The 56987-nt window shown below is 71.0% G+C and carries 53 protein-coding genes and 2 pseudogenes (2 of these 55 cut by a window edge); 21 read left to right on the top strand and 34 right to left on the bottom strand.

Annotated features, from left to right (window positions below; genetic code table 11):
- The 3 genes in view from AA23TX_RS17165 to AA23TX_RS17155 are tightly spaced (at most 43 nt apart) and all read left to right on the top strand, a layout consistent with a single transcriptional unit that may run on beyond the window.
- Positions 1-485: the 3' end of a sensor histidine kinase gene (locus tag AA23TX_RS17165; protein WP_196425357.1), read on the top strand. Its footprint begins 715 nt before the window's first position; 485 of the gene's 1200 nt are visible here — the last part of the coding sequence; its start codon lies off the left edge, out of view; it ends in the stop codon at positions 483-485.
- A gap of 9 nt (positions 486-494) precedes the next feature.
- A complete protein-coding gene (locus tag AA23TX_RS17160) occupies positions 495-1154 on the top strand; it encodes a response regulator transcription factor (RefSeq protein ID WP_155543501.1) in 660 nt (219 codons plus the stop codon).
- Between the two features lie 43 nt (positions 1155-1197).
- Positions 1198-1713 carry an STAS domain-containing protein gene (locus tag AA23TX_RS17155; protein WP_155543500.1) on the top strand — a complete coding sequence of 172 codons (516 nt, stop codon included), beginning with the start codon at positions 1198-1200 and terminating at the stop codon, positions 1711-1713.
- Positions 1714-1717: 4 nt separating this feature from the next.
- On the opposite strand, the gene AA23TX_RS17150 is transcribed toward AA23TX_RS17155, so the two are convergent.
- The 3 genes from AA23TX_RS17150 to AA23TX_RS17140 form a co-directional block, all read right to left on the bottom strand.
- Positions 1718-3010 (bottom strand): MFS transporter, encoded by a 1293-nt coding sequence (locus tag AA23TX_RS17150; protein ID WP_155543499.1) that lies wholly within the window; start codon positions 3008-3010, stop codon positions 1718-1720.
- A 77-nt stretch (positions 3011-3087) separates the two neighbouring features.
- Positions 3088-3594: a flavodoxin domain-containing protein gene (locus AA23TX_RS17145; protein ID WP_155543498.1), complete on the bottom strand. Its 507-nt coding sequence runs from the start codon at positions 3592-3594 to the stop codon at positions 3088-3090.
- A gap of 110 nt (positions 3595-3704) precedes the next feature.
- Entirely contained in the window at positions 3705-4871 is a 1167-nt protein-coding gene (locus tag AA23TX_RS17140; RefSeq protein WP_277875395.1) for a nitric oxide synthase oxygenase, read from the bottom strand.
- 417 nt (positions 4872-5288) lie between these two features.
- On the opposite strand from AA23TX_RS17140, the gene AA23TX_RS17135 reads away from it, so the two are divergent.
- Together AA23TX_RS17135 and AA23TX_RS17130 are read left to right on the top strand one after the other, a co-directional pair.
- Positions 5289-6287: a CobW family GTP-binding protein gene (locus AA23TX_RS17135; protein ID WP_155543497.1), complete on the top strand. Its 999-nt coding sequence runs from the start codon at positions 5289-5291 to the stop codon at positions 6285-6287.
- A 67-nt stretch (positions 6288-6354) separates the two neighbouring features.
- On the top strand, positions 6355-6636 hold the full coding sequence (locus tag AA23TX_RS17130) for a hypothetical protein (RefSeq protein WP_155543496.1): 282 nt from the start codon (positions 6355-6357) through the stop codon (positions 6634-6636).
- Here the strand turns inward: AA23TX_RS17130 and AA23TX_RS17125 are convergent.
- Genes AA23TX_RS17125 through AA23TX_RS17115 form a run of 3 tightly spaced genes read right to left on the bottom strand, consistent with a single transcriptional unit; the run spans position 6609 to position 9188 of the window.
- Entirely contained in the window at positions 6609-7106 is a 498-nt protein-coding gene (locus tag AA23TX_RS17125) for a GNAT family N-acetyltransferase (protein ID WP_230862546.1), read from the bottom strand. The two genes, AA23TX_RS17130 and AA23TX_RS17125, sit on opposite strands and share 28 nt — an antisense overlap.
- Position 7107: 1 nt before the next feature.
- Complete coding sequence (gene ligD / locus AA23TX_RS17120; protein ID WP_155543495.1) at positions 7108-8112, bottom strand: non-homologous end-joining DNA ligase; 1005 nt, start codon at positions 8110-8112, stop codon at positions 7108-7110.
- The gene (locus AA23TX_RS17115; RefSeq protein WP_196425356.1) at positions 8109-9188 is read right to left on the bottom strand and encodes an ATP-dependent DNA ligase; all 1080 of its coding nucleotides are present in this window, start codon (positions 9186-9188) and stop codon (positions 8109-8111) included. The genes ligD and AA23TX_RS17115 overlap by 4 nt, the downstream gene beginning before the upstream one ends.
- 53 nt (positions 9189-9241) lie before the next feature.
- Here AA23TX_RS17115 and AA23TX_RS17110 point away from each other — a divergent pair, with 53 nt between their 5' ends.
- Together AA23TX_RS17110 and AA23TX_RS17105 are read left to right on the top strand one after the other, a co-directional pair.
- Complete coding sequence (locus AA23TX_RS17110; RefSeq protein WP_155543494.1) at positions 9242-9748, top strand: DinB family protein; 507 nt, start codon at positions 9242-9244, stop codon at positions 9746-9748.
- Positions 9748-10674 (top strand): squalene cyclase, encoded by a 927-nt coding sequence (locus AA23TX_RS17105; RefSeq protein WP_155543493.1) that lies wholly within the window; start codon positions 9748-9750, stop codon positions 10672-10674. Before AA23TX_RS17110 ends, AA23TX_RS17105 begins: the two co-directional genes overlap by 1 nt.
- 24 nt (positions 10675-10698) lie before the next feature.
- Here the strand turns inward: AA23TX_RS17105 and AA23TX_RS17100 are convergent, their stop codons facing one another.
- Positions 10699-11874 carry a DUF1015 family protein gene (locus tag AA23TX_RS17100; RefSeq protein WP_155543492.1) on the bottom strand — a complete coding sequence of 392 codons (1176 nt, stop codon included), beginning with the start codon at positions 11872-11874 and terminating at the stop codon, positions 10699-10701.
- Between the two features lie 125 nt (positions 11875-11999).
- Between AA23TX_RS17100 and AA23TX_RS17095 the strand changes: the two genes are divergently transcribed.
- The gene (locus tag AA23TX_RS17095; RefSeq protein WP_155543491.1) at positions 12000-13514 is read left to right on the top strand and encodes an MDR family MFS transporter; all 1515 of its coding nucleotides are present in this window, start codon (positions 12000-12002) and stop codon (positions 13512-13514) included.
- Here the strand turns inward: AA23TX_RS17095 and AA23TX_RS17090 are convergent.
- Entirely contained in the window at positions 13511-14392 is an 882-nt protein-coding gene (locus AA23TX_RS17090) for a TIGR03854 family LLM class F420-dependent oxidoreductase (RefSeq protein WP_155543490.1), read from the bottom strand. The two genes, AA23TX_RS17095 and AA23TX_RS17090, sit on opposite strands and share 4 nt — an antisense overlap.
- 35 nt (positions 14393-14427) lie before the next feature.
- On the bottom strand, positions 14428-14865 hold the full coding sequence (locus AA23TX_RS17085; protein ID WP_155543489.1) for a MarR family winged helix-turn-helix transcriptional regulator: 438 nt from the start codon (positions 14863-14865) through the stop codon (positions 14428-14430).
- Between the two features lie 64 nt (positions 14866-14929).
- On the opposite strand from AA23TX_RS17085, the gene AA23TX_RS17080 reads away from it, so the two are divergent.
- The 5 genes from AA23TX_RS17080 to AA23TX_RS17060 all read left to right on the top strand — a co-directional run bounded on the left by AA23TX_RS17080 (position 14930) and on the right by AA23TX_RS17060 (position 20910).
- Positions 14930-15322 carry a DUF5313 domain-containing protein gene (locus AA23TX_RS17080; protein ID WP_155543488.1) on the top strand — a complete coding sequence of 131 codons (393 nt, stop codon included), beginning with the start codon at positions 14930-14932 and terminating at the stop codon, positions 15320-15322.
- Between the two features lie 16 nt (positions 15323-15338).
- Positions 15339-16274 (top strand): RluA family pseudouridine synthase, encoded by a 936-nt coding sequence (locus AA23TX_RS17075; RefSeq protein ID WP_155543487.1) that lies wholly within the window; start codon positions 15339-15341, stop codon positions 16272-16274.
- Between the two features lie 93 nt (positions 16275-16367).
- Positions 16368-17606 carry an ROK family transcriptional regulator gene (locus AA23TX_RS17070; protein WP_230862545.1) on the top strand — a complete coding sequence of 413 codons (1239 nt, stop codon included), beginning with the start codon at positions 16368-16370 and terminating at the stop codon, positions 17604-17606.
- Between the two features lie 68 nt (positions 17607-17674).
- Positions 17675-18193 (top strand): DinB family protein, encoded by a 519-nt coding sequence (locus AA23TX_RS17065; protein WP_155543486.1) that lies wholly within the window; start codon positions 17675-17677, stop codon positions 18191-18193.
- Positions 18194-18465: 272 nt separating this feature from the next.
- Complete coding sequence (locus AA23TX_RS17060) at positions 18466-20910, top strand: molybdopterin-containing oxidoreductase family protein (protein ID WP_230862544.1); 2445 nt, start codon at positions 18466-18468, stop codon at positions 20908-20910.
- A gap of 4 nt (positions 20911-20914) precedes the next feature.
- Here the strand turns inward: AA23TX_RS17060 and AA23TX_RS17055 are convergent, their stop codons facing one another.
- Genes AA23TX_RS17055 through arsL form a run of 8 tightly spaced genes read right to left on the bottom strand, consistent with a single transcriptional unit; the run spans position 20915 to position 28900 of the window.
- Positions 20915-21757, bottom strand: a complete 843-nt coding sequence (locus AA23TX_RS17055; protein ID WP_155543484.1) for a helix-turn-helix domain-containing GNAT family N-acetyltransferase — start codon at positions 21755-21757, stop codon at positions 20915-20917.
- 48 nt (positions 21758-21805) lie between these two features.
- A complete protein-coding gene (locus AA23TX_RS17050; RefSeq protein WP_196425355.1) occupies positions 21806-23020 on the bottom strand; it encodes an ATP-grasp domain-containing protein in 1215 nt (404 codons plus the stop codon).
- A complete protein-coding gene (locus AA23TX_RS17045) occupies positions 23017-23367 on the bottom strand; it encodes an ArsR/SmtB family transcription factor (RefSeq protein WP_155543482.1) in 351 nt (116 codons plus the stop codon). Before AA23TX_RS17045 ends, AA23TX_RS17050 begins: the two co-directional genes overlap by 4 nt.
- 9 nt (positions 23368-23376) lie before the next feature.
- Positions 23377-24414, bottom strand: coding sequence for an inorganic phosphate transporter (locus AA23TX_RS17040; RefSeq protein WP_155543481.1), 1038 nt, complete (start codon positions 24412-24414; stop codon positions 23377-23379).
- Between the two features lie 36 nt (positions 24415-24450).
- On the bottom strand, positions 24451-25209 hold the full coding sequence (locus AA23TX_RS17035) for a methyltransferase domain-containing protein (RefSeq protein WP_155543480.1): 759 nt from the start codon (positions 25207-25209) through the stop codon (positions 24451-24453).
- Positions 25210-25224: 15 nt separating this feature from the next.
- A complete protein-coding gene (locus tag AA23TX_RS50750) occupies positions 25225-26337 on the bottom strand; it encodes a GTP-binding protein (RefSeq protein ID WP_277875394.1) in 1113 nt (370 codons plus the stop codon).
- A 23-nt stretch (positions 26338-26360) separates the two neighbouring features.
- A complete protein-coding gene (locus tag AA23TX_RS17025) occupies positions 26361-27620 on the bottom strand; it encodes a GNAT family N-acetyltransferase (RefSeq protein ID WP_155543479.1) in 1260 nt (419 codons plus the stop codon).
- 26 nt (positions 27621-27646) lie between these two features.
- Positions 27647-28900 carry an arsinothricin biosynthesis radical SAM protein ArsL gene (arsL, locus tag AA23TX_RS17020; protein ID WP_196425354.1) on the bottom strand — a complete coding sequence of 418 codons (1254 nt, stop codon included), beginning with the start codon at positions 28898-28900 and terminating at the stop codon, positions 27647-27649.
- 332 nt (positions 28901-29232) lie between these two features.
- Here arsL and AA23TX_RS17015 point away from each other — a divergent pair, with 332 nt between their 5' ends.
- Together AA23TX_RS17015 and AA23TX_RS17010 are read left to right on the top strand one after the other, a co-directional pair.
- Positions 29233-30270 carry a permease gene (locus AA23TX_RS17015; RefSeq protein WP_155543477.1) on the top strand — a complete coding sequence of 346 codons (1038 nt, stop codon included), beginning with the start codon at positions 29233-29235 and terminating at the stop codon, positions 30268-30270.
- Between the two features lie 83 nt (positions 30271-30353).
- A complete protein-coding gene (locus tag AA23TX_RS17010; protein WP_155543476.1) occupies positions 30354-30836 on the top strand; it encodes an arsenate reductase ArsC in 483 nt (160 codons plus the stop codon).
- Here the strand turns inward: AA23TX_RS17010 and AA23TX_RS17005 are convergent.
- From AA23TX_RS17005 to AA23TX_RS16990, 4 genes are read right to left on the bottom strand one after another with little or no spacing between them, the layout of a single operon-like run.
- Positions 30722-31921, bottom strand: coding sequence for an MFS transporter (locus tag AA23TX_RS17005; protein WP_230862543.1), 1200 nt, complete (start codon positions 31919-31921; stop codon positions 30722-30724). The genes AA23TX_RS17010 and AA23TX_RS17005 overlap by 115 nt on opposite strands.
- Positions 31918-32316 carry an arsenate reductase ArsC gene (locus AA23TX_RS17000; RefSeq protein WP_155543475.1) on the bottom strand — a complete coding sequence of 133 codons (399 nt, stop codon included), beginning with the start codon at positions 32314-32316 and terminating at the stop codon, positions 31918-31920. The genes AA23TX_RS17005 and AA23TX_RS17000 overlap by 4 nt, the downstream gene beginning before the upstream one ends.
- Positions 32313-33371 carry an ACR3 family arsenite efflux transporter gene (arsB, locus tag AA23TX_RS16995; protein ID WP_155543474.1) on the bottom strand — a complete coding sequence of 353 codons (1059 nt, stop codon included), beginning with the start codon at positions 33369-33371 and terminating at the stop codon, positions 32313-32315. The genes AA23TX_RS17000 and arsB overlap by 4 nt, the downstream gene beginning before the upstream one ends.
- Positions 33368-33730: an ArsR/SmtB family transcription factor gene (locus AA23TX_RS16990; protein WP_155543473.1), complete on the bottom strand. Its 363-nt coding sequence runs from the start codon at positions 33728-33730 to the stop codon at positions 33368-33370. Before AA23TX_RS16990 ends, arsB begins: the two co-directional genes overlap by 4 nt.
- Before the next feature lie 82 nt (positions 33731-33812).
- Between AA23TX_RS16990 and AA23TX_RS16985 the strand changes: the two genes are divergently transcribed.
- Together AA23TX_RS16985 and AA23TX_RS16980 are read left to right on the top strand one after the other, a co-directional pair.
- Positions 33813-34274, top strand: coding sequence for an ArsI/CadI family heavy metal resistance metalloenzyme (locus tag AA23TX_RS16985; RefSeq protein ID WP_155543472.1), 462 nt, complete (start codon positions 33813-33815; stop codon positions 34272-34274).
- A gap of 387 nt (positions 34275-34661) precedes the next feature.
- Complete coding sequence (locus AA23TX_RS16980) at positions 34662-35891, top strand: WD40 repeat domain-containing protein (RefSeq protein WP_155543471.1); 1230 nt, start codon at positions 34662-34664, stop codon at positions 35889-35891.
- Between the two features lie 144 nt (positions 35892-36035).
- Here the strand turns inward: AA23TX_RS16980 and AA23TX_RS16975 are convergent, their stop codons facing one another.
- The 7 genes and pseudogenes from AA23TX_RS16975 to AA23TX_RS16945 form a co-directional block, all read right to left on the bottom strand.
- Complete coding sequence (locus tag AA23TX_RS16975; RefSeq protein ID WP_155543470.1) at positions 36036-38837, bottom strand: ATP-binding protein; 2802 nt, start codon at positions 38835-38837, stop codon at positions 36036-36038.
- A gap of 100 nt (positions 38838-38937) precedes the next feature.
- The gene (locus tag AA23TX_RS16970; protein WP_155543469.1) at positions 38938-41220 is read right to left on the bottom strand and encodes a Hint domain-containing protein; all 2283 of its coding nucleotides are present in this window, start codon (positions 41218-41220) and stop codon (positions 38938-38940) included.
- Positions 41221-41235: 15 nt separating this feature from the next.
- A complete protein-coding gene (locus tag AA23TX_RS16965; protein WP_155543468.1) occupies positions 41236-45144 on the bottom strand; it encodes a hypothetical protein in 3909 nt (1302 codons plus the stop codon).
- Between the two features lie 488 nt (positions 45145-45632).
- A pseudogene (locus tag AA23TX_RS16960) lies at positions 45633-46007 on the bottom strand (ABC transporter ATP-binding protein); the annotation flags it as partial.
- A gap of 168 nt (positions 46008-46175) precedes the next feature.
- The gene (locus tag AA23TX_RS16955) at positions 46176-46763 is read right to left on the bottom strand and encodes a TetR/AcrR family transcriptional regulator (protein ID WP_230862542.1); all 588 of its coding nucleotides are present in this window, start codon (positions 46761-46763) and stop codon (positions 46176-46178) included.
- A 52-nt stretch (positions 46764-46815) separates the two neighbouring features.
- Entirely contained in the window at positions 46816-47820 is a 1005-nt protein-coding gene (locus AA23TX_RS16950) for an NADP-dependent oxidoreductase (RefSeq protein WP_155543466.1), read from the bottom strand.
- A 1-nt stretch (position 47821) separates the two neighbouring features.
- Positions 47822-48388 (bottom strand): annotated as a pseudogene (locus tag AA23TX_RS16945) (SDR family NAD(P)-dependent oxidoreductase); the annotation flags it as partial.
- Positions 48389-48610: 222 nt separating this feature from the next.
- Here AA23TX_RS16945 and AA23TX_RS16940 point away from each other — a divergent pair.
- On the top strand, positions 48611-49465 hold the full coding sequence (locus AA23TX_RS16940) for an alpha/beta fold hydrolase (protein ID WP_155543465.1): 855 nt from the start codon (positions 48611-48613) through the stop codon (positions 49463-49465).
- A gap of 3 nt (positions 49466-49468) precedes the next feature.
- Here the strand turns inward: AA23TX_RS16940 and AA23TX_RS16935 are convergent, their stop codons facing one another.
- Positions 49469-50098 (bottom strand): TetR/AcrR family transcriptional regulator, encoded by a 630-nt coding sequence (locus AA23TX_RS16935; RefSeq protein ID WP_230862540.1) that lies wholly within the window; start codon positions 50096-50098, stop codon positions 49469-49471.
- Between the two features lie 535 nt (positions 50099-50633).
- Here AA23TX_RS16935 and AA23TX_RS16925 point away from each other — a divergent pair.
- A complete protein-coding gene (locus AA23TX_RS16925; RefSeq protein WP_155543463.1) occupies positions 50634-51059 on the top strand; it encodes a MarR family winged helix-turn-helix transcriptional regulator in 426 nt (141 codons plus the stop codon).
- Between the two features lie 98 nt (positions 51060-51157).
- Positions 51158-52048: an NmrA/HSCARG family protein gene (locus AA23TX_RS16920; protein WP_155543462.1), complete on the top strand. Its 891-nt coding sequence runs from the start codon at positions 51158-51160 to the stop codon at positions 52046-52048.
- 59 nt (positions 52049-52107) lie between these two features.
- Here the strand turns inward: AA23TX_RS16920 and AA23TX_RS16915 are convergent, their stop codons facing one another.
- The 4 genes from AA23TX_RS16915 to AA23TX_RS16900 form a co-directional block, all read right to left on the bottom strand.
- Complete coding sequence (locus AA23TX_RS16915; RefSeq protein WP_155543461.1) at positions 52108-53340, bottom strand: amidohydrolase family protein; 1233 nt, start codon at positions 53338-53340, stop codon at positions 52108-52110.
- 34 nt (positions 53341-53374) lie between these two features.
- On the bottom strand, positions 53375-53995 hold the full coding sequence (locus AA23TX_RS16910; protein WP_196425353.1) for a TetR/AcrR family transcriptional regulator: 621 nt from the start codon (positions 53993-53995) through the stop codon (positions 53375-53377).
- A gap of 210 nt (positions 53996-54205) precedes the next feature.
- Positions 54206-54673, bottom strand: a complete 468-nt coding sequence (locus AA23TX_RS16905; protein WP_155543459.1) for a cupin domain-containing protein — start codon at positions 54671-54673, stop codon at positions 54206-54208.
- Positions 54674-54699: 26 nt separating this feature from the next.
- Positions 54700-55650 (bottom strand): alpha/beta hydrolase, encoded by a 951-nt coding sequence (locus AA23TX_RS16900; protein ID WP_155543458.1) that lies wholly within the window; start codon positions 55648-55650, stop codon positions 54700-54702.
- A 160-nt stretch (positions 55651-55810) separates the two neighbouring features.
- Between AA23TX_RS16900 and AA23TX_RS16895 the strand changes: the two genes are divergently transcribed.
- Positions 55811-56431 carry a TetR/AcrR family transcriptional regulator gene (locus tag AA23TX_RS16895; protein ID WP_230862539.1) on the top strand — a complete coding sequence of 207 codons (621 nt, stop codon included), beginning with the start codon at positions 55811-55813 and terminating at the stop codon, positions 56429-56431.
- Positions 56432-56463: 32 nt separating this feature from the next.
- Here the strand turns inward: AA23TX_RS16895 and AA23TX_RS16890 are convergent, their stop codons facing one another.
- Positions 56464-56987 carry the 3' portion of a TetR/AcrR family transcriptional regulator gene (locus AA23TX_RS16890; protein ID WP_155543456.1) on the bottom strand. 103 nt of this gene lie beyond the right edge of the window, so the window shows 524 of its 627 coding nt (coding positions 104-627); the start codon falls outside the window, past its right edge — the gene reads right to left on this strand; its stop codon occupies positions 56464-56466.

The following is a 56987-nucleotide window of genomic DNA, read 5'->3' as shown; positions in this document are numbered from 1 at the left end:
CGCTCGACGACCTGCGCCAGGTGATCGGCGTGCTGCGGGGTCCGGGCTTGGCCGACCGGCCCGCCGGCGGGCCCGCGGCGCCACCCCAGCCGACGCTCGCCGACCTCCCGGACCTGGTCACCGGCGCCCGGCAGGCCGGGCTCGCCGTCAACCTCACCGTCCTGCTCGACCAGGCCGCCTCGGCGCCGGCCCCGCTCGGCACGGCCGCCTACCGGATCCTGCAGGAGGCGCTCACCAACGTCCTGCGGCACGCGCCGGGAGCGCCCGCGGAGGTGTCGGTGCGCGGCGCCCCGGGCGCCGGGCTGCTGATCGAGGTGGCCAACGCGCTGCCGCCGCAGCCGGTGCCCTCGCCCGGGTCCGGCACCGGGCTCACCGGCGTCAACGAGCGGATCTCGCTGCTCGGCGGCACCCTCGCCGCGGGTCCGGTGGACGAACGGACGTTCGTGCTGCGGGCCTCGCTGCCGTGGGTGCCGGCCGCGCCCTAGCATGGGCGGGTGAGCGTGCGCGTACTGCTCGTCGACGACGATCCGCTGGTCCGCACCGGACTGTCGATGATCCTCGGCAGCACCCCCGATCTGGAAGTCGTCGCGCAGGCGGGTGACGGCGACGAAGCCGTGCAGCAGGTCGCGCGGCACGCCCCGGACGTCGTGGTCATGGACATCCGGATGCGCCGGATGAACGGCCTCGCCGCGACGGCGGCGGTGCTCGCCCAACCGCGGGCGCCGAAGGTGCTGATCCTGACGACGTTCGACCTCGACGAGTACGTCTTCGAAGCGCTCGCGGCCGGTGCCAGCGGATTCCTGCTCAAGGAAGGCTCGCCGCAGGAGATCATCGAGGCCGTCCGGGTGGTCGCGAACGGCGACGCGATGCTCTCACCACGCACGACGAAGCAGCTGATCGGCCAGTTCGTGGCCGCGCGCGTCAACCCGCGGCGGGCCCGCGCCCAGACGAAACTGGACCTGCTCAGCAACCGCGAACGCGAGGTCGTGACGGCGGTCGCCCAGGGCAAGCCGAACGCCGACATCGCGGCGGAGCTGTTCTTGAGCGAAGCGACGGTCAAAACGCACATCACCCGGACGTTCGCCAAGCTCGACGTGAGCAACCGCGTGCAGTTGACGATCTTCGCCTACGAAGCGGGTCTCGTCACACCCTGACCGCGGCTGTTGCGCCCGGGGCCCCTCGAGCGATGTAACCGGTATGACCTGGCCCGAAGACGACGCACGGCACCGCGAGGTGCTGGCGGCGTTGCGCGCGTGGGCGCGGGAAATCGACGCCGTGCCCTACCCGCCCGGCCTGGACATCGACGCGCTGATGGCCCGCCATTTCGAGAGCCGGCACGAAGAGCCGGTGATGGAGCTGGTGGTGACGACGACCGCCGCCGTCAGCGTCCTGGCCGTCGGCGGCGAGCTCGACCTGACCGGCAGCCGCCGGCTGCGCTCCCGGCTCACCGAGGAGATCGGCCTGGCGCCGCGGGCCCTCGTCCTCGACCTGACCGGCGCGGCCCACTGCTCCGCCCGCGGCCTGGCGGTGCTGCTCGAAGCGACCGGGGACGCCCGCGCGGCCGGCGTCCCGTTCGCGATCGTCGGGTGCGTGCCGGTGGTGCGCCGGGCGATCGACGCGCTGGGACTGGGCGACGCGCTGCAGTTGCACGCCACGACGGCCGACGCGGTCGAGTGGCTCGATCTCCTGGACCGGCTCAAGACGCTCCGCTGACGACCTACTTCGAGCCCGCCGGTGCCGTCGCCACCGCCGACTCGCCGAACCGGATTCCCTTGGCCTCCTTGCCGATCGCGGTGAGGACGGCGACCGCGATCAGCCCGGGCACCACTGTCCACACGAGAGCGGAGCTGTACCCGTGCGACTCCGCGATCGCCTGCTGGATCGGCAGGTTCAGCGCCGCGAGCAGGTTGCCCAGCTGGTAGGTCACGCCCGGGTAGAAGCCGCGGATGGCGTCCGGCGACATCTCCGTCAGGTGCGCCGGGATCACGCCCCACGCGCCCTGCACCATGATCTGCATCAGGAACGAACCCAGCGCCAGCATCCCGGCGCCGTGGTCGAACGCGAAGATCGGGATCACCGGCAGGCCGAGCACCGCGGCCGTCACGATGGTCCGGCGGCGGCCCAGTCGTTCCGACAGGGTGCCGAACGTCAGGCCGCCGATGATCGCGCCGACGTTGTAGAGCACCGCGATCCACGTGCTCGTCGTCGCGCTGAGGCCGGCCCCGCCGTCGTCGTGGGCCTTGAGGAAGCTCGGGTAGACGTCCTGGGTGCCGTGGCTCATCCAGTTGAACGCCGTCATCAGCAGGATGAGGTAGCCGAACCGGCGGATCACCTTCGGGTTCAGCAGCACGTCCTTGACCGACGTCCGAGTCACCCGCAGCTTCTCCCGCGTGCTCTCCCAGACCTCCGACTCGCGGACCCGCGATCGGATCAGCAGGGTGATCAGCGCCGGGAAGATGCTCAGCACGAAGATCCAGCGCCACTCGAGCTCGAGGGCCGAGTGGAACAGCAGGTAGGCGAGCGCGGCGAGCAGGTACCCGATCGAGTAGCCGACCTGCAGCAGACCGGAGAAGAACCCGCGGCGCGCCACCGGGATCTTCTCCATCGCGAGCGCCGCGCCGAGACCCCACTCGCCGCCCATGCCGACGCCGTAGACGAACCGCAGGATCAGCAGGACGGTGAAGTTCGGGGCGAACGCGCACAGCAGGCCGGCCAGCGAATACAGGAGGACGTCGGCGATCAGCGGGATCCGCCGCCCGACCCGGTCGGCCCAGAGGCCGAACAGCAGGGCCCCGACCGGGCGCATCACCAGGGTCGCCGTGGTGATGAACGCCAGCTGCGTCGCCGTCGCGCCGAACGACTTGTCCTTCGCGATGTCGGCGAGGACGAACACGACGAGGAAGTAGTCGAACGAGTCCATGCTCCAGCCGAGCAGCGCCGCGAGGAACGCGTTGCGCTGATCGGATGTAAGCGCTTTCTTCCCTGTCCCGGGTGCCGCCTGATCCGTCACGTTTGCCCCGTCCCGTCGGTTCTTCACCGGAAGAGCTCAGAGCTGGTCTAGCACCCACCGACGGGCGCGGGCAAGAGTCAGAGCGCGACGCGCGTGCGGACGCGGCGGCCGACGTCGCGGGCCCACGCCTTGATCCGGTCCCAGTCGCGGAAGTCGCCCGCGCGCTGCCCCGACGCCATCAGCCGCGGGATCAGGCCGCGCACGGTCGCCGGGTCGAGCCGGCCGCCGAAGGTGGCAGTGCGCTCCGCGTCGATGCTCGCGGCGAGCAGCGCCACGTTCGCCGGCAGGCTGACCTGCTGGCCGGCCGCGCCCGGGCCGCACGGTCCGCTGTGGAACAGCCACACCGGGCGCTCCGAGAGCGCCCGGGCGTTGCGTTCCAGCAACCGCACGGCTTCGGGCCGCCACCGGTGGTAGTACAGGGCACTGCCGACGACGACCGCGGCGTAGTGGCCGACGTGCGCGACGTCGGCGGCATCGCGCACGTCCACGCTCAGGCCGGCTTCGCCGAGCTCGGCGGCGATGACCTCGGCGATCTGCCGGGTTCCGCCGTGACGCCCGGCGTAGGCGACGAGGACTGCGGTCATGCGTCCCATTGTCGGCCTTGTCGCGCCTTGGTGCGGCACGGGCCGGGCACGATCCGCCATACGGGCGCTCCCACGTTGCTCTCCGTGGTCTCCGGCCCTCCCCGGGTGACTCAGTCCGGTGAGAGGAACGCCGGTCGCTCGTCGGGATCCGGCGGGTCGTAGTACCGGTGGAAGACCGGGGTCTGGCCGCCCGACAGCGGCGGGACGATCCAGCTCCAGTCGGCCGGGCACCGGCGGCCGGAACGCTCCTCGCGGTCGAGGTGGTTCAGGAACCGGCGCGACTCGGTGTGGTGGTCGGCCATCGTCACCTCGGCCGCGTCGAACGAGTGCTGCACGGCGAGCGTCAGCTCGACCAGCGCCCGGTCGCGCCACAGCGTCCGCTCGGACGCGGTGTCGAGGCCCATCAGCTCGGCGATGACCGGCAGCAGGTCGTAGCGCTGCTCGTCGGCCAGGTTCCGGGCGCCGATCTCGGAGCCGAGGTACCAGCCGTTGAACGGCGCGGCGGGGTAGGTGACGCCGCCGATCTCCAGGGGCATGTTGCTGATGGCCGGCACCGCGTGCCAGCGCAGCCCCAGCCCGGCGAACCAGCGGTGGTCGGGGTGGGTCAGCGGGACCTCCAGGACGGCGTCCGCGGGCAGCGTGAACAGCCGCGGGTCGCCGGGGGCCGCCTCGATCACCAGCGGGAGGACGTCGAACGAGCCTCTTCGCTCCGGTGGCCGCCACCCGAGTCCGCGCACCTGCTCGGTGAACTCCGCGTAGCGCGGGTCGCCGAGCACCGAACCGTCTTCGAGGCGGTACCCGGCGTACCGGATCAGCTGTTCGTTGTGGATGCGCGGCCCGGGCGCGGCGGGCGCGTCCGGGGCGAACACCGTGATCGTCGGCCGGATCCGCCCGCCGCGGGTGGCCTGGCGGAGGTGGGCGACGCACTCGCCGGCGATCGCGGCGGGGTCGGTCACCCGGCGCCGGTCGCGGATCCGGAGGCTGTGCCAGTACAACCGGCCGATGCAGCGGGCGGAGTTGCGCCACGCGACGCGCGCGCCGTAGGCCAGCTCGGCCGCGGTGTGCCGGTAGGTGCCCGTTTCGGCGATTTCCGCGCGGACCTCCGCCAGCCGGGTCTCGAAGCGGTCGCCTTCTTCGGCGGCGCCTTCGGCGAACATCCGGTCCAGGAATTCTTCTGCCGCCGCGGAATTGACACTGCACCCATCGGAGATCTGCTCCTCCGAGACCCGCTGGTAGATCGGCAGCACCGGCGTCACCCGCTCGGGTGTAACCGTCACGCTGTCACCCCACTCTCCGAAATCGTGATCTGCGTCCCGACGGAAAGGTTCACCGTTCCTCCGATGGTCGCCGGCAACGGGCCTGGCCGGAAGTCACTGCCACAGCAGCACCTCCGGCCAGGCCGGGGAGAGTACCCGACGTTCCCGCGAACGCAATCCACCGGACGTGAACGACGGCCCGGCGCCTCCGCGATTTCCGCTCCCGCCAGCGGAAACGCCGCAAAAATAACTGTCACCAAGCGTTATCCGGACATGTCTCTGCGCATTCTTCGTCAATCGATCACAGTGGACGGTAAGCCTTTAGTGATCCTTTCTCGACGATTCCTGTTCGTCTTTTCGAGGGTATTCGGCGAACGGCCTGCTCGGGCGGCGCTCCCCCGTGTATCGACGCGCCCGCGCGCGACGTAAAGTCGATTCGTGCGCAAGATCCCCGTGGTCCTCGTCGCCGGGTTCCTCGGCGCGGGCAAGACGACGCTGCTCAACCACCTGCTCGCCAACCGCGAGGGCGCCCGGGTCGGCGTCGTCGTCAACGACTTCGGCAGCGTGAACGTCGACGCGCTGGCCGTCGCCGGCCAGGTCGACACGATGGTCTCGCTCGGCAACGGCTGCCTGTGCTGCGCGGTCGACGCCGCCGGGCTCGACGCCATGCTGGCGCGGCTTTCCTCGGCCGAGGCGGGGATCGACGTCATCGTCGTCGAAGCCAGCGGCATCGCCGAGCCGCGCGACCTGATCCGGCTGATGATCGCCAGCGAGAACCCGGACATCCGGTACGGCGGGCTCGCGGAGGTCGTGGACGCCGCCGAGTTCGAGGCCGCGCGCGAGCGGCACCCCGAACTGGCCGACCACCTGCGGCTGGCCGACCTGGTGGTGCTGAACAAGGCCGACCGGGTGTCCGCGGGGGCGCTGGCCAAGGTCACCGCGACGGTCGAGGAGCTGGCGCCGGGCCGCCCGCTGCTGGTCACCTCGCACGGGCGCGTGGACCCGAAGCTGTTCTTCGACCCCGAGCCCCGCGGCGAGCGCCTCGGCCAGCTGTCGTTCGACGACCTGCGCGAGGACGACCACTCGGAGCACCTGCACGCGCGCTACGAGACGGTGACGTTCACGGCCGGGACGCCGCTCGCGCCGAAGGCGTTCGTCGAGTTCCTCGAGCGGCGGCCGGCCGGGCTCTACCGGATGAAGGGCCAGGCGGACTTCGCCGCGGGCGAACGCTTCCGGTTGCACACCGTGGGCGGCTTCGTGCAGCTCGAGCGGTCGGCGTGGCCGGACGGCGCGCCGCGGCGCACGGAGCTGGTGCTGATCGGCGCGGGTCTCGACACCGACGCGGTGCTGGCCGACCTGGACCGGTGCGTCGCCCCGGACCCGTCGGCGCTCGACGAGCGCGGGCTGATGTACATCACCCGGTACCTGCCGGACTGACCGCCCGCCACGCCGAGGATCGGCAAATGCGGGAGGGTTCCGCCGGGCGCGACGGAGACTGGCGGCCATGACGACCACCGCGGTGAGCGCACCACGCTGGTACCTGGTCGGCGTGCTGCCCGAAGAGGTGCCGCTGGCCCACGTGATGACCCGCTCCGGCGACCTCCGCTACCGCCGTTCGGCGTGCGGCGAGAAGGAGTCCCGCAGCTGGAAGCCGGTGGACCTGACGACGTCGGAGATCGCGCCCTGCCCGGCGTGCGTGCGGACGCTTCCGGCGCCGCCGGCGGGTGTCCGGCTCGCGCCGGCCGGCGACGATCTCGGTCAGCTGTCCCTGGACCTCGACGTCTGACCGCCTGCCTCGCGACGTTCTTCCGGGCGCAGCACCTTCTCGTAGCAAACCGACTCGGGATCGGCTTCGTGCGGCGGGAAGTTCGGCACCCGCCGGTACCCGGCCCGTTCGTACAGCCGCATCGCCGCCGGCTGCCGCACGCCCGTCTCCAGCCGCAGCCGCACTCCCCCGCCACTGCGGGCCAGCCGTTCGGACTCCGCGATCAGCGCGCTCGACACCCCGGTCCCCCGCGCGTCCGGGGCGACGAACATCCGTTTCAGCTCGTACAAGCCCGGCGAAATCGGCTCCACCGCGCAGCACCCGATCGCCCGTGCGCCGTCGCGGGCCAGCAGGTAGCGGCTCGCGGGGTCCAGCGGCCGCGGGCGCGCGTCCGGGGGCAGGTCGTAGACCACGACCAGCTCGGCCGTCATCGCCGTCATCAGCGCCAGCAGGAACCCGTCGTCGGCCGGGCATTCGGCGACGGTCGCCACCTCACGCCTTCTTCGCCCGGCTGGGCGCGACCCGGGGCGGCTCGTTCGGCATCTTCGGGTACACCGGCGGCCACGGCGCGTCCATCAGCCCGTTCTTCATGTCCGCTTCGGACATTTCCAGCAGCGGCGCGATCGACTGCGGCCGCTCCCCCGCTCCGGCCCACGGATCGCCGCGCTCGGCGACGCGCGCCGGCACCGTGCTCAAGGTGAACGCGTCGGGCTCGACGCCGTCCAGCTCGTCCCACCCGATCGGCGTGGACACCTGGCCGCCCACCCGCGGCCGCACGCACCAGGTGCCGAACACGGTCTTGTGCGGCGCGTTCTGGTTGAAGTCGACGAACACGCGCGAGCCGCGTTCTTCCTTCCACCACTGCGCGGTGATCTTCTCCGGGTGCCGCCGCTCCAGGGCCCGCGCCAGCGCGACCGCCGCGGCCCGCACCTGGAAGCTGTCCCAGCGCGGCTCGAGCATCACGTACAGGTGCAGCCCTCGCGAGCCCGACGTCTTCAGGTGACCTTCGATGCCGTGCTCGGCCAGGAAGTCCCTGGTCAGTAGGGCCGCTTCGCGCAGGTCGTCGAAGCCGATGCCGGGCGACGGGTCGAGGTCGACGCGCAGCTCGTCGGTCACCTCGGGCGTGTCGGCGAGGTACGGCCAGACGTGGAAGCCGAGGCAACCCAGGTTCACCGCCCACAGGATGTGGGCCAGGTCCTTGGCGACCAGTGCGTCGCTCGTCGTGCCGTTCGGCGTCGAGACGACGGTGGTGGTCAGCCACGACGGCGCGCCCTTCGGGACGCGCTTCTGGAACCAGTTCTTGCCGCCCGCGCCGTCCGGGTAGCGCTCCAGCAGCAGCGGACGGCCGCCGAGCCGGGCCAGCAGCGGTCCGGAGACCGCCCGGTAGTACTCGACGAGGTCCCGCTTCGTCTGGCCCCGCTCCGGGAAGTAGACCTTGTCCGGGCTGCTGATCTTGACCTCGACGCCGTCGACGTCGAGCAGCATCGCCTCGCTCATCTCGCCTCCCCGAACAGCTTCGCGAGCTCGGCGGGCGGCGCCTCGTCGAGCTGGGCGTACGTGCACGACTCCGGGGTGCGGTCGGGCCGGAACCGGACCAGCCGCCCGCCGTGGCGGAACCGGCCGCCCTGCAGGTGCTCGTAGCGGACCTCGGCCACCCACTCGGGGCGCAGCGCCTCCCAGGAGAGGTCCTTCTGCGGCGCCCAGCGGCTGTTCGCGCCCGGTTGCCTGCCGGGTTCGGGCTCGTATTCGGCCCACTTGCGCCACGGGTGGTTCTCCAGGGCGTTCTCGCGCAGCGGCGCCAGCTCCTCGACCAGCTCGGCCCGCCGCGCCTTGGTGAAGCTGCTGGCCACGCCGACGTGGTGCAGCACGCCTTCGTCGTCGAACAGGCCGAGCAGCAGCGAGCCGACGCCGGCGCCGTCCTTGTGCCAGCGGAACCCGGTGACGACGCAGTCGGCCGTGCGCTCGTGCTTGACCTTGAGCATCACGCGCTTGTCCTGCTCGTACGGCAGGTCGGCGGGCTTGGCCATGACGCCGTCGAAGCCCGCGCCCTCGAACCGGGTGAACCAGTCTTCGGCCTGCGCGGGATCGTCGCTGAGCGGGGTCAGGTGGACGCGCTGCAGGCCTTCGGCGTTACTGGCGAGGACGTTCTCCAGCTGCTTGCGCCGCTCGCGGAACGGCTCCCCGGTGAGGTCGGTGTCGCCCAGGGCGAGCAGGTCGAACGCGATGAAGCTGGCCGGGGTCTCCTCGGCCAGCTTGCGCACGCGCGAGGCCGCCGGGTGCAGCCGCAGCTGCAGCACCTCGAAGTCGAGCCCCTGGGGCGTGACCAGCACGATCTCGCCGTCCACGACGCAGCGGGGCGGCAGCGCGGCGGCCAGCAGCTCCACCAGCTCCGGGAAGTAGCGGGTCAGCGGGCGGTCGTTGCGGGAGCCGAGCTCGATCTCGTCGCCGTCGCGGAAGACGACGCAGCGGAAGCCGTCCCACTTGGGCTCGTAGAGCAGCCCCGGGTCACGAGGCACCTCGTGCACGGCTTTCGCGAGCATCGGCCGCACGGGCGGCATGACGGGCAAGTCCACCGCGTGAGCTTAAATCACCGGTACGACATTTCCGGGCGTGATACACACTGTCGGTGACCACCGAACGCCCTGAACCGCCCCTGGTCGGGGACGAGCGCGAAATGCTGCGCACGTTCCTCGACTTCCACCGCGCCACCCTCGCCATGAAGTGCGACGGGCTGTCCGACGAGGACCTCCGCCGGGCGTCGAGCCCGCCGTCCACGCTGACCTTGCTCGGCCTGGTCAAGCACATGGCCGAGGTCGAGCGCACCTGGTTCCGGCGGGTGATCAACGCCGAGGACATCCCGCTGCGGTGGTCGGCCGAGGGCGACTTCCAGGCCGCCTACGACGCGAGCACCTCGACGCGCGCGGAGGCGTTCGAAGCGTGGCAGGCCGAAGTGGAGCAATCCCGCAAGATCGAAGAGGCCGCCGAGTCCCTGGACGTCACGGGACACCAGGCGCGCTGGGGCGAGGACGTCTCGCTGCGGCTGGTGATGCTGCACATGATCCACGAGTACGCGCGGCACAACGGCCACGCCGACTTCCTGCGCGAAGCGATCGACGGCGTCACGGGGGCCTGATGGACGTGCTCGCCTGGCTGCGCGACTCCGACCCGGCCCTGCGCTGGCAGGTGGAGCGGGACTTGGCGGGCGAGCCGCCCCGGGTCTGGGAGGCGACGCGGGCCCGGGTCGCCACGGAGGGGTTCGGCGCGCGGTTGCTGGCGCTGCAGGACCCCGACGGCCAGTGGGCGGGCGGCGCGTTCTTCCCGGCCGGCTTCCAGGGCGGCGAGGCCCAGCCCTGGACGGCGACGACGTGGACGTTGAACTCGTTGCGCGAGTGGGGACTGGACGCCTCGGCGCTGCGGGGAACGGCGGCGAAGCTCGCCGAGAACAGCCGGTGGGAGTACGAAGACCTGCCCTATTGGGACGGCGAGGTCGACTGCTGCATCAACGCCTGGACGCTGGCGAACGGCGTCTGGCTCGGCGCGGACGTCTCGGGAATCGCCGACTGGTTCGTCGCGCACCGGCTGCCGGACGGCGGCTGGAACTGCGAGTGGGTCGAGGGGTCGACGCGCTCGTCGGTCCACTCGACACTCAACACGCTGAAGGGCCTGCTCGCGTTCGAAACCGCGACGGGAGGCACGGCCGACACCCGCGCGGCGCGGCTGTCGGGCGAGGAGTACCTGCTGGAGCGCAGGCTGTTCCGGCGGCTTTCGACGGGCGAGCCGATCGCGCCGTGGGTGAGCGAGTTCTCGTACCCGATCCGGTGGTACTACGACGTGCTCAACGCGGCTTCGTACTTCCGCGACGCGAACCGGCCCGACCCGCGGCTGGCGGAGGCGATGGAGCTGATCCGCGCGGCGCGGAGGCCGGACGGGACGTGGCTGCAGACCGAGCGCCACACCGGCCGGGTGTGGTTCGACGTGGACGTCCCGCCGGGTGAGCCGTCGAAGTGGCTGACGCTGCTGGCGACCCGGGTCCTGAACTGGTGGGACGCTCGTGAGTGAGAAACTGTGTTCTAACCCTGTTTCTCACTCACGACCCGGCTGAAGCTCCGCCAGAACCAGCCCGCTGCGCGGCTTCGGCGTGAAGTACGTCGCCTTCCGCGGCATCCGGCGACCGGCCGCGTGCACCGCGAGGACGTCCGAATACCGCACCGGCGCGAGCAACACCACCGCGTCCGCGTCCGCCGGCACCGGACGGCCCGCGGGCAACGGCAGCACGCACGGCCCGTCCGGGTCCACTCCGAGCGCCTCGGCGAACAACACCCGCTCGACGATCTCGTGGTCGATCACCGGCTCCGGCCCGGCCCCCTTCGGGAGCGGGATCCGCAGCACCGCCGGGCCGGCGCGGACCACCACTTCGCCCGTGACCGGCACCGCGTGCTCCTCATACCGGACGTCCAGGCCGGCCGCGCACCAGCGGGACACCAGGTCCTCCGGCCCGAGCCCGGTGCCCGTCAGGACCCGGTTGATCGCGCCGATCCGTAGCTGCGGGCCCGCCGTGACCAGGGCCAGCAGCGCACCGTGGCCGGCCGCCGACGCCGCGGCCACCCGGTGGTTGCCGTCGGCGACCAGCAGCTCGGCGGCGGCCACCGCGGCCAGCAGCCGGTTCTGCAGCGGGCCCGCCGGCACCACCCACAGCTCGTGCCGCCGCCCGGCCGCATCCGTTGTGGACAGATCGGGCAGGCCGAGGCCGGCGCAGGCCCGTTCGACCTGCTCGGTCAGCAGGTCGCCGCCGGACGCCGGGACGAGCATCGCCGCGCTCGTCGCGCAGCCCAGCCCGGCCAGCACGGCCGCGCGCTCGGCCACGACGTCGGCGTAGACGTCCTCGGTGTGCCGGACGCGCGCGGCGCCGTCGTCGGTCACCGCCGCCGGGTCGACCAGGCACAGCAGGCCCAGCGCCACGCCGTCCGGCCCCTCGATCCGGTAGGGCGCGACGATCTCGCGCACCGGCCGGTAGAACCGCTTGCGGAGCCGTTCGAGCACGGCCCGCGCGACCGGGACGGCGGCGGTCAGGTCGAGCCCGCGCGCGAGCGCCGCGGGCGTGCGGGCCGGGTGCTGCACGGCCAGCAGGCTGTCCGCGGCGCCGGGCGCGGCCAGTGCCGCGACCACGCGGTCGGGTTCGGCGAACTCGTCGACGTCGGGGCCGGGCACCGCGTCGCGGACCACCCACCCCTGGCCGATCGGCCGGATCCAGTCGCTCATCCGACCCATCTTCCGGGATGCGCACTGTGACGGAAATTCGCTGGGGTGCGGCGTCCCCGGATGGAATGCTTAGGAGTGCAAAGTAGTTGACCCCGGTCATGACCTCCCCGAGGAGCAGCCCGCCGATGACGAGCACCCCCGCCACCAGCGTGAAGGGGGTCGGTTTCCGGTCGGAGCGTGGCCCGGTGCTGATCGCGGTCATGCTGAGCACCGCCCTGGTCGCCCTGGACAGCACGATCATCGCGACCGCCGTGCCGTCCGTGGTGCGCGACCTCGGCGGGTTTTCGCAGTTCCCGTGGCTGTTCTCGGTCTACCTGCTCACCCAGGCGGTCACCGTCCCCCTCTACGGCAAGTTCGCCGACGTCCTCGGCCGCCGCCCGGTGATGTTCTTCGGCATCGCGGCGTTCCTGGTCGGCTCGGTCCTGTGCGGGGCCGCGTGGAGCATGCCGGTGCTGATCGCGGCGCGCGCGGTGCAGGGCATCGGCGCGGGCGCGATCCAGCCGATGTCGATGACGGTGATCGGCGACCTCTACACGGTGGAGGAACGCGCGCGGGTGCAGGGCTACGTCGCGAGCGTCTGGGGCATCGCGTCGGTGGTCGGCCCGACGCTCGGCGGCGTGTTCGCGGAGTACCTGGACTGGCGGTGGATCTTCTTCATCAACCTGCCGCTGGGCGCGATCGCGGCGCTGATGCTGTGGCGCAACTTCGCCGAGCGGGTGGAGCGCAAGCCGCACAAGGTCGACTACACGGGCGCGGCGCTGCTGACGGTCGGCTGCTCGCTGGTGATCCTGGGCCTGCTCGAAGGCGGCGTCGCGTGGGCGTGGGGCTCGGTGCCGAGCGTGGCGATCTTCGTCACGGGCGCGGTGCTGCTCGTGGCGTTCGTGCTGGTGGAGAAGCGCGCGGCCGAGCCGGTGCTGCCGCTGTGGGTGTTCACGCGCCGGATCCTGGTGGGCGGCAACCTGCTGGCGGTGGTGGTCGGCGCGGTCCTGATGGGGCTGACGTCGTACCTGCCGACGTACGCCCAGGGCGTCCTCGGCGCGGGCGCGCTGGTCGCCGGGTTCGCGGTGGCCGCGTTGACGGTCGGCTGGCCGATCTCGGCGTCCCTGGCGGGCAAGATCTACCTGAAGATCGGCTTCCGCGACACGGCGCTGATCGGCACGGTGTTCGTGGTCGGCGGCGCGGTGCTGGTGGCGACGCTGGACGCGTCGTCGTCGATCTGGTCGGCGGCGCTGGCGGCATTCGTCCTGGGGCTGGGTCTCGGCCTGACGTCGAGCCCGACGCTGGTGGCGGTCCAGTCGGTGGTGGGCTGGGACCGCCGGGGCGTGGTGACGGCGACGAACCTGTTCAGCAGGTCGCTGGGCAGCGCGGTGGGAGCGGCGGTCTTCGGCGCGATCGCGAACGCGACGCTGGCTTCGCGGTTCGCCTCACCACCGGCGGAGGTGGCCGGCAAGCTCCCGCCTTCGGTGGACGCGACGAGCTTGGTCCTGGGCGGACATGCGGACTCCCCGGTGGCGACGTTCGTCCGGGGGGCTTTGGCGGAGGCCACGCACTACGTGTTCGTCGGGTTGCTGGTGGTGGCGGGGGTTTCCGTCGTGGCGCTGCTGCTCATGCCGCGGAAGGCCGAACAGCTGGAGTTCTAGTTCTGCAGCGGCACCAGCTCGGCCTGGAACTTCTCGAGGAACCCGTCGAAATCCCCGTGCCCGGGCCGGATCACGAACTTCGACAGCCCCGCCTCGATGTACTGCTCCACCAGCCGCCGGGCCTCGGGCCAGCTCGTCGCCACGAGGTCCGTCAGCGGAACGCCGGGACTGCGCCGGGCCGCCATCTCGGCCAGACCCGAAGGCACGCCGCGATCCGCCACCACCAGGCTCAACCCGAAGTGGTCCTCCTCGATCTCCCGCCCCGCTTCGGCCGCGGCGGCCTGGATCGCGACCACGGCCTCACGAGCCTGCGACGGCGTGTGGAAACTCCCCAGCCACCCGTCGGCCAGCCGTCCCGTCCGGCGCAAGGCCGCCGGGGCCGAGCCGCCGAGCCACACGTCCAGCCGCTTCGCCGGGCGCGGCCCCAGCGACACATCGGAAACCTCGAAGAACTCACCGGAGAACGACACCGAGTCCTCCTCCAGCAGCCGCCGCAAGAGCACGAGCGACTCGTCGAACACCGCCGCCCGGCGACCGGCCGGCACCGGGAACAGGTCGTGCTCCGCGGCGCGCGCCGGACGCAGGCCGAACACCGGCAGCACCCGCTTGGGCGCCAACCCGGCCAGCGTCAGCAGCTGCTTCGCCACCAGCACCGGGTGCCGCCCCGGGAGGATCGCGACGCCGGTGCCGACCTTGAGCTTCGACGTCCGGGCCAGCGCGTGCGTCATGCCGATCATCGGGTCGACCTCGGGCGAGTACACCAGCTCGGACAGCCACAGCGAGTCGACGCCGGCGCTCTCGAGCCGTTCCGCGAGCCCGGCGAACTCCGCCGGCCCGGTCCCCGCCGCCGGTGCGACACCCAGCCTGATCTTCAGCACGCTCTGCTCAACCCTGCTCGACGGCGGGACATTCCTCAGGCGGTCGCGGCGATGACCCTGGACAGCACGCCGTGGAGCGCCTCCAGCTCGGAGACCTCCATCCCCAGCGTCTCCACCACCTGGTACGGGATCTTCTCGGCCTCGGCCCGCAGCGCCCGCCCGGACTCCGTCAGCTCGACGATCAGCTGGCGCTCGTCGGACCGGCTCCGGGTGCGCGTGACGTAGCCGAGCGCCTCCAGCCGCTTGAGCAGCGGGGACAGCGTCGCCGGCTCGTGCCTCAGCGACGCGCCCAGGTCCTTCACCGACCGCGGCGACCGCTCCCACAACGCCAGCATCACCAGGTACTGCGGGTGGGTCAGGCCGTACGGCTCCAGCAGCGGCCGGTAGATCGCGATCACGCTGCGCGAAGCCACCGACAGCGCGAAGCACACCTGCCGGTCGAGCTTCAGGGGGTCCTCACCCAGGTCGATCATGACGCGATCCTAACGTGGTCCACGAGACAGTTAGTGTACTAACTATTAGTGTACACTGGACCTCATGGAACGACCTGGTGCACTCCGCTGGCTCGGTTACGCCGTCGGCGTCAAGCTGCCGGACCGCTACAAGGACTGGGCCCTGTACGACGCGACGTCGAAGCATTGGCGAGCCCGGTACGTGCTGCAGCGGTCGGTCGGCATCGTGCCGCTGTGCGCGGTGTGGCTGCTGCTGCCCGGCTCGATCTGGCTGCGCCTCTCCCTGGTGCTGATGGCGGCGCTCGTCGCGTACTTCTACTCCTGCGCGTACATGGAGGAGAGCATCGAGCACCGGCTCGGCCGGCAGGGCTTCCCGCACCACACGGGCCGCCACGTCCGCGCCGAAGCGGCCGAGGCGAAGAACGCCGAGGCGACGGCCCGCTACATCGCGCGCTACCGGACGTCGTCGGAGGGTTAGCTACAGTCGGGGGACGATGAGACGCAAGCTCCGGCCCCCGATCCCGCCCCGCCACGGGCTGGATCCCGCCCGGCTGAAACTGCCCGACGGCGAGTGGCCGACCCTGCTGGCGCACCTCGTCGACCGCCTCCCGCGGGTGACGCCGGACCGGATCGAGCAGATGCTGCGCGAGGAGCGCATCCACGGCACCGACGGCCCGCTCGCCGTCGACGAGCCGTACGCGCCCGGCTCGTTCATCTGGTTCCACCGCGACCTGCCGGACGAGGTGCCGGTGCCGTTCGCGATCCGCGTCGTGCACCGCGACGAGCACCTGCTGGTCGTCGACAAGCCGCACTTCCTGGCGACCATCCCGCGCGGGCAGCACATCCTCGAGACGGCGCTCGTGCGCCTGCGCCGCGACCTCGACCTGCCGCACCTGTCCCCCGCGCACCGCCTCGACCGGGTCACCGCCGGGCTGGTGATGTTCGTGATCACGCCGGAGCTGCGCGGGAAGTACCAGACGCTCTTCCGCGACCGGAAGGTCCACAAGGAGTACGAGGCGATCGCGCCGTACGACCCGGCGCTGGACCTGCCGCGGACCGTGCGCAGCCGGATCATCAAGGAGCGCGGGGTGCTGGCCGCGCAGGAGGTACCGGGCGAGCCGAACGCGGAGACGTACGTCGAGCTGGCCGGGCACCACGACGGCCTGGGCCACTACCGGCTGGTGCCCTCGACCGGCCGGACGCACCAGCTGCGCGTGCACCTGAGCGGCCTCGGCATCCCGATCCTCGGCGACGACTTCTACCCCGAACTGCGCGAGAAACCCCTCGGCGACTTCACGAAACCCCTCCAGCTGCTGGCCCGCGTCCTCGCGTTCGACGACCCGCTCACCGGAACGCCCCGCCGGTTCACCAGCGGACTCCGGCTGGCGGCCCGCGACGGCCTCGACGCGTGGGCGGCGCCCCCGGCGTGACACTGACTCACCGGACGCGGCCGCGTCACCGGGATTGCGCGTAGAGCGCGCTGATGCCAGTCTGACCAGCACACTCTACGCATCGGACACGACATGGAATTGACACCCTGGGACGGCTCGAGAATCGGGTTGGATCAGGAGGAGATGCGTCGGCACAATCGCGGTACTTTTCTTCGCCTCGTGCACCTGAACGGCGGAATCTCGCGAGCTGAGCTCGCGAGACGGATGAACCTCAACCGAAGCACGATCAAGACGTTGACGGCGGAACTGAGCGCGGCGGGCCTGGTCCGGGAAGTGGCGCAGACGGACAATCGCCACCAGGGCCGCCCGTCGCCCATCGTGCGGCCGGAAACTCAGCGTTTCCACGTATTGGCGTTCGACGTCGCCGTGGACCGGGTGGTCGCCGCCCGGATCGGCCTCGGCGGTGTCATCCTGGACCGCAAGGTCGCTGCCCGGCGCCGGTCCGGAGTCGATCTCGACTACGTGGTCACGACGCTCGCGGAGCTCGGCCGCGAGTTGATCGACGCGGCGCCGTCGACGTCGACTTGCGTGGGGCTGGGGGCCTCGTACTGCGGAATGATCCGTCCCGGCGACGGGACCGTCCGCTTCGGCCCCGACCTCGGCTGGGTCGACCAGGCGTTCGGCGCTGAACTGGCACGCCGGCTGGGGCTGGGACTGCGCGTGCCGGTGGGAAACGAGGCGCATCTCGGAGCGCTCGCGGAGCACCTTCGCGGGGCCGGGATGGGCGTGCAGAACCTGGTCTACCTGCACGGCGACGTCGGCGTCGGTGGCGGGATCATCGTCGGCGGCACGGTGCTGGACGGTGACGCGGGGTACGGCTGCGAACTGGGCCACATGGTCGTCAACCCGCATGACGGGCGACCTTGTGGCTGCGGCTCCAGCGGGTGCCTGGAGGCCGAAGCCGGTGAACGGGCCTTGCTGGACGCCGCACGCCGACCGCCGGAGGTCTTCGGTCGTGACGCCGTGCGGGCGGTGGCCGCCGACGCTGCCGCGGGCGATGCCAATGCTCGCGACGCGCTCGATTACGTCGGGGATTGGCTGGGCATCGGCGTCGCCAATCTCATCAATCTCTTCAATCCGGCGGTGGTCGTCTTCGGCGGAATGTTGCGGGATGTGTACGCCGGTGTACTGCCGCGAGTACGTGGCCGCGTCGCCCGCAATGTGCTGCCGGTGGCGAAGGAAAAAGTCCGCCTGAGTGTGTCGGCTCTCGGCGACGACGCCACCCTGATCGGCGCCGGCGAGCTCGGATTCGAGCGGCTGCTGCACGATCCCTTGAGCGAAATGCCGCGGGTTTCGCCGACCGCTTGGTGATCCGCACGCGGCGTGTCACCCGGGAGCGCCGGCTGGCGTTCCCGGACCCCGTGGCGGACACTTCGACGGTGGACAAGAGAGCCGTTCACGAGGGCATGGAGCGAACGCGCAAGAGCTTCCACGAGCTGCTCGACGCAGCGAGCAGGAGCGACCTGCGGCGCACCAGCGCGGGTACGCGGTGGAACAACCGTCAGCTGCTGTTCCACATGCTGCTCGGCTACCTGATCATTCGCGCGTTACTACGGCTGGTGCGAATTTTCGGCCGTTTACCCGACGGAGCGAGCCGCGAGTACGCACGATTGCTCAACGCGGGCACCAGACCCTTCGACGTGGTCAACTTCGCCGGCTCGTGGCTTGGCGGGACGCTCATGCCGCGTTCCTGGATGGTGACGCTGTTCGACCGGACGATCGCGGCACTGCACCGTCGGCTGGACGGCGAGAGCGACATCGACCTTGCCCGTGGCATGCACTACCCGACCCGGTGGGACCCGTTCTTCCAGGACTACATGACCTTGGCCGACGTGTACCGGTTCCCGGCCCGGCACTTCGACTTCCACCACGGCCAGCTGACCATGCCTCTCGATTAGCCAGGACCGCCAGGTAACGACACACGCACTCGAAACAGCCGCATCCGCACAGCGGCAGACGCCATCCCACCGCATTCGCGGAGACACGTCGGCGAGCATCGATCAGCACCGATCGATTGCGACATTCGTTGCTATGCAACGCTTCCCTCACTCTCTAGTGTGGATCGACACGTGTCGATGGAGTCGCGCGCTGTGTCCGTTTCGTCTTCTGGGGGTAGGTCCTTATGGACGATTTCACCGGTCTGTCACGCAGAGGTTTCGTCCAAGGTGCCGTGATCAGTGGCGCCTCCCTGTTCGTCAACCCGTCGATCGCCGGTGCGGACCCCGCCACGGCCGAGATTCCCACCGTCGGCAGCCGCACGGGCGGGGAGCTCAGCTTCACCACCGACTCGGCCGCCCTGCACCCGGACACCGTCGTCTCGACGGCCTGCCAGTTCTGCAACTCGAACTGCCGCCTCCAGGTCGGCGTCCGGGCGGGGCGGGTCATCAGCGTCTCCGGCGACCCGGACGACCCGGTCCAGGCCGGAAACTTCTGCGTCAAGGCGTCGATGATGCCGGAAATCGCCTACAGCCCGCTGCGGCTGACCACTCCCCTGCGCCGGGTATCCGGCGCCAAGGGCTCGAAGGACTCGAAGTTCGAGCCGGTCTCCTGGGACCAGGCACTCGACCTCATCGCCGACCGGCTGCTGCAGCTGCGCGACAGCGGTCAAGTCAAGACGATCGCCAACCGCACCACCGGCCGGCTCCCCCGCGGCACCGGCTCGTTGGTCGCGCGCCTGTTCGCGCTGCTGGGGAGCCCGAACAACACCGATGTCGGCCCCGTCTGCAACGACGCCGGCGGCAACGCCCTCGCCACGACGTTCGGGCTCGGCACCTTCACCAACGGCTACGGCGTCGACGGCGCCACCGGCCGGGAGGACCTCGGCTCCGCGAAGTACTTCCTGTTCTTGGGCACCAACCAGGCCGAGACCCACCCGGTCACCTTCGACTACCTGCTCAGGTCCAGGAAGAAGACCCACGCGAAGCTCGTCGTCGTCGACCCGCGCCGGACACCGACCGGCGCGGCCGCCGACACCTGGGTCGCGCCGAAGCCGCACACCGACTTCGCGCTCGTGCTCGGCATGCTCCAGCACATCATCGCCAACAGCCTCCACGACAAGGCGTTCGTGCAGCGCTGGGTGCTCGGATTCGCCGAACTACGCGACCACGTCAAGGACTACACCCCGGACTGGGCCGCCGGCGTCACCGGCGTGCCGGCCGCGACGATCCGGCAGCTCGCCGAGGACTACGCCAAGGCCGAGCCCGCCGCGATCTTCTGCAACGCCGGCATCTCCCACCAGCTCGGCGCCTTCGACACCTACCGCGTCCTGACCTTCCTCGCCGCGGTCACCGGCAACATCGGCGTCCCGGGCGGCGGCTGCAACTTCATGCACAACACCTGGCCCGGCGACCTCCGCCTGCCCGAGCTGACGGTCGCCACACCGCCGCTGGACCAAGCGCTGCCGGTCGGGCCGGACTACTTCGCCGAGTCCATCCTCACCGGCCGCCCGTACCCGTTGAAGGCCGTCATCACCGAAGGCAACCCGCTCATCTCGAGCGCGAACACCACCAAGGTCCGCGAAGCGTTCAAGAAGCTGGACTTCTACGTCTACACCGGCCTGTTCATGGAGGAAGCCGCCTACTACGCCGACGTCATCCTGCCGGTCACCAGCGGCCTGGAACTGGACGGCGTCTACATGCGACGCGACGACCGCGCCATCCGCTGGCAGCACGCCGCGGTGCCGCGAGTCGGGCAGTCCAAGCCGGACTGGGAGATCTGGATCGACCTCGCTCACGCCTTCGCCCGTCGCGACCGCAGGAAGCCCGCGGGCTACTGGGCCGACGCCTTCCCCCAGAGCTGGAAGGACTACTCGAAGCTGTGGGCGGAGTTCGTGAAGCACACCCCGGCGATGGGCGGGATGACACAGCAGCGGATGGACGCCCGCGCCGAGCCGCTGCGCTGGCCGTGCCCGACGACGTCGCACCCCGGCGTCAGCACGCTCTACCTCGACCACCCGTCCTGGTACGAGGCGGCGGCCGCGCTCGGCGCGCCGGGCAAGCGGTTCCTCACCCCGAGCGGGAACGTCGAGATCTTCACCCCGGAGCTGGACCGCAAGCTCGCCGCCGCCGGCCACCGGGCGCTGCCGGTCTTCTACACCCACCCCGAGGTGACCGGCGCCAACCCGACGATCGCCTACGAGCCCGGCTTCGTCACCAACCCGATCAACCCGCAGGCGGTGACGCACAAGGTGCGCCTCGGCGTCCCCGGCTCGGACGCGGTACACCGGGACTTCCCGCTGATGGGCATGACCGGCCGGCCGAGCGTCGTCCACTTCGCGAGCGTCACCCACTGGACACCGACCGGCGAGCGGCTCAACGGAATCCGCCTGGTCCAGGTGCACCCCGACACCGCACGGCGATTCGGGATCGGCGACCGCGACACCGTGGTCGTGGAAAGCCCGCGTGGGAAAGTGACCGGCACGGCGCTCTTCTGGACGGCGATCCGGCCGGACACGATCTTCGTCCCCAACACCTTCGGCCCCGCCCAGCAGGTCGGCGACCAGTTCGGCGACCCGCGCTACGAGGCCGCCAACGGGCTGGTCGACGACGCGTTCTACGACAACCTGTCCGGCCAGCAGGCGTACAAGTGCTTCGCCTGCCGGATCAGCAAAGCCTGAACGCTCAGAGCTGCGAGGCGCGGCGCCGTTCGAGCAGGACGGTGTCGCGCCACCGGCCGTCGAGCTCACCGATGCGCTCCCGGATGCCGACGGTGCGGAACCCGGCGCCGTGGTGCAGGGCCACGCTGTTGCGGTTCTCGGGGAAGATCGACGTCTGCAGCGTCCACAGCTCGCCCTCATCGGCGGCGGTGACCAGCTGGTGCATGAGGGCCTTGCCGACGCCGCGGCCGCGGAACTTCTCCCCCACGTACACCGAGGTCTCGGCGACCCCGGCGTAGCAGTCGCGGCTGGACACCGTGGCCGCGGCGGCCCAGCCGGCGACCTGGCCGTCGACCTCGGCGACCCAGCGGTGGCCGCGCAGCCACTTGGCCTCGAGCTCGGTGCGCGGCGGGACCTCGGTTTCGAAGGTCGCGTCGCCGGTGGCGATGCCCTCGGCGTAGATGCGGCGCACGGCCGGCCAGTCCTTGACGCGCAGCGGCCGGACGGTGACGTCCGGGGCGAGGTCGCCGGGTTCGGTGGGCTTGGGGGCGAGCAGCCCCATGACCACGTCGGCCGCGTGCGGGAGACTCACCGCGCAGGAGGCGTTGACCGACACGAGGGTGGCGGTGCCGACCTTGCGCAGCCGCACGAAGCCGACGTCGGCGAGCTTACGGACGTGGTGGGAGCAGTTGGACTGGCTGATCGCCATCTGCTCGGTGATCTCGCCGATGGTGACGGCCTTTCCGGCGGCCGCGACCGCGTGCAGGATCCGCACCCGCGTCGTGTCGGCGAGGCAGGCGAACCACTCGGCGTAGGTCGCGGCGTCCTCGACGGGCAGCAAGGCGGCGTCGGGCGCAGTCGTCGTCATGCCCCGATTGTGCCTCACCCGGGTGAGGGATCGACGGCCGTCGATGGTTCAGCTGCTGCGCAGTTCGACAAGCTCTTCGGCGACGGACAGGTCGGCGGCCACCTGGGCGTGGTCGTCGCCGACGGCGATGACGTGCCCGTAGCGGGCGAGGTAGGCCCGCGGCGGGAGCGCGAGCCGGGTGCCGGGGCCTGCGGTGCCCAGGGCCTCGTGGACGGTGGGCCCGAACCGCTCGGGGTGCACCGTGGTGGCGGCGACCTCGCAGTCGTGGGCCGGGTAGAGGAATCGGATCGCGGCGGTCCGGCGCAGCGGGCGTCGAGGGGCCGGTGCGCGGCCGACGGCGACGTGACCGGCGGCGACGACCGGGTCGGCGCCGCCGGCGAGGATGCCGAGCCGCGGGATGAAGTCGCCGCCGAGGCGCGCGTTGACCTCGACCAGGCGCGGGCCGCGCGGGGTCAGCTTGAACTCGGTGTGGGTGGCGCCGTGGGTGAAGCCGATGCCCTTGTGGACCTGGTCGAGCTGGTCGAGCAGCGCGGCGTCGTCGAACAGCGGGTCGTCCGCGTCGACGACGTGGCCGGTCTCCTCGAAGAACGGCTCGAAGCCGGTCTGCTTGCGGGCGATCACCAGCGGGTGGCAGACGCCGTGCTCGACTACGACGTCGAGGCTGATCTCCGGGCCGGTGAGCAACTCCTCGACCAGCACGTCCGCCTCGTAGCGGGGCACGCCGGGCCAGGACGCTCCGGCGGCCGCGGCGAACGCCTCGGCGACCTGGTCGGCGGTGTCGGCGCGCAGGACGCCGAGGCTGCCGGCCAGACCCCTGGCCTTGACCACCACCGGGTAGCCGATGTCCTCGGCCGCGGCGACGGCGGCCCCGGCGGAGGCGACCGGCCGGGACGCGGGCTGCGGCACCCCGGCCTCGGCCAGGACGGAGCGGGTCGCGGCCTTGTCCCGGCAGGCTTGAACGGCTTCGGGCGGGCTTCCCGGGAGTCCGGCGTCCCGCGCGAACCGAGAGACGGCGGTGACCAGGGATTCGTCGTAGGTCAGCACGCCGTCCGGCCGGAAGCCGAGCTTGCCCGCGGCCTCGGCGAGAGCGGCGGGATCGCGGGTGTCGACGACGGTGACGCCCTCGACGTGCTCGGTCTGCCAGGTCGGTTCGACCGAGTCGAGCAGCCACAGCCGGAAGTGCGGCCGCAGCGCGGCCAGGATGTACTCGCGGTAGCGGCGATCTCCGCTGCCGACCAGCAACAGCGCCGGGTGCTCGGTCACGACGTCCTTTCCAGCGGAAGCGGATCGTTCCCGTCGCGGGTGGCCAGCAGGCCGAGGACGACGTTGGCGGCGGTGGGCAAGCCGACTTCGCAGCTGTGGTTGATCGCGTAGAGGATGCTGGTCCCGGCTCGGCGGCGGGTGACGAACCGGACCTGGGACAGGATCTTCAGGTGGTGCGAGACCGTGGGCTGGGAGATGCCGAGGTGGTCCACGATCGCGCCGACGGGAACCGGGTCACTTTGCTGGGCCAGGAAGTGCACGATCATGACCCGGTTCGCGTCCGACAGCGCGTGGAACCAGCGGGCGTAGGACTCGGCGGTCTCCCGCTCCAGCTTGGGCTCGCTCACCCGCCCAGGCTAGCGAGCCAAGATGAACACCAGCGCCGCGACGACCCCCGCGACGGGCGGGGTGACCAGCCAGGCGATCAGGAAATTCCGAATCGTCCCGCCGGAGATCCGGCTGAGGTTCGGGCCGGCGGACCCGGCGATCGCCCCGGTCGACACGTGTGTGGTCGACATCGGCAGCCCGGCCCCGGCACCGACTCCGACGAGGGCGGCGGTGGTGAGGTTGGCCAGGAAGCCTTCGCGGTGGTTCATCTTGACCACGCCTTCGCCGAGCTTCTCCGCGACCCGCATGCCGCCCAGCAGCGAGCCGGCGGCCATCGCGGCGGTCACCAGGATCATGATGTGCCACGGCTGCATTCCGGCCGGGACCAGGGCGAACGCGCCGATGGCGACGATCTTCGGGGTGTCGTTGAGGCCGCGGGCGAAGCCGGTGGCGCCGCTGGTGAACCAGTGCGCCGCGGTCATGATCCGAGCGGAGGTCTTCTCCGGCGTCACCACGGGCGCCGTCTGCACGGCGACGTCCCCGCTGCCGGAGGACAGGACCGGCGGGGTGGCGGCGGACCGGCGCTTGGTCGCGGCGCCGGTCACGACGGCGAGGATCAGCGTGATGGCGTAGGCGACGACGATGCTGACCAGCAACGGCGTGACGAGCTTGCTGCCGACGGCACTCCACGACACGCCACCGGTGCTCATCAGCAGGCCGGCGCCGACCATGCCGCCGATGAGGGCGTGGGTCGTCGAAACGGGCAGCCGCAGGATGGTGGCCAGGCCGACCCAGAACGCGGCGCCGGCGAGCACGGCGACAGCGAACGCGTCGGTCGTGGCGCCGGTGATGATGCCCTTGGAGAACAGGGCGGTCATCTTCGAGGCGAGGCCGAGCGAGAAGACGCAGCCGAGCAGCGTGGTGATCGTGCCCCAGATGATCGCCGTCTTGTACTTGGTGACTCCGGCCCCGGCCAGGGTGGCGACGCCCTTGGGGACATCGTTGCTGCCGTTGACCGCCGCCAGCGCGGCGACGAGGACGAACACGACTATCGCGGTGAAAGACATCCAGGTACTCCCCTCAGTGATCGAAAACCTCGGTGCTCAGCAGCAGCCGCTGCCGGGTCCGCAGTCGTCGGCACCCGGCTTGCGGGCGCGGATGATGGCCGAGTGCATGCCGTCGGCGGCGTCCTGCGTGAACACGACCTCGGCATCGGTCAGCCCGACCTCGGCCAGCAGCGCGAGGTACTCGGCCTGGGACAGTGCGCCGGCGATGCACTGGCTGACGCCGCCGCGCTCGGCGCGGTCGGCGGGCGTGAGGTGGTCCTCGGCGACGACGTCGGTGATCCCGAGCCGGCCGCCGGGGGCGAGCACGCGCGCCATTTCGGCGAACACCGCGGGCTTGTCCAGTGACAGGTTGATCACGCAGTTGGAGATGATGACGTCGACGGTGGCGGCGGGGAGCGGGATCTGCTCGATCGTGCCCTTGAGCAGGATGACGTTGTCGACCTCGGCGTCTTCGATGTTCTGCCGGGCGACGGCGAGCATCTCCTCGAGGAAGTCCAGGCCGAAGACCTGCCCGTCCGGGCCGACGCGGCGTGCGGACAGGATGAGGTCCAGCCCGGCGCCGGAGCCGAGGTCCAGGACGGTCTCGCCGTCGCGCAGCTCCGCCACGGCGGTCGGGTTGCCGCAGCCGATGCTGGCCAGCAGCGCGGCGTCGGAGGCTTCGTCGGGGCCGATGTCGCCGTAGGCGCCGGGCCCGAAGCGCGTCGGGTCCGGCGCGCAGCAGCTCTTCGCTTCCGCGGCCTCGGCGGCCTTCCCTCGGTAGTAGTCCTGGATCTCGGCGGTGGTGGTGTCGGTCATGGTCGTCTCTCGGAGTCAGGCGCCAGTGGCGGCGAGCCGGTGGACCGGGGTGGGGTAGCCCGGCTTGAACGACACCGGCGCGGTGGCCGCGGAACGGGCACCGGTGGCGGCGTTCGCCGTGGCCACGGCTTCGCGGACGGCGGCGTCGAGTTCGGCGGGCTCGCAGGCGACGCGGGCGTTGACGATCACCCGCGCCGTCGTCGCCGTCTTCTCGGCGGCCCGGTCGACCGTCGGCTCCGCGCCGGCGGCGGTCAGGCTGAGCTTGGCGAAGTCGCCGTCACCGGCCTCGACGGTGAGCTTGGCGTGCCCGACGACAGCGCCGGCGCAGTTCGCCCAGCTGCCGAGGGCGGCGAGCATCTGCCGGCCCCAGGCGGTGAGGTCGAGCGGCGCCTCCGAGGTCAGCCGCACGTCCTGGTTCATCCAGGCCAGCTGGGCTTCGGCCGCGGCGTAGCGGTCGTAGTCGACCTGCAGGTCGACGGCATGGTTGCCGGACGGACCGTCCCACGCCTTCACCAAGTCGTCGACGCGGTCGCCCGATTTGGCGCTGTAGCCGACGACCGCCGCGTTCGAGTAGTCGGCGGCCAGCCGCGCCATCAGCTCGGTGGCGCGGTCCGGAGCGATGGTGTCCAGCTTGTTCACGGCGATGACGTCGGCCTCGGTCAGCTGCTGCCGGAACAGGTAAGACAGGTCCGACTCCGGTTCGCCGCGCCGCGCCGCACGGTCGAAAGCGAGGTACCGCAACGGGTCGATGACTGTCGTGAGTGGACTGACGACCATGCTGTCGCCGTAGTGGGCGCGCAGCGGCCGCACCACCGTGGCCTGCAGGTCGGTGCACGAGCCGACGGCCTCGGCGATCACCGTGTCCACCGGGACGTCGCCGGCGCCGTCGACGAGAGCGCGGATGGCGTCGACGAGGTCCTCGAAGCGGCAACAGAAGCAGCCGCCCGTGACTTCGGCGACGGAGTCGAGCTTGCTGCGCACCAAAGCGGTGTCGACGAGCTCGACGCCCTGGTCGTTGGTGATCACCGCGACGCGGCGGCCCTGCTCCTGCAGCGCCTGCGCGGTGGCGATCATCGTGGTGGTCTTGCCGGCCCCGAGGAACCCGGTCAGCGGCACGAAGGTGATCACGAGCTTGTCCTCCCAGTGGTGTCTCAGCCGTCCGAGCAGCAGGCGCCGGAGCCGCCGGAGACGACCGGCAGCGGAGTGCGGGTGGCGGCGGGCGCGTCCCCGAACGCGACCCGGCGGCTAGCTCCGAAGGCGTCCATCCACTTCGCGACCTGCGGCCGCAGCTCCGGATCGGACACGACCATCGCGGTAGTGACCGGCCGCGGTTCGCAGCCGCGCAGCGCCTTCGCCTGGTGCGCGCCCGCGCCGAACTCGACGGTGCGCAGTCCTTCGGCGTAGGCGTCGCGGACCGGGGCGTCGAGGACGAGGGCGAAGTAGATGCCGCTGCGCTCGCCGATGGCGGCGTAGTCGAAGCCCGCCCACTTCGGGAACAGCCGGTGGTGCTTGCGGATCACCACGCAGGTGGCGACCACAGCACCGTCCTTCGTGCCGAGATAGGCCCGCACGTCCGCGCGGGCGTCCAGCAGGGCGGTCAGGACGTCGACGATGTGTGCGGGTTCCTCGCCGGCACCGTTCTTCTCCCGGTTGAGGCAGGTCAGCTCGGCGATGCGGGTGACGTAGGGGCGGATGGCCTCGCCGTCGACGCGGTCGACGTGCACACCGGCCGCCTCGGCACGGCGGACGTCGCTCTTGATCCGCTGGCGCTTCTTCAGCGGCAGCGCGGCCAGGTGGCCGTCCCAGGAGTCGGCGTCGAGGCGCAGGTAGTCCTCGTAACCCCAGAAGGTGCTGTGCCCGCCGACCTGCTGAAAAGCGGTGACGAGGGCGTCGTTGCCGCTGCGGCCGGAGATCCACGGCGCGACGACGCACTTGATTCCCTGCTCGAACGCGGCGGGCACCAGCTCGGACACCATCTGCGCCATCAGGCTGGGCGTCCAGAAGTTGTAAGCCACTTCGGTGCGGTAGCCCAGCGGGGAGCCGAGCAGCAGAGCGGGGAAGAACGGCTCGGTACCCAGCGCGTCGACCTCGTCGCTGATGCACGCGTCGGTCCGCGCGCCACAGCAGACCTCCTCGCCCGTCGGCGCCTGCCACCCGAGGTAGGTGCGCGGCTCGTGGTCGACGACCGGCGGGACCGTCATCACGTACCCGGGCAGCAGCGCCAGCTCGCCCCGGGCCCGGGTCGCGATCGTGTGCCACGGCTGCAGGTCGGTCAGCGCCTTCTCACTCGCCCCGAGCCACGTCGGGCCGAGGTAGGGGAAGACGTCGGTGAGGTCGGCCAGCTCACCTTCCCAGTCCAGGTCCGGCAGTCCCCGACCCGTGCTCACCACGACGCGCGGCGCTCCACCCATGGCTTCCTGTCCCTCCCGATCGGTCTTCAGCACTTCACGCAGCAGCGGACCTTGCCGACGTCTTCGGCGTCCGCGCGGCGCTCGATCCACAGGTCCTCGACACGACGGTCCGGATGGGTCCACTCGACCCACAGGCCGCGGTCGACGGTGGCGATGTCCTCCATCCACGGCGAGGACAGCAGCGGCGAGCCCTTGAAGAGCAGCAGGCGGGTCTGCAGGGCGGTGGGGTCGGTGACCTTCGCCAGCCCGGTGTCGACGAGGAAGTCCTCGAAGGTGAGCAGCTCGTCGTACTCCACCCACGGGGTGAACGGGATGAACGTCGGGTACAGCACGAACCCGATCCGCTCGGCCTCGGCGATCGCGGCGCGCATGTGGTCGACGTCGATGTGCTTGTCGAAGATCCGCAGGATCCGGTTCGACGGGAACTCCAGGGCCGAGGTGACCTTCACCAGCCCGAGCGACACGAGCTCGGTGAGTTCCTTCTGGTAGCTGAGGATGTGGTCGACGCGGGTCGTGAACTCGAAGGTGATCGGGCCGATCTCGTCGACGAGCTTGCGCACGACGCCGGGACCGATGGTCCGGGAGTTGAAGAACTCGGCGTCGATGAAGCAGAAGTGCCGGACGCCTTCTTCGGCCAGCTGCAGGCAGTCGGCCAAGACGGTGTCGGCGTTGTAGGCGGCGACTCCGCCGTCGTAGGCGCCGTAGACCGAGCAATACGTGCACTTGTGGTGGCAGCCGCGAGTCGTTTCGACGTTGCCCATCAGCCCGTACGGTGAATGGTGCGCCGGATAGTGCACCAGAGAGGGAAACAAATCACGAGCCGGGGCGGACACGGTGATGCGGCGGTGCGGCGGTTTCGGCCGCATCCCTTGCGCGGTCATCGATGCCGGCACAGTGGCGACCTCGCGCTCGCCTCGCGCCACCTCGGCGAGTTCGGTCGCCACGAGCTCCGGTTCTTCCATCACGATCGCGTCGACCGTTTCGAGGAACCGGCGGTGGTTCATCTGGGCGTACTGCCCGAACGCGACCAGCTTGGCTCCACCGAAGGATTCCCGCAGCCGGGCGGCGAGGTTCAGACCACGCTCGACGCCCTCGAACTGCTGCACCGACAGCAGGACCAGGTCGAACTCGCCGTCGGGCACGGCGTCCGGGTTCTTGTGGGCGTCCCAGCCCACGACGTCGGCGTCCTGCGCTCGCATCGCGGCGCCCGCGCACGCGGAGGTCAGCGGCTGCAGCTCGGCTTCGAAGGCGGACGCGACCAGTACACGCGCAGCGGGCATGCTTCCCCCACAACTGAATCGGACAAAAAGGATTGGTTCCCCCAGCGGAACCGGCCCGGCGACGGGCCTCTCCTCGTACGCGGCATCACGATTGCATGCTTCAGCGATACATGTCAATGGATCGATAAACGCAGGTAGATCACGGTTTTCCGACTGATTATTCATCCTTTCGGACGTTGTGATCACGCTTCGGCAGCCTCCGCGGAGCGCGGTTCGCGGCAGCGGGCGAGGTATGGACCGCCGCTGCTTAATCGACTAGCATCGATGAAGGCTGGGGGAAGCTGCGCGTCCTCGGCACCGCGAAACCGGTCCCCGATGTCAAGGATGGTGGCATGGACAAGATCCTCGAGGTCCTGCGCTTGGCCTGGGAGAATTTGGTCGACCTGAGCATCTTCTTCTTCATCGCCCTGGCGATCGCCGCGACCGTCGACCTGCTCTACCTCGACATCGTCGCGCGCCGCTCGTTCCGCAAGCACGGTCTGCTGGGCGTCCTGTTCACCACTTGCCTGGGCGCGTTCAGCCCGTTCTGCTCCTTCACCGTCATCCCGCTGATCCGCAAGCTGTTGCGAGGTGGCGTGCCACTGTCGGCGGTGATGTCGTTCTGGATCGCCTCCCCCGCCATGGACCCGCCGATCTTCGCCTTGACCGCGAAGGAGATCGGCCTTCCGCTGGCGACCGCCCGCCTCCTCGGCGCCCTGGTGCTGGCGATCGGGGCCGGGGTCATCATCCTGCTGGTCGAGAAGCGTGGCGGGTTCAAGGACGTCCTGCGCCCGGAGAAGAAACCGGCGGTCGACGAACGCGAGCGGCACGCGGCGCCCGCTCAGGTGGCGGTGGCCGCCGGCGGTGGCTCGGCTGTTCTCACCGAGGAACCCACGTCGACCGGCGGCCCCGCCCCCGAAGACGACGATGACGACGGCGCCCCGTGGTGGCCGCAGGCCAAGGCGAGCCTCAGGTCGAAGCGGAACTGGCGCATCACCGGCCGGAACTTCCTGCGCGACACCGTGTCCCTCGGCAAGTGGCTGGTCTTCGCGTGCGTCTTCGAAGGCGTCATCCGCGTCTACGTCCCGAACGGGATCATCACCAGCATCCTCGGCGGCGACAAGGGCTGGCTGGCCATCCCGCTCGCCGCGGTCATCAGCATCCCGCTCTACCTCAACGGCGTCGGCGCGATCCCGATCGTCGGCGGCCTGCTCGCCAAGGGCATGGCCGAGGGCGCGGCGGTGACGTTCCTGCTCGCCGGGTCCGTGACCACCATCCCCGCGATGGTCGCGGTCCGCAGCGTGGTCAACAACAAGGTGTTCGCGCTCTACATCGCCTTCGGCATGCTCGGCAGCATCCTGCTCGGGTTCCTCGCGCAGCTGCTCTTGTGAACTCGTGCCGGGCGGGCGGCACCTCCCCCTCCTGCCCGCCCGGCACGTCCACATCGGATCTCGTCGACGTGAAAGGGCTTCCCGTGTCCGTGCCCGAGGTTCTGTTCGTCTGCGTGCACAACGCCGGTCGCTCGCAGATGGCCGCGGCCTTCCTGCGTCACCACGGCGGCGACCGGGTCGTCGTGCGCTCGGCCGGCTCCGCGCCGGCCGCCACCGTCAACCCGGCCGTCGTCGAGGTCATGGCCGAACGCGGTATCGACATCTCGGGCGAGCAGCCGAAGAAGCTGACCACCGAGAGCGTGGAACGGTCCGACGTGGTCATCACGATGGGCTGCGGGGACGCGTGCCCGGTCGTTCCCGGGACGCGCTACCTGGACTGGAAGCTCGACGACCCCGCCGGGCGCCCAGCCGGGGAGATCCGGCCCGTCCGGGACGAGATCGAACGGCGGGTTCAGGACTTGCTGTCCGAGCTGGCCGGCGTCTCCGCGACGGCGGGCCGGGCCGCGAGCGACACCGGGACGGCGGCGACGGTGAGCGCTCCGAGCACGAGGAACGCGGTCGAGTAGCTGCCGGTGAGCGCGGCCAGCGCCGCACCGGCGTAGGGCGCGACCGCCGACATGGTCACCAGCGGCGCGGACAGCAGGCCGCTGAGCCGTCCGTACCCGGCGGTGCCCCACCGGTCGGCGACGGCGGTCGCCTGCAGCAGCGTGAACACCCCACGGGCCATTCCGGCGAAGACCGAGGCGCAGACCAGCGCCACCGTCGATGTCAGCGCGCCCAGCAAAGTGGTCGTCGCGGCGAGCACGACGATGACGACGGCGGTGCGGGTGCGGACCCCGGTGCGGTTCACCAGCGTCGCGAATCCCAGCCGGCCGGCGACCTGACCGGCGCCGCCCAGTCCGAGAGCGATCGCCGCCATCCCCGTCGAGAGCCCTCGCTCGGCGAGCAGAGCGACGAGGTTGACGACGACGGCGTAGGTGCCGAGCGCGGTGAGGCTGAACGCGGCGACCAGCGCGACGAACGCCGGACTCCGCGCTTCGCTGCGCGGCTTCGACGGCTGCCCGGCGTCGGCGACGACCGGCGGCCACGAGCGGCGGAGCCCGAACCAGTGCCCCGGCACGGTCAAGACGGCGAGCACGACCGCGAGGACGAGGTAGGTGGTCCGCCAGCTCAGGTTCTCGGCCAGCAGCGCGGTCAGCGGGGCGAACACGGTGCTGGCGAACCCGGCGACCAGCGTCAGCGTCGTCAGGGCCCGGACGCGGCGAGGGCCGTACCAGCGGGTGAGTGCGGCGAAGGCGGGCGGGTAGAACGTCGCGGCCATCGCCAGCCCGGCGCAGATCCAGCCGACGAAGAACCACGGCAACGTGCGTGCGGTGGCGATCACCACCACCGCTGCCACGCCGACCACGGACCCGGCGGTCATCAGCAGCCGCGGCCCTCGCCGATCGAGCACGCGTCCGACCGCGATGCCCGTCAGCGCGGACACGAGCAGGGCGACCGACAGCGCCGCGGTGAGCGCGGCCGGCGACCAGCCGGTGTCGCGGGCGATGGCGGGGACCAGCACGGGGAAGGCGTAGAAGAGCACGCCCCAGCTGGTGATCTCGGTGAGGCACAAGACGGCCAGCACCGTCCCCGGCTTGCGCTCGGTCAACGGAGTTCGGCGAGCAGGTCCCGCACCCGCCGATCGATCTCGTCCCGGATCGGCCGGACGTCCTCGACGCCCTTGCCCGCGGGGTCCTCCAGCTGCCAGTCGAGGTACCGCTTGCCGGGGAAGACCGGGCAGGCGTCGCCGCACCCCATCGTGATCACGACGTCGGCGGCCTCGACCGCGTCGGTCGTCAGCTTCTTCGGGACCTCGTGGGAGAGGTCGAGCCCGATTTCGGCCATCGCCTCGCGCACGGCGGGGTTGATGCTGTCGGCGGGCGCGGAGCCGGCCGAGCGGACGTCGACCGCGCCGCCGGCGTGGTGGGCGAGCAGCGCGGCGGCCATCTGGGAGCGGCCGGCGTTGTGGACGCAGACGAAGAGGACTTCCGGCTTGCGGGTCATCGAGTGCTCCTGGCGTAGCGGCGCCGCAGCGCGAGGGAGACGTACACGAGGGCGACGAGCACCGGGACTTCGATCAGCGGGCCGACGACCCCGGCGAGCGCTTGCCCGCTCGCGGCCCCGAAGGTCGCGATGGCCACGGCGATGGCGAGCTCGAAGTTGTTGCCCGCGGCGGTGAACGCGAGCGTGGTGGTTCGCTCGTAGTTCAGTCCCAGAGCTTTGCCGAGCGCGTAGGAACCGGCCCACATCAGTCCGAAGTAGACCAGCAGCGGAACCGCGATGCGCGCGACGTCCAGCGGACGGCTGGTGATCTGGTCGCCCTGCAAGGCGAAGAGGATCACGATGGTGAACAGCAGCCCGTACAGCGCGACGGGCCCGACCTTCGGCAGGAAGTTCTTCTCGTACCAATCGCGGCCCTTGGCGCGTTCGCCGACGCGGCGGCTCAGGTAGCCGGCGGCCAGCGGGATGCCGAGGAAGATCAGCACGCTCTTGGCGATCTGCCACCCGGACACGGCGAGATCGGCCTGCGGGAGGCCGAGCCAGCCGGGCAGAACGGAGAGGTAGAACCAGCCGAGCAGCCCGAACGCGATCACCTGGAACACCGAGTTCAGCGCGACGAGCACGGCGGCGGCTTCGCGGTCGCCGCAGGCGAGGTCGTTCCAGATGATCACCATCGCGATGCAGCGGGCGAGCCCGACGATGATCAGCCCGGTCCGGTACTCCGGCAGATCCGGCAGCAGCAGCCAGGCCAGCGCGAACATCAGCGCCGGGCCGACGAGCCAGTTCAGCACCAGCGACGGCCACAGCAGCCGCCGGTCGCGAGTGACCGTGCCGAGCCGGTCGTAGCGGACCTTCGCCAGGACGGGGTACATCATCACCAGCAGCCCGAGGGCGATCGGCAGCGAGATGCCGTCGACCTGCACCGCGGACAGCGCGGTGTTCAGGCCGGGCACCCAGCGCCCGGCCAGCAGCCCGGCGACCATCGCGGCCGCGATCCAGACCGGCAGCAATTTGTCCAAAGTGGATAGACGAGGCGGCGCCTCCGCGACCGCGGTCACGCGGTGACCGTCTCGCCCGTGGCGGTGAGTACGGCCGACAGCCGCGCGAGCACCTCGGGGTGCACGCGGTAGTAGATCCAGGTGCCGCGGCGGTCGCCGGTGATCAGCCCGGACTCGCGCAGCACCTTGAGGTGGTGGGAGATGGTCGGGCCAGTGAGGTCGAAGGCGTCCGTCAGGTCGCAGACGCACGCCTCGCCACCGGCGTGGGACGCGATCAGCGACAGCAATCGCAGCCGGACGGGGTCGGCCATCGCCTTGAACAGGTGCGACAGCTCGACCGCCTGGTCCTGCGTCAGCGGTTCCCGAGCCAGGGGCGCGCAGCAGGCGTCCATCGCGACGAGCGGCAGTTGCTTCGACATGCCTCTATATTGACAGATTCACATATAGACGGCAATCTAAGTTCATCTACTTAGACAGATGTCTATCCAAGGAGGAGCGGAGATGTCACGGGTACAGCTGGCCCTGCGGGTCGGGGACTTGGCGGGATCGATCGACTTCTACTCGAAGCTGTTCGGGACAGAGCCGGCGAAGCTCCGGCCGGGCTACGCGAACTTCGCGATCGAGGAGCCCGCGCTGAAGCTGGTGCTCCTGGAGGGCGAGCCGGGCCAGGAGACGGTGATGGACCACCTCGGCGTCGAGGTCGAGTCGGCCGACCAGGTCAACGCGGCAACTCAGCGGCTGACCGGCGAAGGGCTCGAGACGCTGACCGAGGACGACACGACGTGCTGCTACGCGGTGCAGGACAAGGTGTGGGTCCACGGTCCGGGCAAGGAGCCGTGGGAGGTCTACACGGTGAAGGGCGACTCGACGACGTTCGGCACCGACAGCGCAGCGCTGGTCACCCCGGCGACGTGCTGCACACCGGACGCCGAAACCGCCACCCCCGAGGGCTGCTGCAGCTGAAGCCCCTGGAGCCGGTGCGCAATCGAGGAGCGCACCGGCTCCATGAGGACCAACCGCGCCTCGCTCACCAGACTGCACCGGTGTCCGGAGCGTCCACTGCCCCGCGTTCCCGGCCCGTGGATTCCGCCGGTGGCACCAAGGGCCGGTCGCTGCCTGCCGCACGATCCACGCGGCCCGGTCTGACCGTCGACCACGCCGACCGGCCCACCACGACCCACTCCCCGATCTCGATCGCTACGGGCCTCACCAGCAGTACGGCCGTCATCCACTCGACCATCCCCATCGCCGCCTCCTCAGGTTGTCGTTCGATCCTCCGTGGCCTCGCGGCCGGGTTGACGCTCGTGAACGAACGTTGACTGGCGTCGACTGGTTCGTACGCTGAGACCCGTGGGAGTACTGAGACGAGCGGTGACCCCGGCCGGTCCGATCACCGTCTTGTTCGACCGCCTGCACGAACTCCACCTCCGGGCCGGGGAACCCGGGCTGCGCCAGATCGCCCGCGACATCGGCATCGGTGTCCTCAGCCACGCCACCGTGCACAACGCCTTCACCGGCCCGCGCGTACCCAAATGGGGATATCTCGAGCTCATCGTCGAGACCTTGGGCGGGGACACCGCCCTGTTCCACACGCTATGGCTCGCAGCGCGGCAGGCCGAAAGAACCGGCCAGGCAGCCCCGGCCATCTTCTCGCCGGTACCGGATGGGGCTGCTTGGGCCTGCACGAACATCCTCACCGGGCACGACGGCGAGGTGACCGGGGTGGCGTTCAGCCCGAACGGCCGGCTGCTGGCAACGGTGAGTGCGGACATGTCCGTCCGGCTGTGGAGCACCCACGACGGAACGCCACACGGCGAGCCGATGAACGGTCACCGCGGCCCGGTCTGGGGCGTCGCCTTCAGCCCGACCGGCCGTTGCCTGGCCACTGCCAGCGTGGACACCACCGTCCGCTTGTGGGACCCGCACACGGCCACCGCCCTGGCGGTTCCGCCCCTCGAACACGACGGCTACGTGGTCGCCGTCGCGTTCAGCCTCCACGGCCGCGCGCTCGTCACCGGCGGCGGTGACACCCTCGTGCGGGTGTGGGACCTCACCGACGGGTTCTCCCTCCGTTCGGTCCTGACCGGCCACACCGACGCGATCAACGACCTGGCGGTCAGCCCCCGCGGCTGGATCGCCTCCTCGGACGCCAACGGCGAGGTGCGCCTGTGGCACGTGGGTGACCGAGAACCCGTCGACGTACACCTCGGCAGGCACCCCTCGTCGATGGCATGCGTAGCGTTCAGCCCCGACGGGCGCACGCTGGCCGCCGGAGCCGACGACGGCACCGTCCACGTCTGGACCACCGCGACCAGGACATGCGTCCGGCAACCGTGGACGGCACACGACAGCCCCGTCTGGGGTCTCGCTTTCCTCGATCCGGACACCCTGATCACAGCCGGTCGCGACCACACCGCCCAGTTCTGGAACTGGGCGACCGCCGTCCCCGCGGGCGCACCGCTGCTGGGCCATGAGGACGCTTTGACCCAGGTAGCGGTAGACCAGGCGGGCACGATGCTGGCGACAGCGAGCGACGACGGCACGGCCCGCCTCTGGCGACCCGGCCCGACCCGCCGATGACCAGTTCCCCTCTCGCCGGTGTTCACGACTTCCCGCCCCAGTACGACCACTCACCCGGCATCGCAGCTCACTCCCCCGGTCGCCGACCGCGAGGCCAGCACGGAAGGACCACGCCACCGAGCCGTTCGGCACCGCCGCGAAGGGTCAGTTCCCCGGTTCCGCGCTGAACCGGTTGACGAGCTGGATCCGGGACCTGACCTCGAGTTTCCGGAAGACCCGGCTCAAATGCGCCTCGACCGTCTTCTCCGTGACGTACAGCCGCTCCGCTATCTGGCGGTTGGTCAGCGCGTCGGCGGCCAACCGGGCCACCCGGCGCTCCGACGGCGTCAGTGCGGGAAGGCCGGTGACGCGCAGCCGCGGCGGCCGGCCGCCCTTCGTCGTGAGCCCGGCCGTCAACCGGGCCGCCAAGGCCTCCGCGCGGCACTCCAAAGCCAGCTCGGCCGCACGCCTGATCGTCGCGCGGGCGGTGCTCCGGTCGCCGTCGCGCAGGTGGAGTTCGCCGAGGTCGGCCCGCGCGTGGGCGAGCTCCAAGCGACCTTGCCCCGCCTCCAGCAGCTCGACCGCTTCCTCCAGGTACCGCCGCGCCTCCGCGGCTTCGGCGAGCCCGGCCGCCGCGCGCAAGGCGACCGCGATGTGGCGGGGAACGGCGAACTCTCGCGCGAGGCGCAGCTGCTCGCCGATCAACGCCGACGCATCGGCGGGCCGGGCGGCCGCCGAATGGGCTTGGGCCGCCGACAGCCGCCACAGCACGTCCCACAGCTCGCCGGTCCCCCACCGCTCGTAGGACTTCCGGCAGAGCTCGGCGTCGGCCAGCGCGCGGACGTGATCCCCTTGGGCCAGCCGGAGCCGGATCCGCGCACCCAGCAGCCACAGGTGCGCCGACGAGTGCGGGGGCCGGTCGTCGCCGAGCACGCCGGTCCGGAGCGCGGCCGCGGCGGCCGGCGCCTCCCCGTGCTCGAGGTGCAGGTCGACGGCGGTCGCCGCCAGCAACGGCAGGCCGATGTTCGGCGGCGGGGCTGCCGCCGTACCGAGTTCGACGTGTTCGGCCGCCTGCGCCAGATCGCCGCGGAGGAACGCGATCCGGGCCAGGTAGCCGCGGACGATGCCCATCGGCAGCAGCAGCCCGCGGTCCACCGCGGTGTCCAACGCGCGCTGCATCCGCCGGTCGGCCTCGTCGAGCTGGTCGGTCACCAGCAGCGTGTGCACCGCCGCCCACAGCCCGCACCGCTCGGGCGTCAGCACGTCGCCCGCCAAGGCGGACCGGGCCAAGGAGATCGCCTCGGCGGCCGGGCGACCGGCGAGCACGGCTTCCAGCGCCGCCTGGGAGTCGAGGACCGCCTGCGGCCGGCCCGGCCGGCTGCCGAAGGAGTCCAGCCGGCGCACCAGCTCGGCCCGCCCGGCCAGGTCGGCGCGGGCCATCCCGATGAGCTCCGCCTCGACTTCCAGCACGAGCGCGGGATCGTCGGTGCCGGCCAGGTCGTCCAACGCCCGCACGAGCAGCGGAACCGCTTCCCTCGGCTCACCGCAGGCGTTGCGGAACCGGGCGAGGCTGTACGCGCACAAGGCTCGTTGCCTGCCGCTGTCCGCGAGCGCCAGCGCTTCCCGGAGGTGGACGTCGGCGTCGGCGAGCGCCAGATGGTGCGCCCGGCAGTTGCCCAGCTGCCGGCTCACCTCCGCGCGCTGCTCCGGGGGCGGCGGCTCGGCGCGTGCCCGGTCGAGGAACACCGCCGCGTTCTCGGGTGCCCCGTGCCGGAAGGCCTGCTCGGCGGCGGCGGCCAGCAGCCCGACGCGCTCGGCCACGCCGGCCGGGGTGGTCCGCAGCAGGTGGGCGGCGACCCGGGTGACCGGCTTGCCCGCCCGGAGCAGTACTCGCGCCGCCCGTTCGTGCTCGAGCCCCAGCTCCTGGACGGGGATCAGCATGAGCGCGACGTCGCGCACGACCGCGTGGACGAAGGCCGGCGGGTCGGCCCGCTCGAAGATCCCTTCGAGGGTCAGCCGGTGCGCGGCGGCGGCCGCTTCCGGCACCGGCACCTCCGCCTGCCCGGCCACGTCGGCGAGGGCCACGTCGTCGCCCAGTATCGCTACCGCCTGGGCCACCGCGCGCACTTCCGGTCGTTGCCGGCGCAACCGGGCCGTCACGTACCACCGGATCGCGTCGGGGCCGGCCGCGGCGACGGCGGCGGCCCCCTCGGCGGTGGGCCGGACACCGTCGGTCGCCAGGACGCGCAGGAGCTCCCGGACGAACAGCGGGTTCCCGCCGGTGAGCTCGTGGCAGGCGGCGCAGAACCGCTCGTCCGCGTCCGGACCGAGCGCGCGGCGGACCAGCTCCGCGACCGCACGGACGCTCAGGTTCCCGGGCCGCAGCAGGGTGGGATCGTCCGTGGCCAGGAGGTCGTCCAGCGAGCCGTCCTCGCCGCGGTCGGCGGACCTCGTCGTGACCACGACCAGCGCGGCGCAGGAGTCGAGCCGCCGGGCCAGGAAACCCAGGAACCGCAGGGAAGGCACGTCGGCCCAGTGCACGTCGTCCACCAGCAGGACCGGTGCGGCCCGCTCGGCCAGGCTCACCAGCAGCCAGTACAACCCGTTCAGCACTGCGTACAACGAGCCCGGCGCGTCGACCCGGGCCGCGGCGCCGAACAGGCCCTCGGCGCTCCCGGCCGCGCCGCCGAACAGCCGGGAGCGTTCGAGCCCAGCGGCGGGGAGCACGGGTTCGAAGAGCTGGCGCACCACCCCGAACGCGAACTCCCGTTCGAGCTCCGCGGCGCGCGCGGACAGCACCGCGCACCCCCGGTTCACCGCCAGCCGGCGAACGTGCTTCAGCAGCGCTGTTTTCCCCGCACCCGCGCCGCCCTCTAGGACGACCACGCCGCCCTGGGCGGCGCCGAGGCGGGCGAGTGCCCTCTCCAGGGCGCGCACTTCGGCGTCCCGCTCGACGAGCTCCGGCACCGGAGACCCACTCCGATCTGCGAGCGCCTGAAACCACGCGATTCGTGGCCAGGAAGGGCTTTCACCCTAGCAGCAGGGAGCGCTCGTCCGGACCCTCGAATCATCGACGCGGCCGCACCCGCCTGGCCAGTAGGTCGCCGAGCTGCCGCCCCGCCGCCACCGCCCTGTCCCACGCCACGGACGTGCCGGGGCGGTCCACCGGTCCGGCGCCGTGCCGCCCGAGGGCGACCCGGCCGATCACCGTCCCGTCGTCGCCGAACACGAAGTGCTCGCCGTACCCCGATCCGGACACCGGCAGCCCGAAGCGCCCGAGCGGCTTTCCTTCGGTGTACAGGAAACCGAGCAGGAACGCCGACGACGGCAGGGGTCCGAAATCGACGTCGGTGTCCGGTGTGAAGGACCAGCCCGGCCGCTTCCGCACAGCCGGCACCGTCACCCACCGGACCACGTCCTCGACGTCTCCGGCGTCCCCGCGGACGCGCAGCTCGACCTCGAGCACGGCCACCCGCGGGAGGTCACCGACCAGCTCGACGTCGTGCAGGCACACGGTGAACGGGCCGCCGGGATCCGCGTCCGCGCGCCGGCCCGTCGCGCAATGCCGCCGCAACGTCCGGCCGTGCGCGCGAATCAGGTCCGTCTCGAGCGCGGACGCGTGCGGATCCCACTCGCCGTCGCGCAGGTAGTAACCGGGCCCGGGGATCTCCGGGCGTCCGGTGCCACCGGCCGCCTCGCCGATCCCGGACAGGTCGAGGTCCCCCAGGATGTCGAGCAGGTCCGCGTGCGGGTCGTCGACGTGCTCGCGGACGCTCTCGAGCGCGACGTCCATCGCGGCGACCACGGCGAGCGTGGATGCCGTGTCGTGGAAGGGATCCGCCGACTCCGCGTCGACGGCGACGAACGTCGTCGGCCCGCCGGCGTAGTAGCCGCCGTGACCGCGGTCGCCGGTGGCGACCACGAGGTCGTACACCACCTCGCCGTACTCGGCCGGGTCCGGCTCGTGCGCGGTCACCGTCCGCACGGTCACCGGTCCCGGCCCGTCCGGGCCGTACCCGTCGAGCCGGACGCCCACGCCGAGGGAGCCGATGCCGTCGGCGATCATCGTCGGCACGGCGTCCGCGAGGTTCCACGGATCGACCGCGCGCCGCAGCGGCCCCTCGGCCGAGCGAAAGGGGTGCCCCGCCGTCGCGAACACGGCCAGGCCGTTCACCGAGTACAACGGCCGGCCGAGCCGGCCGGGTCGTTCGGCGAGCACGACCGTGCCGGTACCGCCGCCGGACCGCACCTCGTCCCCGATCCGGACGTCCTCGATCGGCTTCACCGAGCCGTCGGCCATCAGCACGCCGGTGCCCGCGCCGAGGCAGCTGCTCGGCTGCGGCCGGTACCGGTTGAGCGGGCCCCACAGGCACAGGCTGCGCGAATAGCCGTTCGTCACCCCTTCGTGCTCGCGCACGGGAGGCATCGGCGGCTTGGACGCGTACGACGACGTCACCAGTTCGGGCAGGCCCGCGGTCAAGGTGCCCGCCGTCGCCGGCACGACGGCCGAGCCGGAAAGCGGCGCGTACCACGTGGTGTACCCGCCGTTCCACCAGCTCTGCTCGGCCACCTGGCCGGGCACGGTGAGCCCGGCGGTCCGCAGCGCCCGGATCTCGGCGTCGACGTCCGGGGAGCCCAGCGCCTTGAACAGGACCCACAGGTTGTAGACGAACCACACGGCCGCGTTCGTGCTGTCGCCGCCGACGCCGAGGGCGCCGTTGAGGTTCGCGATGAGCGTGTCGCCGGCCAGTACGCCGCCGAGCTGCGCGCGGGCCTCGACGAGCTGCCCGGCGGCCGCCAGGGCCCGCAGCGCGGCCGCGGTCGGCTCGTACGCGGTCTGCAGAACCGCCAGGTAGCTCGCGGTCAGCGCGGGCAGGAACTGGGTGTGCAGGGCCGCCAGGTCGGCGGTCAGCTTGCCCGTGTCCAGCGGGATCCCCGCGGCCTGCCGCGCCGCGTCGGTGAGCACGGCCAGTGCGTAGGTCTGCCACCAGCCCTGGTCCAGCACGGGCTTCTGCCGCCGCACGGCGGCGGTGACCGCCGTCGACGCGGGTGTCACCGCCCTCTTCGGGAAGAACGCGTCCGCGTAGCCGGAGAACGGGCCCTCGTAGGAGTACGTGATGTAGTAGCCCGAACCGCTGTCGGGCGGCTGCGCCGCGATCGGCGGGTTGGCCATGGCGGCCTGGAGCACGGCGCTCAGCGCGCCGCGGTGGGCCGACTCGACCCCCGGGTGGCCGTAGCAGGGCAGCGACTCGAGCAGCAGCCGCAGGCCCGGCAGCACTCCGCGGGCCGGCCGCGGTGCGGAACCGGTGACCAACCCGGCGAACCGGGCCTGCAGCTGCTGGAACGTCATCATCGCCTCCGCGGGTCAGCCGGCCGGGGTGAGCGCGGTGGCCGGCGGCGCGACGACGACGTCGAAGGACGCCGACGAGCCCCCGCAGGGATTGCTCGCCGTGATGCTGCTGCGGGTCCGCGACTTCTCGGCCGCCTCCTTGCCGTTGGGGGTGACGGCCCCGGTCTTGTCGTCGAACCGGAGGAACGCCGGCAGGGCGTCACCGCCATGCCGGAACTTCACCGGCGTACTCGGCAGGACAGCGAACCCCGGGCTGAAGGTCTGCAGTGTGGATGGCGTGCTGCCCAGCGGGAAGCTCAGGTCGGCCATGGTCATGAAGTTCGGAGCCATCCCCGCCATGGAGAGGGTGAAAACGACTCCCGGCGTCGGGAGGGGGCCGAACGGCGGCGTGGTCAGCTCGATCACCACGAGCCGGTCGTCCCGGCGCGCCAGGCACCGCAGCGCCTTCTCGGCCGAGGGGTCGAAGTGCCCGTCGCTGTCGAGCGGAGCGGGGCCCAGCATCAGCAGGAGCGAAGCGAGGAATTTCCCGTCCCCGGTCAGGCGGGAGTCCCACGGCCCGCCGATCCAGGTCTGGCACACCACGACCGGCGACGACGAGTCCTGGACCGTTCCCCGGCCGGGCATCTTCGGCTGGAACGAGACCGTCCCGTCGTCCATGAGGCTGAGGTACCGCAGGACCGGTGGCTTCGCGGGATCGGGCCGCAGCACGGTGAAGAAGGTGCTCACGCCGAACGCGTCGGTGGTCACCTGCCACACGCAGTCGGGCAGCGACGTGCCGGCGCCGAACCGGATCGAGCCGTCCGGGTTCGCCTGCAGCACGTCGCCGTCCACGGCCAGCGTGCTCCCGACCATCAGCAGCGAGTTCCGGTCCGGGTTCCGGTACGGGACGGCGTAGTCGAGGCTGCGGTTCTTGCCGTCGACCCGGAAGCCCGCCGCCTTCGCGTAGTCGTTGACGAAGTCCTCGATCACGTCGGGTTGCTTCTTGAACAGCTCGTAGAGCATCAGGCCGACCCCGGCCAGCGCGGCGAGGACGGCCAGCGGGCCGGCGAAAGCGATCATCGTCGCCAGGACGCCCCCAGCGGCGATCGCCCCTTCGGCGACCAGCCAGCCGCCCACGATCGCGAACAGCATCAGCGACCCGCTGACGATGTTCAGGACGTCCGAAACGAGGGCGAGGCCGGTTTCCCCTTCGGCCAGGTGCACGATGCTCACGACGATCCCGGCCAGGATGAGCACGGGCCCGACCCGGGTCGCGACGAACTCGTCGAGGTTCGCCCCGAACACCCTCGACACGAGTGAGGCTTCCTCGGCCGTGGCGGTCGTTTCGGTGAGGAGAGCGGTGGTGAGTTCGCTGTCGCCGGCGGCAGCCAGCTTGCCGACCGTACCCTCGACGTCGCCGATCCAGCGCGCCGTCGAGTTCCCGATCTTGAGCAGGCCTTCCTCCAGCTGCGTGGTTTCCCCCTTCAGGACGATGTCCTTCAGCGCCGCGTACCGCTGGAGCTTCGTCATCCCGTTGACGTTGAAGATCGCATAGATGCGGACGCCCCGCTTGAGTACCGCCGAGACGATCTGCAGGCCCAGCTGGACGGTGTTGATGACGAGGGTGGCCCGCTGGACGCCGCTCAGCTTGTCCCAGCTCTTGAACGCGCTCAACAGGTTGAAGACGGCCAGGCCGGTGATCCCGCCGATCAGGACCGACCCGAAGACCTGTCCCACCGACGCCAGTTTCGGGAACCGGCCGGTGAACCACGTGAGCCACTCGTTGGCGATGTAGGGCAGCGCCAGTGCGTACTGCGCCGTGCTGGCGATCGCCAGGAGCGCGTCGATCGAGTCGTGCAGCAGCCGTTCGGCGTCCTCCTGCTGCAGGATGGCGCCGATCGCCCTGGCGGCCTCGGCGATCTGCGCGTCCTCGTGGCGCACGTTGCGGTCGACGAAGGCCTGCAGGTACTCCTTGACGAGGTCGAAACTCACGGCGTCGCCGAGGAACCCGAACATGCTCGGCAGGATGTTCGTGGCCAGGAAGGTGTTGATCGTGGACACGTAGCGCTGGGCGAAGAAGCCCGAAGGGTCCAGCGCGGTCAGCACCGCCACGTTCTGCTGGAAGAGCCGGGGCAGGCCGGTGCCGTCGCCGGATCCGGTGTTGACCGACATCTGCATCGAGATGTTGGCGAGGATGGCCGGTGCCGTGTTGTAGGTGTAGTAGGCGAAGGCCCAGTAGAGGTTGTTGGTCTTCGCGTACTGCCCGGCACCGCGGACGTCGGCGATGAGCTCGGCCCGGACGTCCCGGGTGTCGCCGGGGTCGGTCACGACGTTCGCCGTGATGTCGGCGATGTCGGCCGTCACCGACGCGTCGATCGTGGCCTGGTGGGCCCGGGCGTTCGTGATCTGGTCGGCCAGGTAGTCGGCGGTCATCGGGCAGTGCTCCTGCCACCGGGACTCGAACAGCTGCTGCCCGTGGGCGTGGTAGACGGGCGATGTCGCGATCTGGGTCTTCAGCCAGGTCATCGCCCGCGGGCCGTTCAAGTTCTGGCAGTGGTCTTCCGACCCCGCCGACAAGCCGTAGGACAGCACGGCCGTCGAGAGCGACCGGTACCACCCGGCCGGGTCGGGCACCCCGGTGACCGCGGTCCCGGCGACCTTCGCGAGGTCGCCGGTGAGAGCCGGTTGCGGGACACCGGGGAACAGCCGGCCCCACAGGTCGTCCGGGACGAAGCTGTTCATGATGGTGCCGAGGTCTTCGGTCACCCCGGCCTGCACCACGTCGCCCCAGGCACCGTTCTCGTCCTTGCCGAACGGCGTCATCGCGAGCAGGCCGTAGATGTCGACCGTCTTCCCGGCCGTGGCGGTGGCCACCTCGACGGACCGCCGGTGCAGCTCGGGGTGCGCGTCGCGGAGCCGGGAAAACGCCGCCAGCGTGTCGTCGGTGCTCAGCCGGGTCGCGTCATCGGCGTTCAGGCTGCCGTCGGCGGGCAGGCCGGTGCGCAGCTGGTGGGCCGGGTCGAGGTCGTGCCAGACCAGCCGGTCGCCGACGACCGCGGCGCCGGGCACCTCCTCGCCGGCGATCACCAGACGTCCGTCGAAGACGCCGAACGGTGTCGCCTCGGGTGTCGCCTGGTAGTACCCGGTGAGCGCCGGGGCGGTCCGCACCCCGCGGAAACCCACGAGCGTGCCTTTCGGCGCGAAACCGTCGATCTCGAGCACACCGGTGATGCCGAGCGCCGCCGAGTCTTCTGCCGCTTCCAGCCACCAGGGGTACACGGTGTCCGGCCCGGTGGGCCTCTTCGACCCCTTGTCCGGGATCGGGGCGACCGAAGACTTGAAGCTCAGCAGCCACGCCGTCCTGCCATCCCGCTCTCCCAATTGGACACTGGCCGTGAAGGCATCCGGTTCCCAGGCGACGGCGCCGGTTTCCTTGTCCTCGAACTCGAACGTGAACGAGGGCGGCTGGAGCGGACCGCCCGGCGTGACGGTGTAGGTCAGCAGCAGCCGGTTGCCGACCCAGCGGGCGCCTTCCCAGGCCGGCGACTTCGGGTCCCAGAGCAGCCCGACGACGGCACCGCCCGAGGTTTCGTAGGTGGCCCCGCAGCCGAGCGCGACGTCGCAGGCGAACTGCGCCCGGGCCCCGGCGGTCACCGAGCAGAGGTCGTCTTCGGGACCGACGGTGCCGTGCGCACCGGAGCCGTCGTGGCTCAGCCGGAGGTGCCCGCCACCGAAGGCACCCCGCCAGGTCAGCACGCGATCGTGCGCGTCGTAGTCCCAAGCGTCGCGCGGAATGGGCAGGCGGTCCAGGAAGAGCTGATCTTCACCCCCGGCCTCGACCATGGTGACCCGGCCGGGAACGGGCCGAGTCGAGTTCCCGAAGGTCTCCATGCGTTCGACGACGTAATCGTGGTGCGGCCGGCTTCGAACCGTGCTCGACGTCATTGCCCACTCCCCTTTTTGGTGCCGGATCGGCCGCAGGCGACTGTCCGCGTCCGAATGAAAGGCCGACCACCGGCGGCATCTCCTCACCGGCATCGACGACCGGTCCGACGTTATGGACGGGTGGCTGGGGGCGCGTCAGGGAAACCCCTACAGAAACCCCCTCGTCTTCGGGGACGGCCGAGGTCGGTCGCGGGCTGACCGGTGTTGTGATGATCGACGCGCCCGGCCGCGCATTCTCGAGCTGCTGCGCTGAACCGCGCCGGTCACTGCCCCGGTCACTGCCCCGGCAGGACGGTGGCACGGCTCATGTGCGCCTGCCTCACTTGGTCTGGGGCCAGTCCGCGAGCGCCGCTCAGGTCAACGACGGATGGGGCGGCCCGGAGCAGGTTCGCGCCGCCGGCAACCTTGGCCGCGAACAGCGCAAGGTGGCTGTGAACGCCCACACCGCCGAGGCCGCGCCGAGCAGCCCCGTCAGGGCCGCGGGTCCGCTACACCCGGCTCTTGTAGGTGTCGATGACTTCGCGCAGCGAGCCGCTCATGCGGATCCGGCCTTCGTCCATCCGGAGGGCTGTCGTGCACAGTTCGGCGAGCAGTTCGTCTGAGTGCGAGGCGAACACCAGCACCCCGGATCGTCGGGCGAGGTCCACCAGTCGCGAGCGAGCCTTGGCGAGGAATCCGGCGTCGATTGCGCCCAGGCCCTCGTCGAGGATGAGGATCTCGGGGTCGATGGTGGTCACCACGCCGAGCGCGAGCCGGACCCGCATGCCTGCCGAGTAGGCGCGCAACGGCAGGTGCAGATAGTCACCGAGCTCGGTGAACTCGGCGATGTCGTCGATCCGCTTCTCCATCTGCCTGCGGTTCATGTGGACGGGAGTGATCTGCCCGGTGCGCCAACGCCGCGGTTGTCGAACGCGATGACCCGGCGGTGCGCGGCGACGCCGTCGATCACCCGCGGATCCCCGTCCCCGAGCACCGCCTTCAGGTGGTGCCGGAAAACCAACTCTTCACCGTCGGTGCGGCTCCGCGGGTACTCAGTCGGTCCGACCCACGCCGTCGAATATCGCGAGGGCATTCCGGATGCCCTGCTCCAGTAGCTCGTCGGCCAGCCGCCGGTCGGTGACGGCACGGGACAGCTGCATCGTCCCGACCATCATCGCGTAGACGCTCAGCGTCGTGGTGCGAGCCGACATCGGGTCCTCCGGCGCGAGGCGGGCGGCCATGTCGTCGATGATGCCCAGCACGCCCTCGGTGTACGCCTGCCTCGTCGATTCCGCGCACCGGGCGATCTCGTCCAGCAGGGCGGCGGAAGGGCAGCCCTCACAGGGGTTGTCGCGATGCTCCGGCGAAAGGTAAGAGCGCACGATCTGCTCCACCCCCGCACGTCCCGGCGTCACCGCGGCGAGCTGCTCCCGCTGACCGGACAGCTGATCCGTGACGGCCGTCGCGACCAGGTCTTCCTTGGAACCGAAGTGAGCGTAGAAGGCACCGTTGGTCAGCCCGGCGTCCGACATGAGCGTCGCGACGCCGGAGCCGTCGATGCCGTCACGCTTGAGCCGGCGACCGGCCGTCTCGACGATCCGGCGTCTCGTCTCCAGCTTGTGCTCTTTCGCGTATCGCACCACTTCGCACGCTCCTTACCCACGTTGCGAGTACGACCATACGCTAAAGTTGTCAGGGCACGACGGCGACAACGACCTTGCCCGCCTTCGTGCGCCCTTGCTCGACGTGGGCCAGCGCCTCGCGCGTTTCGGAGAACGGGAACGTCCGGTCGATCACCGGGCGCAGCTCGCCCTTGTCGTAGAGGGCGCCGAGCTCGCGCAGCTGCGCACCGCTGGCCCGCATGAAGAAGAACTCGTACCGCACCCCCAAATCCTTGGCCCGCTTGCGCACCTTGCGGCTCAGGAAGTTCATCACCGCGCCCAGGAAGAACGGGGCCCCGAGCTGCTTGGCGAATCCGGCATCCGGCGGACCGGCGACACCGATGGCGAGGCCGCCGGGCTTCAGCACCGTCAGCGACTTCTCCAGGTTCGCCCCACCCAGGGCGTCCAGCACCAGGTCGTAGCCGGACAGCACCTTCGAGAAGTCTTCCTTCGTGTAGTCGACCACGACGTCGGCGCCGAGGTCGCGGACCAGGTCGATCGTCGGCGTGCTCGTGGTGGTCGCCACCGAAGCGCCAAGGTGCTTCGCGAGCTGGATGACCGTCGAGCCGAGGCCGCCGGCGCCCGCGTGGACAAGCACCTTTTGCCCCGGCCGCACGTTCGCCCGCTCGACGAGGATCTGCCAGGCGGCCAACGCCACCAGCGGCACCGCGGCCGCTTCGTGCAGGGTCAGCGACTCCGGCTTGGGCGCGACGTCGTCCTCGTCGATCGCGATGTACTCCGCGAACCCGCCGATCCGCAGATCGCGCGGACGGGCGTAGACCTCGTCGCCGACCTGGAAACCGCGGACGGCCGGACCGGCCTTCGTCACGACGCCGGCCACGTCGTGGCCCAGCACGAACGGCGTCTTGTACTTCAGGAGCTGTTTGAACTCCCCGTTGCGCACCATCTTGTCGAGGGGGTTGACGCTCGTGGCGTGCACTCGGACGAGGACGTCGCGGTCCCCGACCGCGGGCTCGGGTACCTCCGCGGCGCGCACGGTGTCCTTGCCGTACTTCTCGACGACGAATGCCTTCATGTCAGCCAGCTTTCTGTGTGATCCGGTGGGTGGCCCTCAGCGCACCCTTGTCGGTCGGCCGTTTGTCACCGCTGCGGCTCTCCGCACGGCGTGCTTTCAGCGTCTCGATGTCGACGGTCCAGCCGGGGCGCGGCTGGACGTACGCGACGACCTCACTGTCCACACCGGACTCGACCGGCGCACCGTCCGGGCCAGACTTGCTCGCACCGTAGGCCGCCATCCCCGCCAGGGGCACAAAGGACACAGCCGAGGCCACGACGGTGACGTGCCCCCGGCTGCGCTCGAGGTGCGGGGTCGCGTACTTCACCGTGCGGAAGACGCCGGTCAAGTTGATGTCCACGACCCGTTCGAACGAAGCTTCGTCGATCTGCCAGACCGTCCCGTAGGCCGCGATACCCGCGTTCGCGACGACGAGGTCGGTGCCGCCCACGGCCTGCGCGCAGCCGTCGATCGCGGCCCGCGGGGCGTCGCCGTCGCGGACATCGGCCTCCCGCCAGACGGTGCCGGGCCCGAGTTCGCCCGCGAGGCTCCGCAGCCGGTCGGGCTCCAGCCCGACCAAGGCGAGGCGCGCGCCAGAGCGGCGGCGATGCGGGCCACGTGCTCCCCGATCCCCCGGGCCGGACCGGTCACGACGAGCCGCCTACCTGCTAAGTCTCGTTTCATGACGGACAACGTAACTTCGTTACAGTCCGACGGCAAGGCCTCTGCTCATGTAATTACGGTCATAATTCAAGCCTCTTGCGGCTGCATACCGCCCCGGCTTATGGTCGTACGGTCATACTCCAAAAGCATGGGAACGACGATGACCGTGATCACCCGCTACCAGGACGCACCCACCAAGACCATCGACGTCAACAGCGTGACCTACGCCTACCGGCAGCTCGGCCCGGACACCGGCACGCCGGTGATCTTCCTCAACCACCTGGCCGCGGTGCTGGACAACTGGGACCCCCGCGTCGTCGACGGCATCGCCGCACACCACCGGGTGATCACCTTCGACAACCGCGGAGTCGGCGCGTCGACCGGCACGACGCCGAAGAGCATCCAGGCGATGGCGGCCGACGCGGTCACCTTCATCCGGGCGCTGGGGCTGACCGAGGTCGACATCCTCGGCTTCTCCATGGGCGGCATGATCGCCCAGGTGATCGCCCAGGAAGAGCCGCAGCTGATCCGTAAGCTGATCCTCGCCGGGACGGGCCCCGCCGGTGGCGAGGGCATCAAGAACGTGACCAGGCTGTCGCATCTGGACACAGTCCGCGGACTGCTCACGTTCCAGGACCCGAAGCAGTTCCTGTTCTTCACCAGGACCACGAAGGGGCGACGGGCAGGCAAGGAGTTCCTGGCCCGGTTGAAGGAGCGCACGAACAACCGGGACAAGGCGATTGCCCTCAAGTCCTACTTCGCGCAACTCGCGGCCATTCACGAGTGGGGCTTGGAAAAGCCGTCCGACCTCTCGGTCATCAAGGTGCCCGTGTTCGTCGCCAACGGCGACAACGACCGGATGGTGCCGACGAAGAACTCGACCGACCTCGCCCGGCGCCTGCCGGACAGCGAGCTGGTGATCTACCCCGACGGCGGGCACGGCGGCATCTTCCAGTACCACCGCGAGTTCGTCCCCCAGGCCCTCGAATTCCTCGGGCGGTGAACCTCAGCTCACCACTGCGCGCTGCAGCACCGCGCGGTGCGAGGCTTCGGCTCGCTCCCGCGTGTCGCCGAGCGCGACCGCGAAGTTGACCCCCAGCGGCAGCAGAACCTCGGTGACCGGATCGGCGAACTCGGCGAAGTGCTCGGCCAGCTCGAGCATGACGTAGCCGTGGACGAAACTCCACAGCTGCGCGGCGATCACCTCGGGGTCCTGGGCATCGGCCCGGCCGGTGCCCACCAGCCGGGCACAGGCTCGGGTGACGTGCCGGTGGGCGCCCCGGAACGCTGCCGAACGCCCGCTCCGCCGCGTCTCCGGCTCGGCGAGCGGCCGGTAAGTCGACCGCGTCGACAGGCCGAACATGAGGTCGTAGAGGTGCGGGTTCTCCCGCGCGCCCCGTCGGCAGGTCAGGGCCATCGCGAACAAGTCCGCCACCGGGTCGTCGGTCACCGGCAGCTCGGCGAACGCCCGGTCCAGCTCCCGGAACCCGTGATCGGCGACCGCGGCGACCAGTTCGGCGATCCCGCCGAAGTGGTGGTAGACCGTCGACGTCGTGAGCCCGATCGCGGACGCCACCGACCGCGCCTTGATCGCGGCCGGCCCCTGCTCGGCCAGCAGGCCGATCGTGGCCTGCACCAGCCGCTCCGGCACCCCACCGGCAGTCGCACCCCCTGACCTGGCCTCCATCGTCGCACCCGATTCCGTCCCGCGGCCGACACCGCCGCTCCCGTGGCACTTGCCACCGTACTGTAACCTCGTTACGGTTCGTGTAACTTCGTTACAGCACGCGGCGCCGGGGTGAGGTGGTCGTCGGCGACGACATTGGTGATGCCGATCCGGCCGCCGAGCACCAGGACGCGGTGGGTCTCGGCGAACACGGCGGGCTTGTCGACCGACAGGCAGCCGGCGGGCGGTGCAGGTGGACATCGGGCAGTTCGTGCGATTCCACGCGCTTGAAGTGGTCGCCGGCCGGACCTGGTCCTGTCGCCCAGTCTCGAGTAGCCGACGAGCGGTTGCATCCCGGCAACACGGCAATCACAGACTGCCGCGCGCCCGACGCGGCGCGCACTCGTGAACGCTGAAGCCGGACTTCACCGGCGGGTCAGCAGTCGGACGGGCCGGTCCGCGGCCGGTAGGCTGGGCGTTTGGCACCGGAAGGGAGGAGGCGGGTGTGGACTACGGCGACAAGCTGTTTTGGCTCTCGGTCCTGATCCAGCGTAGGTACGCGCAGATCTGCGCCGAGTACGACCTGACCCCCTCGCAGGCCACACTGCTGTGCGCGATCAAGGACGAGCCGCGGCAGATGGCGTACCTCGCCACCTCGCTCGGCATGACCAAGAACGCGCTGAGCCAGCTCGTCGACCGCACCGAGCGGCGCGACCTGGTCCGCCGGGTGAACTCGGAGCAGGACCGGCGGGTCATCATGCTCGGCGTGACGCCCCCGGGGAAGGTGCTCGCCGAAGCCATCTACGCCGAGACCACCAAGCGCCTGCCCGAGATCGCGGAGAACCTCGACGCCGACGACCAGCGCGACTTCGAACGCGTCGCCACCGCCATCGTGGACGCGGCGGGCGTTCCGGGGTCCGCCTCGTCCTGACCTACTGCGCAGAACCCTCGGCAGACCCGTGCACCTTGCGGAAGTTCACGCCGTGAACTAATGTTGTTCACGACGTGAACCAATGAGAGGTGGGCGACATGAACACGCAGGAAACCGGGGCGATCGCGGTCTTCGGCGGGACAGGGCAGCAGGGCGGGGCGGTCGTCGACGCACTACTGGCCCGGGGAGCGCGGGTGCGGGCCCTCGTCCGCTCCCCCGATTCCGACCGCGCGCAGGCGCTGGCCACCCGGGGTGTCGAGCTGTCGGCAGTCCGGATCGACGACCCGGCGACAACGGTCGCCGCGCTGAAGGCAGTCGACGCGTTCTACTTCATGACCCCGGAGGCGAACAGCCTCGAGGAGGTCGAGGAGGAGGTCCGAGTGGGCGCCGCCCTCGTCGACGCGGCGGCCGCGGCGCGCGTGCCACACGTCGTGTTCAACTCGGTTTTCGGGGCGGACCGCGAAACGGGCGTGCCGCACCACGACTCGAAGCACCGGATCGAGGAGTACCTCGAGCTTTCCGGCCTGCGGGCCACGATGGTTCGCCCGACCGCCTTCATGGAGAACTTCGCGACCGTGATGGCGCCGAGCGTGGAGGACGGAACGATCGTGCTGAGGCTGCCGCTGCCGGACGACATCGCCCTCAAGATGATCTCGATCAAGGACATCGGCCAGGTCGCCGCCTCGATCCTGCTCGGCACAGCGGACGTGCCCGGCGGCGCAGTCGAGGTCATCGGCGACGAGTTGACGGGTAGCCGGATCGCCGCCGCGTTCGGCGCGCACGCCGGGCTCCCGGCGCGCTACGAGGCCTTACCGCTGAGCGTCCTCGGCAACGACCTCGACAAGGCGATGTTCCGCCAGTTCGCCGAGGCGTCCGAATACCCGTCGGACCTCGCGGCGGTGCGGGCGATCGAGCCGTCCACCCGGGACCTGGCCGAGTGGATCCGTTCCACCGGCTGGACCGCGCCCACGGACTTGGTCCGTTCCTGAGCGCTGCGCGCGGGCCGCTTCGCCCGGCGTCCCGTCCGGGTGGCCGCCGACGAGTCCGGTCATTCCCCTTCCCGGGTCGACTCCGCGGGAAAAGGGGACGGCGTCGCCGCCGCGGCGAGGTCGAGGTGGACGCCGCGTTTCCAGACGGCGACCACGTTGCGGGTGCTGCGGATGTCGGTGGTCGGGTCGCCGTCGACGAGCGTCAGGTCGGCGCGCTTCCCGGGCTGGATGCGGCCGCGGTCGGTGAGCCGGAAGGCGTCCGCGGGTGCCGAGGTGGCGGCGGTGAGCGCCTGAGTCGGGCTGAGGCCGGCCTGCACCAGCAGTTCCAGTTCGCCGTGCAGAGTAGCGCCGTAGCCGATTACGCCGAGCGCCGCGGTGGGCAGTCCGGTGTCCGTGCCGGCGAGCAGCGGGACGCCGGCGGCGGCGAGTTGGCGCACTGCTGCGTCGGCAGCGGCGTAGAGGTGGTGGCGGCGGGGTTCTGCGGGCCTGACCGGCACGGGTGGCCGGTCACGGCCGATCATCTCGGCCAACCGTGGGTCGGCTGCGAGCTCCTCGTGCGGGCGGTAGCCGCACAGTCCACGAAGGACAATGAGCGTGGGTACGACGAAGACGCGGTGCCGCGCGGCGTATTCGCCGAAGTCGTCGCCGGCACTTTCGCCGACGAACAGGTGTACCAGCCCATCCACGCCGGCGGCGATGGCTGCGCGGGCGGGCCGTTCGGCGAGGGTGTGCGCGACGGCGAGGACCCCGCGGGCGTGCGCGGCGCGTACCAGGGCGGCCAGGGTGGCCTCGTCCATCGGGCCGCCCTCCCGTTCGTCGTAGACGATCTTGATGTAGTCGGCGCCGTCGCGCAGCCGCGCGTCGACCCACGCCTCCGCGGCGGCCGGGCCGTCCACTGTGGGCAGTGGCTGGCCGGTGATCTTCTCCAGCATGTTTCCGGGCACGGTGGCACCGGTGCCGGCCGTGCGTACGTCGGCCAGGTCCGGCGGGTCCGCCCGGCGGAGCTCGCGGATACGGGTGAGGGCGGCACCTCCGGTGAACATGTCCAGGGCGGTCGTGACCCCCATCGTGGCGAGGTGGCGCAGCGCGGTCGGCGGGTCCGGGGCGAGGTGGACGTGCGCGTCGAACAGGCCGGGCAGCAGGGTGCGTCCGCGCCCGTCGACGTCAGCCGGCCCGGTGGCCGGCTCCGCGACGCTGGTGACCACCCCGTCTTGGATGATCACGTCGCGCTCGGGCAGCACACGTTCGCCGTCGAACACCCGTACCCGGCCGATCGTCACTGGCTCGTTCATGCGGCTCGGTCTCCCCTCAGGTCGGCGGGGGCCACTACGCATCGCCCAGGCTGGCGGTTGCCTGCAGCACCGCGGTACGGACGGTGTCGGCCAGCGAGCCGTCGCGGGTCTGCATCCAGTGCATGACGGCGGCGCGCTCGGCCCCGACCACCATCCCGGCCACCACCCGCGCCCGCAGTTGTCCGGCCGGGGCACCCATCCGCTCGGCGACGGCGTCGGCCAGCGCGCGCTCGGCGGTCGAGGCCGCCCGCAGGTACTCGCCGTGCAGCGACGGCTCCGCTGCGACCAGGTCGCGGAAGTCCCCCAGCCAGTCGGCCGGCAACTCTTGACCCGCCTCCGGCCCGTAGAGCGCGACGACGGCGGCGACCAACGCGTCGCCGAGCGGCTCGCCGGCCGGGCGGTCGCGCAGCAGGCTCGCCATGCTCGCGGCGTGCTGCGCGGCCGGCCACACGATCGCCTCTTCCTTGCTGTGGAAGTAGTTGTTGAACGTGCGAGGCGAGACGCCCGCCGCTGCGGCGATCTCCGGTACCCGCACGTTGGCCAGGCCACGGCTCGTGGCGATCCGGAACGCCGTGAGCGCGAGATCCCGGCGGGTCTCGTCGCGCTGCTGGTCCCGTCGACGGCGCCGAGGGGTCGTGTCCAGCGAATCGGTCATGCCGACGACCGTACAAAGATATTGCGTATCACGCAAGGTGTTCGTCTCGCGCAACTTATGCGTGCTGCGCATTTTAAAGCCTCGTTGATCCGCAGGGCAGCATCGACGACGAGGCCGTGCTACGGCAGTTCTCCACCGAGGACCAGCAGGAGCCGTGGGACCCGGCTCAGCCGCGGCAGCGCTCAGCGGATCGTCGACCGGAGATCGGGGTCAGCGCGGCGGTCCGACGATGACGTTCCCGAACTTCTCCGCCGCCTCGGCCATCCGGGCCGGCGAGATCTCGAAACCGTCCGGCCGGGGTTCGGCCCGGTCGCGGCCGGCGTGGCGGAACATGCCCTCGATGCCCGCCGGGGTGTTGATCATCAGCAGGTCCGCCGTCGCGGACGTGATGCGGTAGGCGTGCGGGATGTTCTTGGGCAGGAAGACGATGCCACCCTCCGCGAGCTCCATCTCCTCCTCGCCCACCCAGACCAGCGCGGTGCCCTTGATGAGCATGAAGACTTCGTCTTCCCTGGTGTGCAGGTGAAACGGCGGCGCCTCCCCCTTGGCGACGTCGAACCGGCCGACCATCAGCCGGCCGTCGGTGGCCGCGCTGTCGAGCAGGATCGACAGCGTGCCGCCGTCGAGCCACTCCAGTTTCTGCTGCTGGTCGGGCTGGGCGAGGTAGGCCATGCTCATCGGGTGGCTCCGTTCGAAATGGACAGTCAGAGGGAACCGAGGACACGCAGGCGGTCGGCGACCGCGCGGCGCGCGACGTCGGTGTCCCAGGCGAACGTTTCGAACTCGTGCGGCACCCCGGGGTGCAGGTGGAACTCCACGTCGACCCCGGCCGCACCGAGCCGCCGGGCGTAGTCGAGGTCTTCGTCGCGGAAGATGTCGAGCTGGCCCACCTCGAGGTACGTCGGTGGCAAGCCCGAGAGGTCGTTCGCCCGCGCCGCGGCGGCGTACGGCGAGACGTCGGCGCCGCCGGCCCGGTCACCGAGCAGCGCCGACCACCCGGTGACGTTGTCCTCGTAGGTCCAGGTCGCGAACGGGACCAGCTCCGGGTCCGGCGTCGTCGTGCGGTCGTCGAGCATCGGGAAGACGAGGATCTGGCGGGCCACCGCCGGCCCGCCGCGGTCGCGGGCCAGCAGTGTCACCCCGGCGGCCAGGCCGCCGCCGGCGCTGTCCCCCATCACCGCGATCCGGGCCGGGTCGACGCCGAGTTCGGCGGCGTGGTCGTGGAGCCACTTCAGTCCGGTGTAGACGTCCTCGACCGGTGTGGGGTCGGGGTGTTCGGGCGCGAGCCGGTAGTCGACGGCCAGCATCGGCACGCCGCTCGCGGACACGTACCGGGCGATCGGCGCGTCGTAGAGCGCGACGCTGCCCAGGATCATCCCGCCGCCGTGCAGGTACAACGCGGCCGAGCCCGGGGCGGCGCCGTCCTTGGCGTACCAGCGCAGCAGCACCTTCGCGCCGTCCCCGGCGACCGCGTGGAAGTCGGTGGCCGTCACGTCGGCCGGGGTGGGCTGCAGCGCCGCGGTCTCGGCCATCATCGCTTCCAACGCGACGCGCCGGGTCGCGACGTCGCCGACGGCGGGGTGCGGTGCGGCGGCCATGGCTTCGGCCATCGGGGCCAGGATCGCGGCGACCTGAGGGTCGACGGTGAACGTCACAACGGTCCTGCTTTCCGGAGAATCGTACGGACCGGATCGACGGTGATCGGGGCCAGGACACGCGGCTCGACGACACTCAGTCGCGATAAACGGACGATATCGTCCGGCTAATCGGCTGTCAACGACTCCGGCGAAGCGCCGAACTGCGATGATCGGAGCCGTGAGCGAGAGCAGAGGCGGCCCCGGCAGGCAGCGGGAGCTGCGGCGGGACGCGATCGACAACCGCGACCGGGTCTTGGCGGCGGCCGCCGCAGCGGTCCGCCGGGAAGGGACCGCGGTCCCGATGGCCACCATCGCGGCGGACGCCGGGGTCGGCGTCGGGACCGTCTACCGCCACTACCCCTCGCGGGACGCGCTGCTCGGAGCCTTGACGCACCGGTCCTTCCAGCTGGTGCTGGAGACCGCCCGCCGGGCCGCCGCCCTCGACGGACCACCGATCGAAAGGATCCGCTTCTTCCTCGAGCGAACCATCGAGCACGGAGCGGACCTCGTGCTCCCGATGCACGGTGGCCCGGCACCCAGCGACCAGGCGACCGTCGCGCTCCGGGACGAAACCCACCGGACACTGGGCTCGATCCTCGAACAAGGACGGGACGACGGCACGATCCGGGCCGACGCGACCAGAGCCGACATCGTCAGCTTCGGCGCGTTGCTGGCGCAGGGTCTCCCCCACGTCCCGAACTGGAAAGCCACCGCCCGACGCCAGGCTGATATTTACCTCACCGGCCTCCTGAATCGCACCGGCCAGCCAGATGCGGACCGCCGAACCGTCGACGGTTAGCGTCCTGCTTGGGAGCGCACAGCCGAGGGTGGTCAGGTGCTGCCGCCGAAGGTGCCGATCCCGTCGCTCAGCAGGTCGAACGCCTCGTCGATCACCTGCCTCTGATCCGTGGCGACAGTCGAGGCCGGTTCGCCGGCTATGAGCCTTCGCATGGAGCTCACCACAACGGTGGTCGCCGCGGCCAGGAGCAGGCGGGCGACCAGGTCGGCGCGGATCGGATCGCCGGTTTCCTCGCTCAACTGGCGGGCTACCGCCGATTCCAGGCATTCGCGTTGTTCCCGGGCACGCGAGAGCAGCGCGGGGCTCTTCGCGATCAAGTGACCGAACTTCGCCATGCCCGGCGCGGCGGTGGACAGCGCGTGCCGCTGATCCAGTAGCCGGTGCATCAACCCCCGGACCGCCTCGACGACGGACTGGCCAGGCGGACGGTCCCGAAGGGCGTCGACGAGCAGTCTTTCGGCCTCCGCCTGCAGATCGAGGAGCAGATCCTCCTTGCGCGGGAAGTAGTTGGTCACCGTGGCCTTGGCGACGCCGGCCGCCTCGGCGATCTCCACGA

This window comes from Amycolatopsis camponoti (assembly GCF_902497555.1).
In the GTDB taxonomy this organism is placed as follows: Bacteria; Actinomycetota; Actinomycetes; order Mycobacteriales; family Pseudonocardiaceae; genus Amycolatopsis; species Amycolatopsis camponoti.
The sequence above is the reverse complement of the archived record's forward strand: the minus strand, read 5'-3'. Positions and strand labels throughout refer to the sequence as shown.

Coding starts and splice junctions, on each gene's coding strand:
- AA23TX_RS17025 (WP_155543479.1), bottom strand. CDS start 27,620: ATGGGTGGAGCGCCGCGCGTCGTGGTGAGCACGGGTCGGGGACTGCCG.
- ligD (WP_155543495.1), bottom strand. CDS start 8,112: ATGAGCGAGGCGATGCTGCTCGACGTCGACGGCGTCGAGGTCAAGATC.
- AA23TX_RS17100 (WP_155543492.1), bottom strand. CDS start 11,874: ATGAGCGACTGGATCCGGCCGATCGGCCAGGGGTGGGTGGTCCGCGAC.
- AA23TX_RS17155 (WP_155543500.1), top strand. CDS start 1,198: ATGACCTGGCCCGAAGACGACGCACGGCACCGCGAGGTGCTGGCGGCG.
- AA23TX_RS16940 (WP_155543465.1), top strand. CDS start 48,611: ATGGGAACGACGATGACCGTGATCACCCGCTACCAGGACGCACCCACC.
- AA23TX_RS16915 (WP_155543461.1), bottom strand. CDS start 53,340: ATGAACGAGCCAGTGACGATCGGCCGGGTACGGGTGTTCGACGGCGAA.
- AA23TX_RS16965 (WP_155543468.1), bottom strand. CDS start 45,144: ATGACGTCGAGCACGGTTCGAAGCCGGCCGCACCACGATTACGTCGTC.
- AA23TX_RS17015 (WP_155543477.1), top strand. CDS start 29,233: ATGGACAAGATCCTCGAGGTCCTGCGCTTGGCCTGGGAGAATTTGGTC.
- AA23TX_RS16990 (WP_155543473.1), bottom strand. CDS start 33,730: ATGTCGAAGCAACTGCCGCTCGTCGCGATGGACGCCTGCTGCGCGCCC.
- AA23TX_RS17035 (WP_155543480.1), bottom strand. CDS start 25,209: ATGACCGACACCACCACCGCCGAGATCCAGGACTACTACCGAGGGAAG.
- AA23TX_RS16985 (WP_155543472.1), top strand. CDS start 33,813: ATGTCACGGGTACAGCTGGCCCTGCGGGTCGGGGACTTGGCGGGATCG.
- AA23TX_RS17040 (WP_155543481.1), bottom strand. CDS start 24,414: ATGTCTTTCACCGCGATAGTCGTGTTCGTCCTCGTCGCCGCGCTGGCG.
- arsL (WP_196425354.1), bottom strand. CDS start 28,900: ATGCCCGCTGCGCGTGTACTGGTCGCGTCCGCCTTCGAAGCCGAGCTG.
- AA23TX_RS16970 (WP_155543469.1), bottom strand. CDS start 41,220: ATGACGTTCCAGCAGCTGCAGGCCCGGTTCGCCGGGTTGGTCACCGGT.
- AA23TX_RS17075 (WP_155543487.1), top strand. CDS start 15,339: ATGAGACGCAAGCTCCGGCCCCCGATCCCGCCCCGCCACGGGCTGGAT.
- AA23TX_RS16905 (WP_155543459.1), bottom strand. CDS start 54,673: ATGAGCATGGCCTACCTCGCCCAGCCCGACCAGCAGCAGAAACTGGAG.
- AA23TX_RS17055 (WP_155543484.1), bottom strand. CDS start 21,757: ATGACGACGACTGCGCCCGACGCCGCCTTGCTGCCCGTCGAGGACGCC.
- AA23TX_RS16950 (WP_155543466.1), bottom strand. CDS start 47,820: ATGAAGGCATTCGTCGTCGAGAAGTACGGCAAGGACACCGTGCGCGCC.
- AA23TX_RS17080 (WP_155543488.1), top strand. CDS start 14,930: ATGGAACGACCTGGTGCACTCCGCTGGCTCGGTTACGCCGTCGGCGTC.
- AA23TX_RS17085 (WP_155543489.1), bottom strand. CDS start 14,865: ATGATCGACCTGGGTGAGGACCCCCTGAAGCTCGACCGGCAGGTGTGC.
- AA23TX_RS17095 (WP_155543491.1), top strand. CDS start 12,000: ATGACGAGCACCCCCGCCACCAGCGTGAAGGGGGTCGGTTTCCGGTCG.
- AA23TX_RS16920 (WP_155543462.1), top strand. CDS start 51,158: ATGAACACGCAGGAAACCGGGGCGATCGCGGTCTTCGGCGGGACAGGG.
- AA23TX_RS17105 (WP_155543493.1), top strand. CDS start 9,748: ATGGACGTGCTCGCCTGGCTGCGCGACTCCGACCCGGCCCTGCGCTGG.
- AA23TX_RS16910 (WP_196425353.1), bottom strand. CDS start 53,995: ATGACCGATTCGCTGGACACGACCCCTCGGCGCCGTCGACGGGACCAG.
- AA23TX_RS17145 (WP_155543498.1), bottom strand. CDS start 3,594: ATGACCGCAGTCCTCGTCGCCTACGCCGGGCGTCACGGCGGAACCCGG.
- AA23TX_RS17070 (WP_230862545.1), top strand. CDS start 16,368: ATGGAATTGACACCCTGGGACGGCTCGAGAATCGGGTTGGATCAGGAG.
- AA23TX_RS17000 (WP_155543475.1), bottom strand. CDS start 32,316: ATGACCCGCAAGCCGGAAGTCCTCTTCGTCTGCGTCCACAACGCCGGC.
- AA23TX_RS17130 (WP_155543496.1), top strand. CDS start 6,355: ATGACGACCACCGCGGTGAGCGCACCACGCTGGTACCTGGTCGGCGTG.